57 protein-coding genes (2 of these 57 cut by a window edge) are annotated in these 55,692 nt (G+C 72.1%); 9 read left to right on the forward strand and 48 right to left on the reverse strand.

Annotated features, from left to right (window positions below; all coding sequences use genetic code 11):
* The 9 genes from trxB to AWQ71_RS18760 form a co-directional block, all read right to left on the reverse strand.
* A protein-coding gene (gene trxB, locus AWQ71_RS18720) for a thioredoxin-disulfide reductase (protein WP_067135220.1) crosses the window boundary here: on the reverse strand, positions 1-729 show its 5' portion. It extends 309 nt beyond the left edge of the window; only the first 729 of its 1,038 coding nucleotides appear in the window; its start codon is at positions 727-729; the stop codon falls past the left edge of the window.
* Between the two features lie 59 nt (positions 730-788).
* The gene (locus tag AWQ71_RS18725; RefSeq protein WP_067134914.1) at positions 789-1,676 is read right to left on the reverse strand and encodes an SDR family NAD(P)-dependent oxidoreductase; all 888 of its coding nucleotides are present in this window, start codon (positions 1,674-1,676) and stop codon (positions 789-791) included.
* Positions 1,673-2,722 (reverse strand): hypothetical protein, encoded by a 1,050-nt coding sequence (locus AWQ71_RS18730; protein WP_067134916.1) that lies wholly within the window; start codon positions 2,720-2,722, stop codon positions 1,673-1,675. Before AWQ71_RS18730 ends, AWQ71_RS18725 begins: the two co-directional genes overlap by 4 nt.
* On the reverse strand, positions 2,719-3,258 hold the full coding sequence (locus AWQ71_RS18735; protein ID WP_067134918.1) for a UGSC family (seleno)protein: 540 nt from the start codon (positions 3,256-3,258) through the stop codon (positions 2,719-2,721). Before AWQ71_RS18735 ends, AWQ71_RS18730 begins: the two co-directional genes overlap by 4 nt.
* 111 nt (positions 3,259-3,369) lie before the next feature.
* Positions 3,370-3,615: a hypothetical protein gene (locus AWQ71_RS18740; RefSeq protein ID WP_067134920.1), complete on the reverse strand. Its 246-nt coding sequence runs from the start codon at positions 3,613-3,615 to the stop codon at positions 3,370-3,372.
* Positions 3,615-5,666: a dipeptide ABC transporter ATP-binding protein gene (locus AWQ71_RS18745; RefSeq protein WP_067134922.1), complete on the reverse strand. Its 2,052-nt coding sequence runs from the start codon at positions 5,664-5,666 to the stop codon at positions 3,615-3,617. The genes AWQ71_RS18740 and AWQ71_RS18745 overlap by 1 nt, the downstream gene beginning before the upstream one ends.
* Positions 5,663-6,538 (reverse strand): ABC transporter permease, encoded by an 876-nt coding sequence (locus tag AWQ71_RS18750; RefSeq protein ID WP_169806592.1) that lies wholly within the window; start codon positions 6,536-6,538, stop codon positions 5,663-5,665. The genes AWQ71_RS18745 and AWQ71_RS18750 overlap by 4 nt, the downstream gene beginning before the upstream one ends.
* A gap of 8 nt (positions 6,539-6,546) precedes the next feature.
* Positions 6,547-7,494: an ABC transporter permease gene (locus AWQ71_RS18755; RefSeq protein ID WP_067134926.1), complete on the reverse strand. Its 948-nt coding sequence runs from the start codon at positions 7,492-7,494 to the stop codon at positions 6,547-6,549.
* Between the two features lie 54 nt (positions 7,495-7,548).
* Entirely contained in the window at positions 7,549-9,165 is a 1,617-nt protein-coding gene (locus tag AWQ71_RS18760) for an ABC transporter substrate-binding protein (RefSeq protein ID WP_067134928.1), read from the reverse strand.
* A gap of 299 nt (positions 9,166-9,464) precedes the next feature.
* Between AWQ71_RS18760 and AWQ71_RS18765 the strand changes: the two genes are divergently transcribed.
* On the forward strand, positions 9,465-10,319 hold the full coding sequence (locus AWQ71_RS18765; RefSeq protein ID WP_084259037.1) for an IclR family transcriptional regulator: 855 nt from the start codon (positions 9,465-9,467) through the stop codon (positions 10,317-10,319).
* Here the strand turns inward: AWQ71_RS18765 and mftF are convergent.
* Genes mftF through mftA form a run of 7 tightly spaced genes read right to left on the reverse strand, consistent with a single transcriptional unit; the run spans position 10,288 to position 16,130 of the window.
* On the reverse strand, positions 10,288-11,733 hold the full coding sequence (mftF, locus tag AWQ71_RS18770; RefSeq protein ID WP_067134930.1) for a mycofactocin biosynthesis glycosyltransferase MftF: 1,446 nt from the start codon (positions 11,731-11,733) through the stop codon (positions 10,288-10,290). The two genes, AWQ71_RS18765 and mftF, sit on opposite strands and share 32 nt — an antisense overlap.
* A complete protein-coding gene (locus tag AWQ71_RS18775) occupies positions 11,730-12,548 on the reverse strand; it encodes a mycofactocin-coupled SDR family oxidoreductase (RefSeq protein WP_067134932.1) in 819 nt (272 codons plus the stop codon). Before AWQ71_RS18775 ends, mftF begins: the two co-directional genes overlap by 4 nt.
* A complete protein-coding gene (gene mftE, locus AWQ71_RS18780; protein WP_067134934.1) occupies positions 12,545-13,285 on the reverse strand; it encodes a mycofactocin biosynthesis peptidyl-dipeptidase MftE in 741 nt (246 codons plus the stop codon). The genes AWQ71_RS18775 and mftE overlap by 4 nt, the downstream gene beginning before the upstream one ends.
* Positions 13,282-14,463, reverse strand: a complete 1,182-nt coding sequence (mftD, locus tag AWQ71_RS18785) for a pre-mycofactocin synthase MftD (RefSeq protein WP_067134936.1) — start codon at positions 14,461-14,463, stop codon at positions 13,282-13,284. Before mftD ends, mftE begins: the two co-directional genes overlap by 4 nt.
* 17 nt (positions 14,464-14,480) lie before the next feature.
* Complete coding sequence (gene mftC / locus AWQ71_RS18790; RefSeq protein WP_067134938.1) at positions 14,481-15,713, reverse strand: mycofactocin radical SAM maturase; 1,233 nt, start codon at positions 15,711-15,713, stop codon at positions 14,481-14,483.
* Positions 15,710-15,997, reverse strand: a complete 288-nt coding sequence (gene mftB, locus AWQ71_RS18795) for a mycofactocin biosynthesis chaperone MftB (RefSeq protein WP_245658357.1) — start codon at positions 15,995-15,997, stop codon at positions 15,710-15,712. Before mftB ends, mftC begins: the two co-directional genes overlap by 4 nt.
* Before the next feature lie 22 nt (positions 15,998-16,019).
* A complete protein-coding gene (gene mftA, locus AWQ71_RS41735) occupies positions 16,020-16,130 on the reverse strand; it encodes a mycofactocin precursor MftA (RefSeq protein WP_066946321.1) in 111 nt (36 codons plus the stop codon).
* A 200-nt stretch (positions 16,131-16,330) separates the two neighbouring features.
* On the opposite strand from mftA, the gene mftR reads away from it, so the two are divergent.
* A complete protein-coding gene (gene mftR, locus AWQ71_RS18805; RefSeq protein ID WP_157570432.1) occupies positions 16,331-16,933 on the forward strand; it encodes a mycofactocin system transcriptional regulator MftR in 603 nt (200 codons plus the stop codon).
* On the opposite strand, the gene AWQ71_RS18810 is transcribed toward mftR, so the two are convergent.
* The 3 genes from AWQ71_RS18810 to AWQ71_RS18820 are packed head-to-tail and all read right to left on the reverse strand — an operon-like array spanning position 16,909 to position 19,009.
* Positions 16,909-17,757, reverse strand: coding sequence for an IclR family transcriptional regulator (locus tag AWQ71_RS18810; protein ID WP_084259039.1), 849 nt, complete (start codon positions 17,755-17,757; stop codon positions 16,909-16,911). The genes mftR and AWQ71_RS18810 overlap by 25 nt on opposite strands.
* Positions 17,754-17,942 (reverse strand): hypothetical protein, encoded by a 189-nt coding sequence (locus AWQ71_RS18815; protein WP_067134944.1) that lies wholly within the window; start codon positions 17,940-17,942, stop codon positions 17,754-17,756. The genes AWQ71_RS18810 and AWQ71_RS18815 overlap by 4 nt, the downstream gene beginning before the upstream one ends.
* On the reverse strand, positions 17,939-19,009 hold the full coding sequence (locus AWQ71_RS18820) for an aromatic ring-hydroxylating dioxygenase subunit alpha (protein ID WP_067134946.1): 1,071 nt from the start codon (positions 19,007-19,009) through the stop codon (positions 17,939-17,941). Before AWQ71_RS18820 ends, AWQ71_RS18815 begins: the two co-directional genes overlap by 4 nt.
* A 169-nt stretch (positions 19,010-19,178) precedes the next feature.
* Between AWQ71_RS18820 and AWQ71_RS18825 the strand changes: the two genes are divergently transcribed.
* Complete coding sequence (locus tag AWQ71_RS18825; RefSeq protein WP_067134948.1) at positions 19,179-19,850, forward strand: hypothetical protein; 672 nt, start codon at positions 19,179-19,181, stop codon at positions 19,848-19,850.
* A gap of 123 nt (positions 19,851-19,973) precedes the next feature.
* Here the strand turns inward: AWQ71_RS18825 and AWQ71_RS41740 are convergent, their stop codons facing one another.
* The 13 genes from AWQ71_RS41740 to mdlC all read right to left on the reverse strand — a co-directional run bounded on the left by AWQ71_RS41740 (position 19,974) and on the right by mdlC (position 31,719).
* A complete protein-coding gene (locus AWQ71_RS41740; RefSeq protein ID WP_157570433.1) occupies positions 19,974-20,120 on the reverse strand; it encodes a hypothetical protein in 147 nt (48 codons plus the stop codon).
* Positions 20,117-20,401, reverse strand: coding sequence for a muconolactone Delta-isomerase family protein (locus AWQ71_RS18830; RefSeq protein ID WP_066946341.1), 285 nt, complete (start codon positions 20,399-20,401; stop codon positions 20,117-20,119). The genes AWQ71_RS41740 and AWQ71_RS18830 overlap by 4 nt, the downstream gene beginning before the upstream one ends.
* 56 nt (positions 20,402-20,457) lie before the next feature.
* Entirely contained in the window at positions 20,458-21,165 is a 708-nt protein-coding gene (locus AWQ71_RS18835) for an alpha/beta hydrolase (RefSeq protein ID WP_067134950.1), read from the reverse strand.
* Entirely contained in the window at positions 21,162-22,190 is a 1,029-nt protein-coding gene (locus tag AWQ71_RS18840; RefSeq protein WP_084259040.1) for a Rieske 2Fe-2S domain-containing protein, read from the reverse strand. The genes AWQ71_RS18835 and AWQ71_RS18840 overlap by 4 nt, the downstream gene beginning before the upstream one ends.
* A gap of 38 nt (positions 22,191-22,228) precedes the next feature.
* Complete coding sequence (locus AWQ71_RS42675; protein WP_067134952.1) at positions 22,229-22,525, reverse strand: hypothetical protein; 297 nt, start codon at positions 22,523-22,525, stop codon at positions 22,229-22,231.
* Entirely contained in the window at positions 22,522-23,385 is an 864-nt protein-coding gene (locus AWQ71_RS18850) for a DODA-type extradiol aromatic ring-opening family dioxygenase (protein WP_067134955.1), read from the reverse strand. Before AWQ71_RS18850 ends, AWQ71_RS42675 begins: the two co-directional genes overlap by 4 nt.
* The gene (locus AWQ71_RS18855; RefSeq protein WP_245658358.1) at positions 23,378-24,085 is read right to left on the reverse strand and encodes a 4-carboxy-4-hydroxy-2-oxoadipate aldolase/oxaloacetate decarboxylase; all 708 of its coding nucleotides are present in this window, start codon (positions 24,083-24,085) and stop codon (positions 23,378-23,380) included. Before AWQ71_RS18855 ends, AWQ71_RS18850 begins: the two co-directional genes overlap by 8 nt.
* 8 nt (positions 24,086-24,093) lie before the next feature.
* A complete protein-coding gene (locus AWQ71_RS18860) occupies positions 24,094-24,825 on the reverse strand; it encodes a PIG-L deacetylase family protein (RefSeq protein ID WP_067135224.1) in 732 nt (243 codons plus the stop codon).
* A 172-nt stretch (positions 24,826-24,997) separates the two neighbouring features.
* A complete protein-coding gene (locus AWQ71_RS18865) occupies positions 24,998-25,993 on the reverse strand; it encodes a PDR/VanB family oxidoreductase (RefSeq protein ID WP_245658359.1) in 996 nt (331 codons plus the stop codon).
* 251 nt (positions 25,994-26,244) lie between these two features.
* Entirely contained in the window at positions 26,245-26,925 is a 681-nt protein-coding gene (locus AWQ71_RS18870) for a response regulator transcription factor (RefSeq protein ID WP_067134959.1), read from the reverse strand.
* Positions 26,922-28,433, reverse strand: a complete 1,512-nt coding sequence (locus AWQ71_RS18875) for a sensor histidine kinase (RefSeq protein WP_169806593.1) — start codon at positions 28,431-28,433, stop codon at positions 26,922-26,924. Before AWQ71_RS18875 ends, AWQ71_RS18870 begins: the two co-directional genes overlap by 4 nt.
* 173 nt (positions 28,434-28,606) lie before the next feature.
* On the reverse strand, positions 28,607-29,935 hold the full coding sequence (locus AWQ71_RS18880) for an MFS transporter (RefSeq protein ID WP_067134961.1): 1,329 nt from the start codon (positions 29,933-29,935) through the stop codon (positions 28,607-28,609).
* A gap of 176 nt (positions 29,936-30,111) precedes the next feature.
* Complete coding sequence (gene mdlC / locus AWQ71_RS18885; protein ID WP_067134963.1) at positions 30,112-31,719, reverse strand: benzoylformate decarboxylase; 1,608 nt, start codon at positions 31,717-31,719, stop codon at positions 30,112-30,114.
* Positions 31,720-31,984: 265 nt separating this feature from the next.
* On the opposite strand from mdlC, the gene AWQ71_RS18890 reads away from it, so the two are divergent.
* Entirely contained in the window at positions 31,985-33,448 is a 1,464-nt protein-coding gene (locus AWQ71_RS18890; RefSeq protein ID WP_067134965.1) for an aldehyde dehydrogenase family protein, read from the forward strand.
* A 111-nt stretch (positions 33,449-33,559) separates the two neighbouring features.
* Here AWQ71_RS18890 and AWQ71_RS18895 read toward each other — a convergent pair whose 3' ends face one another.
* The 13 genes from AWQ71_RS18895 to AWQ71_RS18955 form a co-directional block, all read right to left on the reverse strand.
* A complete protein-coding gene (locus AWQ71_RS18895) occupies positions 33,560-34,564 on the reverse strand; it encodes an amidohydrolase family protein (protein WP_067134967.1) in 1,005 nt (334 codons plus the stop codon).
* A gap of 20 nt (positions 34,565-34,584) precedes the next feature.
* Positions 34,585-35,691: a zinc-dependent alcohol dehydrogenase gene (locus AWQ71_RS18900; protein WP_067134970.1), complete on the reverse strand. Its 1,107-nt coding sequence runs from the start codon at positions 35,689-35,691 to the stop codon at positions 34,585-34,587.
* A 57-nt stretch (positions 35,692-35,748) separates the two neighbouring features.
* The gene (locus AWQ71_RS18905; RefSeq protein WP_218001852.1) at positions 35,749-36,582 is read right to left on the reverse strand and encodes an SDR family NAD(P)-dependent oxidoreductase; all 834 of its coding nucleotides are present in this window, start codon (positions 36,580-36,582) and stop codon (positions 35,749-35,751) included.
* Positions 36,583-36,625: 43 nt separating this feature from the next.
* Positions 36,626-37,915, reverse strand: a complete 1,290-nt coding sequence (locus tag AWQ71_RS18910; RefSeq protein ID WP_067134972.1) for a phenylacetate--CoA ligase family protein — start codon at positions 37,913-37,915, stop codon at positions 36,626-36,628.
* Between the two features lie 28 nt (positions 37,916-37,943).
* A complete protein-coding gene (locus AWQ71_RS18915; RefSeq protein WP_067134974.1) occupies positions 37,944-39,062 on the reverse strand; it encodes an NDMA-dependent alcohol dehydrogenase in 1,119 nt (372 codons plus the stop codon).
* A gap of 25 nt (positions 39,063-39,087) precedes the next feature.
* A complete protein-coding gene (locus AWQ71_RS18920; protein WP_174550726.1) occupies positions 39,088-40,059 on the reverse strand; it encodes a TIGR03560 family F420-dependent LLM class oxidoreductase in 972 nt (323 codons plus the stop codon).
* Positions 40,046-41,518: an aldehyde dehydrogenase family protein gene (locus AWQ71_RS18925; RefSeq protein ID WP_067134975.1), complete on the reverse strand. Its 1,473-nt coding sequence runs from the start codon at positions 41,516-41,518 to the stop codon at positions 40,046-40,048. Before AWQ71_RS18925 ends, AWQ71_RS18920 begins: the two co-directional genes overlap by 14 nt.
* A gap of 22 nt (positions 41,519-41,540) precedes the next feature.
* A complete protein-coding gene (locus AWQ71_RS18930; protein ID WP_067134977.1) occupies positions 41,541-42,650 on the reverse strand; it encodes an NDMA-dependent alcohol dehydrogenase in 1,110 nt (369 codons plus the stop codon).
* Between the two features lie 150 nt (positions 42,651-42,800).
* Positions 42,801-43,925, reverse strand: coding sequence for an ABC transporter ATP-binding protein (locus tag AWQ71_RS18935; protein WP_084259042.1), 1,125 nt, complete (start codon positions 43,923-43,925; stop codon positions 42,801-42,803).
* Complete coding sequence (locus AWQ71_RS18940; protein WP_067134980.1) at positions 43,922-44,995, reverse strand: ABC transporter ATP-binding protein; 1,074 nt, start codon at positions 44,993-44,995, stop codon at positions 43,922-43,924. The genes AWQ71_RS18935 and AWQ71_RS18940 overlap by 4 nt, the downstream gene beginning before the upstream one ends.
* Entirely contained in the window at positions 44,992-45,867 is an 876-nt protein-coding gene (locus tag AWQ71_RS18945) for an ABC transporter permease (protein WP_067134982.1), read from the reverse strand. Before AWQ71_RS18945 ends, AWQ71_RS18940 begins: the two co-directional genes overlap by 4 nt.
* Positions 45,854-46,858 (reverse strand): ABC transporter permease, encoded by a 1,005-nt coding sequence (locus AWQ71_RS18950; protein ID WP_218001853.1) that lies wholly within the window; start codon positions 46,856-46,858, stop codon positions 45,854-45,856. The genes AWQ71_RS18945 and AWQ71_RS18950 overlap by 14 nt, the downstream gene beginning before the upstream one ends.
* Before the next feature lie 5 nt (positions 46,859-46,863).
* The gene (locus AWQ71_RS18955; RefSeq protein WP_067134986.1) at positions 46,864-48,462 is read right to left on the reverse strand and encodes an ABC transporter substrate-binding protein; all 1,599 of its coding nucleotides are present in this window, start codon (positions 48,460-48,462) and stop codon (positions 46,864-46,866) included.
* Between the two features lie 423 nt (positions 48,463-48,885).
* Between AWQ71_RS18955 and fdhA the strand changes: the two genes are divergently transcribed.
* Together fdhA and AWQ71_RS18965 are read left to right on the forward strand one after the other, a co-directional pair.
* On the forward strand, positions 48,886-50,103 hold the full coding sequence (fdhA, locus tag AWQ71_RS18960; protein WP_067134988.1) for a formaldehyde dehydrogenase, glutathione-independent: 1,218 nt from the start codon (positions 48,886-48,888) through the stop codon (positions 50,101-50,103).
* A gap of 79 nt (positions 50,104-50,182) precedes the next feature.
* The gene (locus AWQ71_RS18965; protein ID WP_218001854.1) at positions 50,183-50,971 is read left to right on the forward strand and encodes an SDR family NAD(P)-dependent oxidoreductase; all 789 of its coding nucleotides are present in this window, start codon (positions 50,183-50,185) and stop codon (positions 50,969-50,971) included.
* 84 nt (positions 50,972-51,055) lie between these two features.
* Here the strand turns inward: AWQ71_RS18965 and AWQ71_RS18970 are convergent, their stop codons facing one another.
* On the reverse strand, positions 51,056-51,811 hold the full coding sequence (locus AWQ71_RS18970; RefSeq protein WP_067134990.1) for an SDR family oxidoreductase: 756 nt from the start codon (positions 51,809-51,811) through the stop codon (positions 51,056-51,058).
* A 153-nt stretch (positions 51,812-51,964) separates the two neighbouring features.
* Between AWQ71_RS18970 and AWQ71_RS18975 the strand changes: the two genes are divergently transcribed.
* Positions 51,965-52,456, forward strand: coding sequence for an NUDIX hydrolase (locus AWQ71_RS18975; RefSeq protein WP_281196208.1), 492 nt, complete (start codon positions 51,965-51,967; stop codon positions 52,454-52,456).
* Between the two features lie 99 nt (positions 52,457-52,555).
* Entirely contained in the window at positions 52,556-53,098 is a 543-nt protein-coding gene (locus tag AWQ71_RS18980) for a TOPRIM nucleotidyl transferase/hydrolase domain-containing protein (RefSeq protein WP_245658360.1), read from the forward strand.
* A 25-nt stretch (positions 53,099-53,123) separates the two neighbouring features.
* Here the strand turns inward: AWQ71_RS18980 and AWQ71_RS18985 are convergent, their stop codons facing one another.
* Positions 53,124-54,476, reverse strand: coding sequence for a molybdopterin-dependent oxidoreductase (locus AWQ71_RS18985; RefSeq protein ID WP_067134996.1), 1,353 nt, complete (start codon positions 54,474-54,476; stop codon positions 53,124-53,126).
* A gap of 85 nt (positions 54,477-54,561) precedes the next feature.
* Positions 54,562-55,194: a hypothetical protein gene (locus AWQ71_RS18990; protein ID WP_067134998.1), complete on the reverse strand. Its 633-nt coding sequence runs from the start codon at positions 55,192-55,194 to the stop codon at positions 54,562-54,564.
* Between the two features lie 147 nt (positions 55,195-55,341).
* Here AWQ71_RS18990 and AWQ71_RS18995 point away from each other — a divergent pair, with 147 nt between their 5' ends.
* On the forward strand, positions 55,342-55,692 hold the 5' portion of the coding sequence (locus AWQ71_RS18995; protein WP_067135000.1) for a TetR/AcrR family transcriptional regulator. 198 nt of this gene lie beyond the right edge of the window; the window shows 351 of its 549 coding nt (coding positions 1-351); it begins with the start codon at positions 55,342-55,344; its stop codon lies beyond the right edge, outside the window.

Raw genomic sequence — 55,692 nt, forward strand, 5'->3', positions numbered from 1 at the left:
GTCGTGGCCGATCGCGACGAACAGACCGGCCACCTCGACCTCGCGCCGCTCCCCGGTCACGGTGTCGGCGAGCGTCACCCCGGTCAGCCGGTCCTCGCCGTGCAGCTCCTCGACCACCGAGTTCCAGGCGAACTCGATCTTCGGGTCGGCGAGCGCGCGTTCCTGCATGATCTTCGAGGCGCGCAGCTCTCCGCGCCGGTGCACCAGGGTGACCTTCGAGGCGAACCGGGTCAGGAAGGCGGCCTCCTCCAGCGCGGAGTCACCGCCGCCCACGACCATGATGTTCCGGTCCCTGAAGAAGAAGCCGTCGCAGGTCGCGCACCAGGAGACACCGTGCCCGGACAGCCGGTCCTCGCCGGGCAGCCCGAGCTTGCGGTAACCCGAGCCCATGGCGAGGATCACCGACCTGGCCCGGTGCTCGCGGCCCGAGCCGTCCACCACGGTCTTGATCTCGCCGGTCAGCGCCACCTCGGTGACGTCGCCGGCGGCCAGTTCGGCGCCGAACCGCTTGGCCTGGGCCCGCATGCTCTCCATCAGCTCGGGCCCCATGATCCCGCCCGGGAAGCCGGGGAAGTTCTCCACCTCGGTGGTGTTCATCAGCGCGCCGCCCGCCGTCACCGACCCGGTGAAGACGAGAGGCCGCAGGTCGGCCCGGGCCGCGTACACGGCCGCGGTGTACCCGGCCGGGCCCGAGCCGATGACGATGACATCACGTACGTCGAGGCCCATGCCCCACTCCTCGGTCTCGGCGGGGCCCGCCCCGCGTGCGTCGATCGCCGGCGCGTCGCTCACCGCCCGCTCCCCTGCCGCTCGTGCTCCGCCGGCTCGGGTCTGCGCATCGGGAACGGGCTCAGCCCGCCCCCGTCCACCGGCAGCGCCTGACCGGTGAGGTAGCCGCCCGCGGGGTCGGCCAGGAAGGCCACCGCCGACGCCACGTCCTCGGGACGGCCGACCCGGCCGACCGGGATGGCCCGGCCGCGCTGCCGCAGCGTCTCGGCCACGTCCAGGTCGGGCGAAGGGTCCAGCACGGCCCTGCTGGTGGCGACCAGGCCGGGGCACACCGCGTTGACCGTGATGCCCCACGGCGCCACGTCCATGGACAGCGCGCGGGTCAGTCCGATCACGCCGGCCTTCGACGCCGAGTACGCGGTCGAGAACGGCGCCGCGGTCAGCCCGGCCATCGACGAGATGTTGACGATGCGCCCGTACCTGCGGCTCCGCATGTGCGGCACGGCCGCCCGGCACATCAGGTACGTGCCGCGCAGGTTGACGCCGAGCACCAGGTCCCAGGTCTCCAGCGGCACGTCCTCGATGTCGGCGCGGTCCGGACCCTGCGGGGCCGCGGCGTTGTTGACCAGCACGTCGACCGAGCCGAACCGCTCCACGGTCGCGGCGACCATCCGCTCCGCGGCGGCGGGGTCGGAGACGTCGCCGAGCACGGAGGCGACCTCGTGCCCCTCCGCGGCGAGGTCGGCGACCAGCGCGGACAGGCCGTCGCCGGTCGGCACCGCGCCGATCAGCCGCTGGCGGTCGTTCGGGACGCCCGCCGCCTCCTTGTCCGTCACCATCACGGCCATCCCGGCCCGCGCGAGGGTGCGGGCGATGGCCTGTCCCATCCCGTCGGGCTTGCCGCATCCGGTGACGAGGGCGGCCCGCCGCCCCGGTCCGCCGCTCACGGCTCGACCCGCGCGGAGATGCCCGACCAGTTCGAGAACAGCCGGACCACCATGGACATCCCGGCGTTCCTGGCCCCGGCGACGACGATCGGCAGGTTCTGCGGCGAGTCGGCCGCGAACATCGGGTCGAAGCCCTCCGACTCTCCGTCGCCGCGCTCGTATCTGACGCCGTTCTCGGTGATGCCGTTCTTGCCGACCCGGGCCAGGTCGGCCTTGGTCCGGCCGCACCGCTCCACCAGCCAGGTACGGACGTCGTCCTTGCTCATCCCGGCGTTCGCCAGCATCTGCGCGTGCTCCGGGCAGAACACCACGCCCGCCCCGGCGTTGCGGAAGATCAGCGAGCCACTGCGGGACAGCGTGTCGGCGAAGTCGGCGAGCAGTTTCTCCGGGTCTCCGGTGTGCCGGTTGTCGACGTACTCGCTGGTCCGCAGCAGGGTCGTGGAGACGGCGTCGACGCCCGCGGTCACCCCGCCGTCCACCGACAGCGGCTCCCAGGGGCTCTCCTCCTCGTTCTCGGCGATGCACATCGCCCAGCGGCCGGGGACGCCCTGGGTCGCCTGCTCGAAGACGTGTGGGACGACGCCGAGCCCGTTGCGCACGATCAGGCCGATGGCGCGGGCGACCGTCGCGTTCGGCCGGAAGCCGGGTCCGAACACGCCGCCGGTGCTGTTGAAGCCGAGCCGCCGCCGCACCGGGCCGTTCACCACGAGCAGCGGCGCCGGGCCGCTGGTGCTCTGCCAACCGCCGCCCATCGTGGAGCGCTCCAGCATCAGCGCGTCCCAGGCGGCCAGCACCACGGGGAAGTAGTCCGGCAGGCAGCCGGCCATCACCGAGTTGATCGCCGCCAGCTCGACGGTCACCTCGCGCTTGAGGTGGTCCAGCCTGCCGATCACCTCGTCGGCCGGCCGCGAGGTCGTGGCGAGGAACTCGTCGGTTCGCTCCCTCGTCGCGGGCACCGTGGGCAGCCCGTCGGTCCAGCCCTGCCGGTACACGTACTCGATCGCCCGCTCCGCCAGGCGCGGATCCTCGGTGGCCTGCCCGGTCATCGTCCCTCCTCGCTCACCCGCGCCACGACGACGTCGAGCAACTCGCCGGCGCGGACCGCGACCTGCTCGGGGTTCAGCACCGCGACCGGGTGCGGGGTCATCAGGAAATCGAAGTCGGCGTCGCCGTGGACCTCGGCCATCGCCCGGGCCGTCACCGCGAACGCGTCACTGCAGATGACCGCCGCGGGGATGCCCTCACGCTCGAACGTGATGCCGTCGGCCACCGCGGACGCGCTGCACGAGCCGCAGTCGCCCACCCCGACGACCACCACGTCGCAGGCGGCCTTCATCTCGCTGAGCAGCGGTTCGTCCACCGGCAGCGCGAACATCTCCTTGGTGCGCCGGATCGTCACCACGGCGCCGTACCGGCTCGCCATCAGCTCGCCGATCTCGGCCAGCAGCAGCGCCGCGTTCTGCTTGGTGTTGTCCAGCAGGCCCACCCGCGCGCCCGCCAGGCTCGGCAGCCGCCGCGCATCGGACGCCGCGCCGGCGGGCCGTACGGACAGCCCCGTCGGGTCCAGGATCCGGTCGAACATCCCTCACACTCCTCTTCGGGCTCGGGCCGGTCCCGTCCACACGGGTCAGCCGGCTCTTCGTCTCCGACCGCTCGATGGCCCCATCGGGACCGGGCCGACGCGGTGCGGCGGTCACTCCGGGCCCACGGCAGGCTGGGAGTCGTTCGGATAGGTCAGCCGGATCGCGTCCGCGTCGACGCCGAGGATCGGCTGCAGCATGGTGACCAGGATCTTCTTGGGCACCAGACAGTCGCCGCAGGTCTCCGGGTCGGCGGTGATCCGGACGTCGAACCCGGCTCCGCTCTCCTCGACGGTCAGGTGATAGCCGTCGACGGCCAGGGTCGCGGCCATCTGCTCAAGTCGGGCGTCGTCTTTCATCACTGCCTCACTCGTGCTCTCGGTGACGGGGCTGTCGGCTCCGCAGAGCCGGTCAGCGGGAAGTGACAGGCGGCGAGCCGCCCGGGGGCCACCTCGACGAGCGGCGGCTCGTTGTCCGCGCACTCCTGCCGCGCGATCGGGCACCTGGTACGGAACCGGCAGCCGGACGGCGGAGACAGCGGCGAGGGGAGCTGGCCCTCCAGGCGGGGCGTGCTCGCGTGGTCCCGGGTGGGATCGGGCACCGGCACCGCGCCGATGAGCGCCCGGGTGTACGGGTGGGCCGGTGCGGAGTACACCTGGTCCGCGTCGCCCAGCTCGACGATCGTGCCGAGGTACATCACGGCGACCCGGTCGCTGATGTTCCGCACCACGCTCAGGTCATGGGAGACGAACAGCATGGTGAGTCCGCGCTCCGCCTTCAGCCGTTCCAGCAGGTTGAGCACCTGCGCCTGGACCGACACGTCCAGCGCGGACACCGGCTCGTCGCACACCAGCACGTCCGGGTCGAGCGCCATGGCGCGGGCGATGGCGACGCGCTGCGCCTGCCCGCCGGAAAGCTGGTACGCCTTCTTGCCGCCGTGGATGTCCGGATCGACGCCGACGCCGCGCAGCGCGTCGTCCACCTTCGCGGCCAGTTCCGCGCCCCGTACGCCCTGGATCAGCAGGCCCTCGGCGACGCACCCGCGCACGGTCTTGCGCGGGTTGAGCGAGGCGATCGGGTCCTGCAGGACGATCTGGATGCGGGTGCGCCGCCTGCGCATCTCGCGCGGAGAGAGGGTGAGCAGGTCGGTGCCGTCGAGCAGCACCGATCCGCTCGCCGCCTGCTGCAGCCGAACGATCGCCTTGGCGGCGGAGGACTTGCCGCAGCCGGACTCGCCGACCACGCCGAGGGTCTCCCCCGGCGGCATGGCGAAGCTGATCCCGGACACCGCGTGGATCGTGCCGCCCGGCACCCTGTAGCGGCAGACCAGGTCGCGCACCTCCAGCCGGGGCGGCTGCCCGGCCGCCGCGGTCGCGGCGGGCGGGGCGGCCACCGCGGCGGCGTGCGCCGAGGCCGGAGCCGCGTCCGGCTCCACCGGGACGAAGCAGGCGAACCGGTGACCGGAGTCGCCCTGCGAAAGCAGTCGTGGCCGCTCGGTGCGGCACCGGTCCACCGCGGCGGGACAGCGGGGCGCGAAGCGGCACGCCCGCGGCCGTCCCACCGGGTCGGGGGCGGACCCCGGAACGGTGGGCAGCACGCTGTGCCGCGGCATGTCCAGGGTGGGCAGCGCCCCGAGCAGCGCCCGGGTATACCGGTGCCTGGCCTCTGCGAACAGCGTCCCGGTGGCGGACTCCTCGGCGATCCGGCCGCCGTACATGACGGCGATCCGGTCGGTACGGCTGGCCACCACGCCGAGGTCGTGGCTCACGATGATCATGGCCATCCTGCGGGTGGCCTGGATCTCCTGCAGCAGGTCGAGGATCTGCCGCTGGATGGTCACGTCCAGCGCGGTGGTCGCCTCGTCGGCGATCAGCAGGTCGGGGTCGCAGGCCAGCGCCATCGCGATGGCGACCCGCTGCCGCATGCCGCCGGACAGCTGGTGCGGGTACTGGGCGAGCCGCGCCCGGGGGTCCGGGATGCCGACCAGGTCGAGCAGGTCAAGCGTGCGCTCCCGCGCCTGCGCGGCGGTCAGGCCGAGGTGCCGCCTGGCGCCCTCGCTGACCTGTCGGCCGATCCGGACCACCGGGTTGAGCGACGTCATCGAGTCCTGGAAGACCATGGCGACCCGCTTGCCCCACACGCCGCGCGCCTGCTCGGTGCGGCCGCCGGCGAGATCCACGCTGTCGAAGGTCAGCTCGCCGGAGAGTGTGGACGCGGCCGGGGTGACCCCCATGATCGACCGGACCAGCATCGACTTGCCCGAGCCGGATTCGCCGACCAGGCCGAGCGTCTCGCCCGCGCCGAGGTCGAGGTCGACCCCGTCCAGCGGCCAGATCGCGCCCCGCGCGGTCGGGATGCGCACGCTGAGGTCACGGATCCGCAGCAGCGACTTCGCCTCGTCGTGCGTCACAGATGTCCTCCCCGTCCGTCCGCGCGCTCGCGGAGGCGATCACCGATGGTGTTGAACGAGAACACGGTCAGCAGCAGCACCGCCGCGGGGACGAAGACGAGGTACGGCCGGGTCCTGATGCTGTCGAAACCGGACGCGATCATCCCGCCCCAGCTCGGCCGCGGCGGCGGCAGGCCGATCCCGAGGAAGTCGAGCGCCCCCAGGGCGATCATGAAGGTCGCCACCATGACGAACCCGAACGCGACCAGCGAGTGCGTGATGTTCGGCAGCACCTCGCGGACGATCATCCGCCAGGCCGGCGTGCCGAGGGCCCGGGCGGCCAGCACGTAATCCCGGCCGAGCTGGACGTTGGCGTTCGCGTACGCGATGCGCAGGCTGGACGGCAGGCTGAGCAGGCCGAGCATGGCCGACAGCGACCAGACGCTCGGCCGCATCACCGAGGCCATGGCCAGCAGCAGCACCAGGCCGGGGAAGGCGAGCACCACATCGCTGAGCAGGTTGACCACGGTGGCGAGCCAGCCCTTGAAGTAGGCGGCGGCCGTCCCGAGGGCGACCCCACCCGCCATCCCGATGACGGTGCCGAGCACGGCGACCGCCAGGGAGAGTTGTGCACCGTGGATCACCCGGGACAGCACGCTCAGCCCGACGCTGTCGGCGCCGAGGAACTCGGGCCAGGACTCGAACGGCGGGGTCGCGCCGTCCGCAACCGGCTCGTCGTATCCGGCGATCGGCAGCAGCCCGGCCAGCAGGGTGGAGGCGAGGACGAGCACCACCCAGGCGGAGCAGAGCACCAGGCTGACTGGCGGCCGGCGCCGGACCGGCGCGTCCTCGTCCTCGGCCGCGGCGGCCCGTGTGCCGGGCCCTGTCGTCATCGTCGCGCTCATGACGTCTGCACTCTCGGGTCGATGACGGCCTGCAGGATGTCGACCAGGGTGTTGACCACCACATAGGTCAGCGCGACCAGCAGCACCAGGCCCTGGACGATGGGGACGTCCCGCTGGGTGACCGCGTTGACGATCGCCGACCCCATGCCGGGCAGCCGGAAGATCACTTCGGAGATGACCGCGCCGGTCATCAGCGAGCCGATGGACAGCCCGGCCAGGGAGACCAGCGTGGTCAGCGACGGCCGCAGCGCGTGCCGCAGCAGGATGTAGGCGGTGTTCAGCCCCTTGGCCCGCGCGGTCAGCACGAAGTCCTGCTGCAACGTGGTGATCATGTCGCTGCGCAGCACCCGGAAGAACGTGGCCATCGGGTGCAGGGCCAGCACCAGGGAGGGCAGGATCGCGCTGCGCAGGTTGCCCACCGGGTCCTCGGTCAAGGGGACCCACCCGCTGACCGGCAGCATCCCCAGCCGCACCGCGAACACGTAGAGCAGCCCGATCGCCAGCACGAACGAGGGCAGCGACATGAACAGCGAGGAGACGCCGGTCGCGATCGTGTCGATCTTTCCGCCGACGTTCCTCGCGGTGTAGGCGGCCAGCGGCACCGCGACCAGCAGGGCGATGCCGAGGCCGAGCACCATCAGCTCGAAGGTCACCGCGAAACCGTTGGCGATCACCTCGGTCACCGGGACGTGGGTGAGCAGCGACTCGCCCAGGTCGCCGCGGACCGCGTCCGCGAGCCAGGACAGGTACCGCTCGGCGAAGGGCCGGTCCAGCCCGAGCTGCCGTTCCAGCTCCGCGATCTGCCCGGCGTTGGCGTTCGGGCCCAGGATCTGGGCGGCGACGGTGCCGCCCTGCGAGAGCAGGGCGGTCACGCCGAGGGAGACCAGGAGGACGACAGCGAGGAGATGGCTGAGCTTCTTCGCCACGAACGTGGTGCTGCTCATCTTCCCTCCTGATTCCGTTCGTGAGGTTTGTACGGGTTCAGCACGTCGGCCCGGTTACCCGGTGTACGCGAGCTTCTGCGTGAGGAGGATGTCCAGTCCGCCGTTCACCGGCTCGACGCCGGTCAGCTTCGCGTCGTGGACGAAGAACGAGATCGGCTTGCCCCAGATCCAGAACGGCAGGTCGGTGGTCCAGATCTCCTGCACCTTCCGGTACGCGGCGATCCGGTCCTTCTCGTCGCGGGAGCCGCGGGCGGCGACCAGGGCGTCGTCCATCTCCTTGGTGGCGTAGCCGGTGAGGTTGGTGGCGCCGCCGGAGGACAGCCAGTCGCCGAACAGCGGGTCCGGGTCGTGGAACTTCATGCCGCCCGGGTAGCTGGTGACCTGGAAGTCGCGGTTCACGAAGATCTTCGTGTACGCGTCGGCGGCGGTGATGATCTCGACCTTGACGTCGAAGCCGCCCACCTGGTTGAGCCGGCTGGCGACGTACTCGGCGAGCTTCTGGTCGGTGCCGGGCAGCGCGGTGATGGTGAAACGCAGCGGGTTGCCCTTGGCCTCGCACTCCTTGACGGCCTCAGCGGCCTTGGCCGGGTCGGCCGAGGGGAACTTCAGCGACTCGTCATGGAAGGCGGAGGACGGGTCCATCAGGCCGTAGGTGGGGCCGCCGACCTTCTGCGACTGGTTCAGCGCCTTGTCGATCGCGGCCGGGTCGAGCGCGTAGGCCAGCGCCTGCCGCGCGCACAGCTCGCCGAACGGCGCCTTCTTCTCGTTGAACTGGTACGCCGCGCCTCCGCTGGGCTTGAGCGTCGTCACGCCGAGGCCGGCCGCCATCGCGTCATCCACGGCGGTGGGGGTGGACACGTTGTTGGCGATCTGGACCTGGCCGGACACGATGGAGTCGATCACCGTGGCCGCGTTGCCGGCGGTGGCGAACGTGACGCTGTCCAGGTGCGGCTCGCCAGGGGTGAGGTAGTCCTCGTTCTTGACCAGCTTCAGTTCGTTCGCGGTGCGGTTCCACTGGGCGAGCTTGAACGGTCCCGCGCCCACCGGCTTCTCCGCGTACTGCTTGCCCGACGCCTTGATCGCGGTCGGCGAGGCGATGTAGCCCAGCGAGTTCGCCACGATCCGGTCGAAGGCGCAGTTGGCGGTCTTGAGCCGGATGTCGACCGTGGTGTCGTTCTTGGCGCTCGCCGTGACGCCGGCGAGCTTGGGCGCCTGCGGCGACGCCGTCTCCGGGTCCTGGATGCGTTCCCAGTTGAAGACGACGGCCTCGGCGTCCAGCGGGGTGCCGTCGGTGAACTTCAGGCCCGGCTTGAGCACGAGCGTCCAGCTCTCGCAGGTGTCGTCGACCGGCTCGATGCGCTCGCCGAGCTGGCCGGTGACCGTGTTCGTGGCGATGTCGGCGTAGAACAGCACGTCGTAGAGCGCCTGCATGTAGCCGCCCTGCGCGCCGTAGTTGCCGGTCTGCACGGCGGCGGGGTCCAGCGAGAAGATCGCCTGAGTGATCAGCAGCCGGGCGTCTCCGCCGGCTTTGGGAGCACCCGTCGCCGTTCCGGGCTCGCCCGCGGCGGTGGACGTGCCGCCCGAGCAGGCGGACAGGACTGCGGCGGCTGTCACCGCTACCGCGCCGGCGACGGCTCTCTTCGTCCCGGCGACGCGGCGTGGACGTGACATGGCGGATCCTCCTGAAGGCTGGGGTGAGCCAGCGACTGTGACCGGGGCCACTTGAGCCCGTGCTCAGGCAATGTAGGTTCCGCACCGATGCGCCGTAATCAGTGCTTCCACGTCGCGGAAGAAGTCACCGGAAATCGCCCGGCGGCCCCGTTTCAGGGCCGGAAAGGAACGGAACTTCCGTCGAACGGAAGACCGTTTTCGTCCCGTCCGTATCGCTTCCTAAAGTCTGTCCACATGTGTAGCCTGATTTACGTTTACGTAACATTGGTCGCTTTTTGACCCGGCACGTAGGTGAGCGTATGACTGTTCTCGCAGCCACCTCCTCGGAACCGACCCGGCTCACTTCCGCCCAGCGGGTGCTCTCGATCCTCGGCGTCTTCAGCAGCGAGCACCTGGCGCTCTCGCTCAGCGAGATCAGCCGCCGCACGGGCCTGACCCTGACCACGACCCACCGGCTCGTCAACGAACTGCGCACCTGGGGCGCGCTCCGCCGCGACAACGACGGCAGGTACACCATCGGCCTGCGCATCCTCGAACTCGGCACCCTGGCACCCCAGGGCCTGCAGCTCCGCGAGGTCGCCCTCCCCTTCCTCGACGACCTGCGGCACGCCACGCACGCCAACATCCACCTCGCGGTCGCCGACGGGCACGACGTCATCTACATCGAGTCGCTGCGCGCCCGGCACGGCGTCCCGGTGCTGAGCAGGCTCGGCGGGCGCTGGCCGATGCACGCCACCGGAACCGGCCTCGTCCTGCTCGCGTACTCCTCCCAGGAATTCCAGGAGGAGGTGCTCCGCTCGAAGCTGCGCCAGTTCACCGCGCAGACCGTGACCTGCCCGGAGGCCCTGCGGGTCCGGCTGGCCGAGGTGCGCAAGTCCGGCGTCGCCATCACCGAGAACCAGCTCACCCAGGACGCCCTGGCCATCGCGGCGCCGATCCGCGGCCCGCGGGACGCCGTCGTCGCGGCGGTCGGCGTGACCGTGCCGACCGGCTCCGCCTCGCCGCACTCCCTGGTGCCCGCGCTGGCCGCGACCGCCCGCGGCATCTCCCGCGCGCTCGGCGCGCCTTCGGCCACCCCCGTGTCGGGCGTGCCGGTCTCCTCACCGCCGCGGATCCGCGGCCTCAACCGGAGCGTCCCGAGGCAGGGCCGCTGACCGACCGTCCCGAGGCTCCCCGTACATCGGGCAGCAGGGACCGAGCCGAGCGCCCCCTGACGGCGCCGGCCCACACCCCGGCGCCGTAGGCGAGATCGTCGAGCCGCCGGGCGACCACGAACCGCACCGGGTCCAGCCGCGGACGGGTCTTGCGATACTCCACGATCCCGTCCGCCAGCGCCGCCACGAGCACCGCCCGGCGAACCCGGCGGGAGACCAGGCATCCGGCGAGGCTGAGCGGCCACCAATGTCGCAACAGCAGCGCGCTCGTCTGCCCCAGCGCGCCGGCGAGCCCGAGCCCGGTCAGGACGGCCGCCAGCCGCCGCGGGCTGTCGCTCCGGGACACCGTACGGGTGAGCCGTACGGACACCCCGGCCAGCACCACGGCGGCCGCCGGCGCCGACCAGCGCCGCTGCGCGAGCAGCGCCCCGACCGCGGCCACGCTCCACGGCGCGAGCGCGGCCGGGGCCACCGCGACGCCGTGCCGCCGCGCCAGCGTGTGCGCGCCGGTCCCGTAGAACGCCTTGCGGCCCAGCCACGACCGGAACCCGGTCCGGTGGTCGTGCCTGACCGCGACCGCGGGCTCGTACCTGACCTGCCATGCGGCGGCCGCCAACCGCCAGACCAGGTCGACGTCCTCGGCCACCCGCATGCCGTCGGCGTAGCCATCGCCGAGCGCGGCGACCCGCGCCACCAGGCAGGCGCTGGGCACCCAGCCCACCGGCGAGCGCGGGCGCACCGTCCCGGGGACCGGCCCGAGGTCCAGCGACGAGCGGACCGCCTCGTACCGGGAGATCCAGTTCTGCCGCCGCCCGGCGGAGGCGTCCAGGCCGAGCACCCGGGGCGCGACCGCGGCGACGCCGGGATGGTGGAAGTGCCGCAACAGTGTCGCCACCGCGTCGGGATCGACCACCACGTCGGAGTCCACGAACGCCACGTACGGCGTGCGGACCCGTGCGAGGCCCGCGTTGCGCGCGCCCGCCGGGCCGACGTTGCGGGGCAGCGCGACCAGCTCCGCGCCGTGCCGTCCGGCCACCTCGGCCACCGCCGCCGCGTCGTCGGAGCGGTCGTCGACCACGATCACCGCCACGCGCCCGCCCAGGCCGGCCAGCAGCCGGTCGAGCTCGGCGGGCCGGTCGCGCACCGGGACCACGACGGTGACCTCGGACAGCTCGACCGGCGGCAGCTCCCGGGCGACCGGATCGGCCATGCCGAGCGCGAGCAGCCGGGCCGCGAGCCGCTCCGACCACGGGTCGGCGACCCGGATCCGGCGCCCGGAGAGGATCGTCGCGGCCCGCCCGGTGAGGTGGATCAGGCGGGGCGGCGCGCCGCCCACCAGGGTGCGTCCGCCGTCGTACGCCCGGACCTCGCGGCCCAGCTCGACGACGAATCCGTCGGGCAGCCGGTCGCTCATCCGCGGAACCCTCCCTCGGCGCTCACCACGGAGCCGTTCGCGACGCCACCCGCCCTGGAGCAGTGGAACGCGATGAGCTCCGCGATCTCGGCGGGCTCGATGAGCCGCCCGTTCAGCTGGGACGACGCGAACGACTCGACGTCGTCGATCCCGTACAGCGCCGCCGTGGCGGCCAGCATCGAGGTGCGGGTGGAACCGGGCGAGACCGCGACCGCGGTCACCCCGGTGCCGGCCAGGTCGGCGGCCAGCCCGCGGACCAGCCCGATCACGGCGTGCTTGGCCATGCCGTACCCGGCCAGGTGGAACAGGCCGCGGGTCCCGGCGGCCGAGGCGACCGCGACGAACCGGCAGCCGCCGGGGTCGGGGCCGCCGAGCATCCGGGGCACGGTCGCCGCGGCGGTGTTCCACACGCCGAGCACGTCGATCTCCCACAGCGTCCGCAGCTCCGGGTCGGGCGTCTCCCACAGCGGCCGGCCGCCGGCGATCACCGCGGCGGCGGCCACCGCGGCGTCGAGCCGGCCGAACCGCTCGACCGCAAGCGCGGCGGCGGCCTCCAGCGCCGCGCGGTCCCGCACGTCCGCCACCACGGCGGCGACCTGGCCGGGATGCGCGTCGCGCAAGGCGTGCAGTGCGGCGACCTCCGGCTGCGGGTAGTCCGCGCCCGGCGCGCGGGCGAGTCCCGCGCCGCCCGCGCACCAGTCCACCGCGACCACCCGGTAGCCCTGACGGCAGAGCGCCCGGACGATCTCCGCGCCGATGCCGCGAGCGGCACCGGTGACCAAGGCGACCCGCGGAGGACGGCCCTCCTCGCTCACCTCCGGCTCGCCTCGGCCCGGAGCCGGCCGCCATCGTCGGCGACGCCGCGCTCGATCAGGTCGGTCGCCTCCGCGACCATCTCGCCCAGGACCCGCGCCCCCTCGGCCGCGGTGGCCCCGGTGGGGTCGCCGAGCACGCCGGACGGGGACACGGCGGCGACGCCGCCCGCGACGATGCCGGCCATCAACTCCCCGATGGGCGCGGTATTGCCGGGCGCGGCCCTGGCCAGGTCCACCCGGCCCGGGGCAAGGTGCAGCATCAGTGAGGTCTCGGTGTATCCGGCGTGCGCGTCGACGGTCTCCGTCTCGCACGGCACCCAGGCGACCTCGTGCCGCTCGTAGATCATCTGTGCCACCGCGTCGGACAGGGTCCGCGCGTTCCCGCCGTGCGCGTTGACGAACACGATCCGCCCGGACCAGATGGACAGCGAGCGGACCAGCTCCACCAGGGTGTGCCGGAGTGCCTCGTTGCCGATCGAGATTGTCCCGGGGAACGACTGGTGCTCCCCGCTGGCGGTGTAGCTGAGCGGCGGCGCGACGAGGACGGGCTCGTCCGGGCGCCGCTCCCGCCACCGGGCCGCCGCCCCCTCGGCCACCGCCACCGCGATGGCCGTGTCGGTGTCCAACGGCAGGTGCGGGCCGTGCTGCTCGACGGAGCCGACCGGCACGAGGACCAGCGGCCGCTCCGGCAGCGCCGTCCAGGCCAGCCCGGACAGCCGCGCGTCCGGCGGCGTCACGCCGACTCCGTCGCGCCGAGGGTGCGGGTGAACCCGGGAGGGACGACCACATCGTCCGGGGTCAGCTCATGGATGGAGGACCGGCCCAGCCCGAGCAGGGCCGAGTCGATGCCGCCGCGCAGGATGTCGAGCACGTTCTCCACCCCGGCCTGGCCGCCCGCGCCGAGGCCCCACAGGTAGGCGCGACCGATCATCACCGCCCGCGCGCCGAGCGCCAGCGCCTTCACGACGTCGCCGCCGCGCCGGACGCCGCCGTCCAGCAGCACCTCGATCCGGTCGCCGACCGCCTCGACCACCGCGGGCAGGGCGCGGATCGGCGCCGGAGTGCCGTCCAGGTTGTTGCCGCCGTGGTTGGACACCGAGATCGCGGTGACCCCGGCGTCGACCGCGCGCCGGGCGTCGTCCACCCGGCACACGCCCTTGAGCATGAACGGCCCGTCCCACCGCTCCCGCATCCAGGCGATGTCGTCCCAGGTCGGAAGGGATGTCTGCATCCACTCGCCGTACGCGCCGAAGAAGGTCAGCGGGGGCTCGCCCGGGTCGGTCAGGTTGGGCACGGTCAGATCCGGCACGCCGCCGGAGCGCAGGAAGTCCAGCAGCCAGCCGGGCCGGGACAGCCCCTCGGGGGCGAATCTGGCGATCGCCTTCAGGTCGAGCCGCTCGGGGATCCACGGGCTCCCCCAGTCGCGCCCGTTGGAGAACGACCAGTCGAGGGTGGCGATCAGGCCGACCGCCCCGGCCGCGCGGGCCCGCTCCATCCGCCGGACCATCGAGTCCTTGTCGCCCATCCAGTACATCTGGAAGAAGGTCGCGGAGTTCGCGGCCACGACCTCCTCGACCGGCTTGCTGGCGAACGAGCTGAGCCCCATCGCGGTACCGCGCGCGGCGGCGGCCCGTGCCACGGCCACCTCACCGTCGGGGTGGACGGCCTGGACACCAGTGGGCGAGATGATCACGGGCAGCGAGATCTGCTGTCCCATGACCGTCGTCGCCATGTCGCGCTTGGCCGACAGGCCCGCCACGTGCGGGGCGAAGCCCAGCTCGGCGAACGCCGCGGTGTTGTCCCTGAACGAGACGCCCTTCTCCGATCCGGCCAGCAGGGCGCCGTACACCGACCTGGGCAACCTCCGCTTCGCCCGCCGACGCGCCTCCGCGACGGTCTCGAACCACTTGCCCATGACTCACCTCTCACAGCTCAGTCGGTCACGCGGAACCCGGCGAGCGGGCTCTCCGCGCAGGGGGAGGCGGGCGGGGCCGCCGGATCCGGCCGCGCGCCGATCTGGACCGGAACCGGCGCCGCGGCCCGCGGCCGGGTGCGGTGCGAATGGTCCTGGCGCTGGGCGGGCACGGTGCGGGCCGGGTCGGCCAGCGCGGCCTCGCCGTACCCCTGGACGCATTCGGGGTCCGGCCCGTCCAGCGGCAGACCGGTGAAGAACTTGGCCGCCATGCACCCGCCCCGGCACACGTCGTAGAACCGGCAGGAGGCGCACGCGCCGCCGCCGCTCGGGGCGCGCAGCCGCCGGAACAGCTCGGAAGTGCGCCACACCTCGGCGAACCCGCCGTCGGTCAGGACGTTCCCGGCCAGGAAGGTGTCGTGGATGGCGAACGGGCAGGCGTAGACGTCGCCGATCGGGTCGATCAGGCAGACCACGCGGCCCGCGCCGCACATGTTCAGGCCCGGCAGCTTCTCGCCGAACCCGGCGAGGTGGAAGAACGAGTCGCCGGTCAGCACGTTCTCCCCGGCCCGGACCAGCCAGTCGTACAGCTCGCGCTGCTGCGCGGGGGTCGGGTGCAGCTCGTCCCAGACGTCGGCGCCCCGGCCGGACGGGCGGAGCCTGGTGAGCCGCAGGGTGGCGCCGTGCTCGTCGGCGATGCGCTTGAACTCGTCGAGTTGGCCGGCGTTCTCGCGGGTGACCACGACGGAGATCTTGGCGTCCGTGAACCCGGCCGCGGCCAGGTTGTCCAGTGCGCGCAGCGCCATGGCGTACGAGCCGGGTCCGCGGACCCGGTCGTTGACCTCGGCGGTGGCGCCGTCGAGGGACACCTGGACGTCGACGTAGTCGGTGGAGGCGAGGTAGCGGGCCCGGGGCAGGTCGATCCGCACGCCGTTGGTGGAGAACTTGACGCCGACCTGGTGGTCGACCGCGTACTCCAGCAGGTGCCAGAAGTCGGGGCGCACGGTGGGCTCGCCGCCGCCGATGTTGACGTAGAAGACCTGCATCGCCCGCAGCTCGTCGATCACGGCCTCGCACTGCTCGGTGCTCAGCTCGCGCGGGTCGCGCCTGCCGGAGGAGGACAGGCAGTGGACGCAGGACAGGTTGCAGGCGTAGGTCAGCTCCCAGGTGAGGCAGATCGGGGCGTCCAGCCCGTGCTCGAAGTGCTCGACGAGCGTGGCGGGCCGGGTGGCGGAGCCGATCGGGTTGATCATCGTTCTTCTCCTCCGGTGTCGCGGCGACGGATCATGTCGGCTTGGGCGAGGCCGCGAAGGGCCACGGCGTAGGCGTCCCACCGGCCGGCGGGCACGCCCGCCCGCGCCAACGCCGTACGCGCGTCGGGCGAGTCGCCCAGGCTACGGACCACCTCAACGAGCTCCCTGCGCTTGAGGAAGGTCAGGCGCCGGTTGCCGAAGTGGTAGGCCAGCGCTCCGAACGGCTCCGGCCGGAGGGCCACCGAGGGGGACAGCTCCCACGGCTGGTCAAGGATCTCGGTCACGATCGGCTCCCTGCCCGGTCCGCTAGTAGACGCCGCACATCCCGTCGATCGAGACCTCTTCGATCAGCGACTCCTCGAAGAGCTCGTCGCTCGCGGGGGCGGACTCCTCCGGGGACACGATTCGCTTCTCCATGACAGCTCCTGTCTTCCACCGGGCCGCGGTGCGCGGCCGGTAACGGAACATTAATGGCACTGAGGGCCAAAAAGAAGGGACATTTTGCGGTTGTTTCGCATCGATCCGGATGTTTGCCGGAAAGATCATGATGTGTCGGATATGGCGTGTGATCCTGACCGGCGCGAAGCCACCCGTACGAGGCGTTAACTTGGTTGACCGTGACCACCCGATCGAGGCACCCGCAGGGCCGCAAGCCCGTCACCGACCACGCCGCGATCGAGCGCGCGGCGTTCACGCTGTTCGAGGAGCGCGGGTTCGAGGCGACCACGGTGGACGCGATCGCCGAGGCGGCGGGCATCGGGCGGCGCACCCTGTTCCGGTACTACCCGTCCAAGAACGACATCCCGTGGGGACAGTTCGACGAGAGCCTCGCCACCCTCGCCCGATCCCTGGACGCGATGCCGCGCGACATCCCGGTGCGCGAGGCGGTGCACCGGGCGGTGCTCGCCTTCAACCGCTTCGACGACGCGGCGCTGTCCCAGCACCGGCAGCGGATGACGCTGCTGCTGCGCACCCCGGCGCTGCAGGCCCACTCCACCCTCCGGTACCGGCAGTGGCGCGAGGTCATCGCGCGCTACGTCGCGGGCCGGTACGGCCTCGCCCCCGCCGACCTGCTGCCGCGGATGGTCGGGCAGGTCTCGCTCGCGCTCGCGCTGTCCGCGTACGAGCAGTGGCTGGAGCAGGAGGGCCGCTCGATCGAGGAGCTCCTCGACGAGGCGCTCGCCGGGCTGCGGGCCTACCTGGCGGAACCGGGACGCTGAGCCGGGACCGGCCGAGGCGGACTCCGCATCACCGGCCGGCCCGCCGCCGTGACGCGCGACGCGCGGGTGATGCCGCGCGCCGCCGTCTGCACCAGCGGGGCCAGCGCGGCCGGCTGCGCGCCGTCCGCCCGCACCACCAGGGACACCGCGGCGACGACCTCGCCGTCCGGATCGAAGATCGGCGCGGCCACCGACAGCGCGTCCAGGGTCACCTGCCCGTCGCTGACCGCGTACCCGAGGCGGCGAATGTCGGCCAGGATCCGGCGCAGCGCCTTCGGGTCGGTCACCGTCCGGTCCGTGAACCGGCGCAGCGGCAGCCCGAGCACCTCCTGCTGCACACTCGCCGGCGCGTGCGCGAGCAGCACCAGGCCGACCCCGGTGGCGTGCATCGCGAACCGGCCGCCGACCCTGGTCCACACCGGCACCGCGTGCAGCCCGGCGATCCGCTCCACGTAGACGATCTCCGCGCCCTCGCGCACCGCGAGCTGCACGTTCTCGTGGGTGACCTCGTACAGGTCCTCCAGGAACGGCATGGCCGCGTCGCGCAGCCCCACGCCGCGCGGGGCGAGCGAGGCTACCTCCCACAGCCGCAGGCCGATCCGGTACCGGCCTCGCGCGTCGCGCTCCAGCGCGCCCCACTCGACCAGCTCGGCCGCCCTGCGGTGCGCGGTGGGCAGGCTCAGCCGGGCCCGGCGGGCGAGCTGGCTCAGGGTGAGCTCCGGCTCCTCGGCGGTGAACGCCGCCAGCATGGCGAGCACCTTGGCGGTGACCGACCGGCCCGGCTCCACCGTGGGCGCGGCGTCCGCGATCGTCCCGGCCGTCATGCGCCCTCCCCGCCGGCGGGCGGGTGGTGTCCCTCCGGGTGGGCGAGCAGCCACTCCCACAGCTCGACCGGGTCTTCCGAGAAGTGCCGCGCCCCGCAGTGGCAGGTGCCGTCCAGCACGTCCGTGCCCGGCGTCCAGTCGACCCGGTAGACGGCGCCGCCGCCGGGCAGCCCCGTCGAAGTCACGACGGCACTGTCTGGGCGGAGCGGACGGACGCGGCGGCAGCGCTTTCCGCGACCATCCGCTTGAGGATCCGCCGGGCGGCCAGCGCGCCGGTGTCGATGTTGATCGACAGCTCCTGGTAGCCCTCCGGCTCGTTCGCGATCACCTTCTCCAGCAGGTCGAGCGCGACCACGTCCTGCATGACGACGGTGCGGTTGCTCTCGGCGAGGAAGGCGGTCACCTCCTCGTCGTCGAGCGCGAAGTCGCGGGCCACCGCCCAGAAGTCGAGCGTGGTGTTCTCGGTCTCCGGCGTGATGGCGTAGACGATCTCGACGTGGAAGCCGTTCGGGTCGCCGCCGTCCTCGTTCGGCAGCACGCCGACCGGCGCGATCCGGCTGTGCAGCAGGTACAGGCACGGCGGGTGGTACTCGATGTCCTGCCAGCGGGTGATCCGGCCCTGGATGCCGGTGGACTTGGCGTAGAAGGGCGGGCACTCCGCGTCGGCCATGTGCCGGCTGACGTGGATGATCGCGTTCTCCTCGTCCACCTCGGTGGTGATCGGGGTGTTGGCCACTTCCGGCGTGCCAATGTAGCCGCCGTGCAGGTAGGTCTCGTGGGAGAGATCCATCAGGTTGTCGACCAGGAGCTGGTAGCGTGCGGCCAGCGGCTCCATCCCGCACACCACCGTGTAGCGGGAGTCGTCCAGCCAGGGCGCCCTGGGGATCAGCGCGGGGTCCGCGAGGTCGCGGTCGCCGATCCACACCCAGATGAAGGAGTCCTGCTCCACCACCGGGTACGAGGCCACCCGGGCGGTGCGCGGGATCCTGGTCTGCCCGGGGACGAAGACGCAGGCGCCGCCCTTGTCGTAGGTGAAGCCGTGATAGCCGCAGACGATCGTGTCGCCCTCCAGCCTGCTCTCCGACAGCGGGTAGCGCCGGTGCACGCACCGGTCGGCCAGCGCGACGGGCGCGCCCTCCGTGGTCCGGTAGAGGACCAGCGGCTCGCCGAGGATCGTCCTGGCGAGCAGATCGCGCCCGACCTCGCGAGCATAGGCGGCGACATACCACTGGTTGCGCACGAAAGCAGTCATGTGGGATTCAGAGCTCCTTCGAACCTGCGGGTCGTCTCCCACTATCCGGATTGGGCCGATCGGAATCAGCAGCGTTTTCACTGGATGGAAGGGTTCTCTGCCCGGCCGGACGGGCACCGGCAAGCGCCGCGCAAACCGGGTGCAAGCGAGCACCGGTAGCGTCCCGATCATGTCGACACGATGGCTCGCGGGCGCGGCCGCGACGATGGCCGCCGCCGCACTGTTGCTCCCCTCCCCCGCCTCCGCGTCCGCCTCCGGGACGGGGTCGGGTGGCCACGCCGTTCCGGCCGCCCGGACCGCTCCGGTCGCGCCGGCGACGGTCGCCAAGCGGCTGTTCGGCGCCTGGCTGCGCGGCGACCGCGCGGCGGCGGCCCGGGTCGCCGCGCCGTCCGCGGTGAACACGCTGTTCTCCTACGTCTACCGCGCGCCGGACGGCTTCGCCGGGTGCACCGGGAACCGGTGCCGGTTCACGCACACCAGCGTCCGGGTGCCGGGCGGCCTGAACGGGATCCTGATGATCGTCTCCGGGACGAAGGTGAACCGGGTCTACGAGTCCCGCCACCTCACCCGTCCGTCGAGCGCGGCGGCGTACCTGTTCTCCGCGTGGCAGAAGGGTGATCGCGACCGCGGGCTGGAGGTCGCCTCGACGGCGGCCGTCTCCTCCCTGTTCCGCACGAAGTACGACCCGGCCGGCGTGACGTACCACCCCCAGGGGTGCACGGCCGAGCCGAAGGGCTTCAGCTGCGCCTACTCGTACGAGGGCGGGGCCATGCTGATGCACGTCACCGGGTCGCGCTCGTCCGGGTACGAGGTGCGCTCGATCGGCTACATCGCGGACTGACCGGGAACGCGGCGGACGCGGTTTCCGGGTGAATGCGGCATTCACCCAGAAACCGGGCACGGCGGGCGACGCCCTCCGGGTTGGGCGCCGCCCGCCGCGGTTCCGGACCGGGGCGGCTCTCCGTCAGACCGGCCGGTGCTCGTGCTCCTCCAGCCACGACCACATCTCCCGCGGGTCGGCGCTGGTGTACGTCCGTCCGCACCAGCACTCGCCCGCCAGCTCGCTGACGGTCCCCAGGAAGGTCACGCGGAGCGCGCCCTCGCCGTTCACGACCGGCCCCGCTCCTGCGGGTGCGTGGCCAGCGCCTCGACGGTGACGTCCAGCCAGGGAGCCATCGGCAGCGACATCAGCGCGTCGTGCAGCTCCGCGGGGTCCGCCGCCTCGTACAGGCCGACCGTCGCGGTACGGCCGGGCACCCGCCACAACCGCTTCAGGATGCCCGCGGCCCGCAGCTCCTCCGCGCGGGCACGCTCGGCCTTCCGCAGCTCCTCCCGCTGCTCGGCGGGGGTCGTCGGGGGCAGGCGGTTCTCGGACCTGACGAGGAACTCCACGTCGTCTTCCTTCCTCTCCAGCGTTCTTGATCGTTTCTGTGGCGGGCTCGCCGGGCTCAGCCGCCGGCCAGCTCCATCAGGACGCCGGCCAACGCCTCGGGCGCGGTGACCATCGCCTCGTGTCCGGTGTCCAGCTCGCGGACCGGCCAGCCGAGCCGCCTGGCGCGCTCCGCCTGCCCTCGGAAGACCCGCATCCAGCTCACGCATTCGACGAACGCCGCGGGCACGCCGTCCGCCGCGCCGGTCAGCCGGAGCGGATCGGTGTACGTCTTCCACGGATGCGGGGTCAGCCTGGGGGTCAGCCAGTCCACGTCGGCCTGCTCGGTCACCCCGAGCACGGACAGCGAGCGGACCGGGACCAGCCAGCCGAAGCCGGGCCCGGCTGCGGACTCGGCCCAGTGGTGGGCCACCGTCTCCGGGAGGAGGTCCCGCGCGGCCTCGCCGTCCGCGCCGACGAACGCGTCCAGGTGGACGCGCCTGGCGATCGCGGCGGGCCGCCGGTCCGCCACCCCGGTGATCACCTGCCCGGCGTAGCTGTGCCCGACCAGCACCACGTCCGTCAGCTGAAGCGTGTCGAGCAGGCGGACCACGTCCTCGACGTGGGTGTCCAGCCCGACCAGTGGGGAGAGCAGGTGCGACCGTTCGGACAGCCCGGTCAGCGTCGGCGTGTGGACCTCGTGGCCGGTGGCCCGCAGCAGCGGCGCCACCCGGTCCCAGCACCAGCCGCCGTGCCAGGCTCCGTGGACCAGGACGAAGGTGCTCATCGGGCGGCCACCGCCGCCTCGCGCGCCGCCATCTTCTCCAGCAGGCGGCGGCCGCGCAGGCCCGCCACGTCGGAGCGGATGCTGGACTCGCGGGCGCCCGGCCCCTCGCTGGCGACCATGATCTCCTGGATCTCCAGCGCGTCCACGTCCTCCTTCATCACGGAGAGCTGCTGCTGGAGCTGGAACTCCGACAGCTTCTCGTCGTCGATGAGATAGTCGCGGCCGAGGGCGAAGAAGTCGTGCGTCTCGGTCTCGGTGGCCGGGGTCATCCCGTAGATGACCTTCATGTGGAAGCCCTCCGGCTCCTCGGTGCCGGTCGGCGCCAGCCGGATGTTGAGCTGGAAGACGCCCGGGGCGTAGAAGTCGCCGTCCTGCCAGCGGTCGATCGGCGAGGTCAGCCCCATCGACTTCTCGTAGAAGGGCGGCGCCTCGATGCCGACCATGTGCCGGGTGAAGGACACCCGGTCGCCCTCGCTGGTCACGTCGATCGGGGTCGCGGCGACCGCCGCGTTGCCGATGCTGCTCGGGTGCAGGAACGTCTCGTGGGTCAGGTCGAGCAGGTTCTCCACGAGCAGGAGCTGCCTGGCCTTCAGCGGCACGACGCCGTGCACGTGGGTCCAGCCGGGGTCGGTCAGCCAGGAGGTGTCGGGCAGCAGGCCGGGGTCGGCCAGCTCCGGGTCGCCCGGCCAGATCCACACCACGCCGTCCCGCTCCACGAGCGGGAACCTGTGCACGGACGCCTTGGGCCTGTCGGACTGCTCGGCGACGCCGACGCAGCCGCCGGAGCCGTCGATCCGGTACCCGTGGTAGTTGCACTCGATGACGTCGCCGTCCAGCCGGCCCAGCGAGAGCGGGTACTTGCGGTGCGGGCAGCGGTCCTCGATCGCGTTGACCGTGCCGTCCTGCAGGCGGTAGAAGCAGACGGGGCGGCCGACGATCCAGCGCTGCATGAGTGTGCGGCCGATCTCGTCGGACCACGCGCCGATGTACCAGCCGTTCTTCACCAGCGGTGTCAGCGAACCCATGGGGATACTCCTCAGTGAAACGGTGCGGGTGGCTGCTGTCAGGAACCTGCGGCGTCGCGGTCGCGGGCCGTCATCCGGCAGCCGGTCCAGGCCAGCAGCGGATGCGCTCCGGCCTCGACGCAGGTGTCGACGTCGAGGGTGGCCAGCGCGGCGGCCTCGGCGTCGGAGAGTTCGTACTCGGCGACCAGACCCTGCGGGTCGTCGAGGTAGCGGCGGCGCAGGGCCGGGTCGCGGAAGTCACGGAGCAGCCGGTTGAACGCGTAGCTCGCGGGGTCCGGGTACCGGTAGAAGTTGTAGCCCTCGTTCTTGAAATCGAAGGGGGGCGTGCGACTCACGAGGCCACCTCCTCTGCGCTCTTCACGGCGTTCTTGCCGGCGTTCTTGCCGGCGGCGGCCGGCTCGGCCGGGTCCCAGACGACGACGCCCTGCCCGTGGTGCCACACCTTCTGGTAGCTGAGCACCCGGCCCGGGGCCCGGCGGCCCATCGCGCCCCACAGCACGAACCAGGCGAGCAGCTCGCCCTCGCCGACCTCGTCGAGCTGCGGCGGGGTCAGGTCGAGGATCGGGTCCAGGTCGTTCGCCTCGATCCGCTCGATGATCCACTCGTCGAAGGCGAACTCCGGCCGCGGATAGCGCGGCGTGCCGGGGAAGTGCGACATGCCACCGCTGGCCAGGATGGCGACCCGCTCCGGACGGCCCGCGATCACCTCGCCGATCGCCCGTCCCAGCGCCTCGCACCGACGCCCGCTCGGCAGCGGCGGCAGGTAGACGTTGACCAGCAGCGGGATGACCGGGATGTCCCGGTCGCCGAGCACGAACCGGAACGGCGTGGCGAACGCGTGGCCCAGCTCGGCCCGCTGCGAGTACGCCAGGTCGAAGCCGCGCTCGATCAGCCCTTCGAGCAGGGCGGTGGCCAGCTCCCGGTGGATCGGGCGCCGGAAGTGCTCTCCGCCGAACTCGCCGGTGGCGTGCTCCCCGGTGACCAGGGTGAACGTCGGCACCAGGTCGAGCGAGAAGGTCTCCAGGTGGTCGGTGCCGACCACGAGCAGCACGTCCGGCCGCGTCTCGTCGAGGACGCGCCCCAGGTCGAGCAGCGCGTCGCGGCTGGCTTGGAGCTTCTCCTCCTCCTCGCCGGCGAACTTCTGCAGCAGCTGGGGCGCGTGCACCCCGGCCATAGCGGCGACGATCTCACCCATCACTGCCTCCCCTGGCCGGACCCTCCGGCTCCTCGTCCACGTAGGTCACGCCGAGTCGCGCGAGCGTCTCGCGCATGCCGTACAGGTCCAGGCCGAGCACCCCGGACCGGAACTTCTCGCGCTTGCCCTGCTCGGCGGCCTCCCTGGCCAGCGCCGTGGCCGCCACCTGCGACGCGTCCTCGTGCGGCACGACCAGTACGCCGTCGTCGTCGGCGACGATCACGTCGCCGGGCCTGATGTACGCTCCGGCGACCACCACCGGGACGTTCACCGAGCCGGGGGTGGCCTTGACCGTGCCCTGCGCGGAGATCGCCCGCGACCAGGCGGGGAACCCCATCGCGGTCAGCTCGGCCACGTCGCGCACGCCCGCGTCGATGACCAGGCCGCGCACTCCCCTGGCCGCGAGCTGGGTGGCGAACAGCTCGCCGAACATGCCGTCGGTGGACAGCGACGTGGTGGCGACGACCAGCACGTCGCCGGGCCCGCACTGCTCGATGCAGGCGTGGATCATCAGGTTGTCGCCGGGCTGGCTGAGCACGGTGACGGCCCGGCCCGCGACGCGCGCGCCCGGGTAGATCGGGCGCAGCACGGCGTCGGTGAGGCCGCGGCGGCCCATCGCCTCGTGCGCGGTGGCCACCCCGAGCCGCTCGAACACCGCGACGGCCTCGGGGTCGGGCCGGCGCCGAGTCCGTACGATCACGTGCCCGCTCATCGCAGCTCGTCCCCCACGGTCGGGAAGGTCCTCTGGTACGCCTCGGCGTGCGTGACCGTCTTCGGCGCGCCGTTGCGCACCGCCTGGACGCCGCGGCGCAGGCCGAGGTCGGTGTAGTAGCGGACCAGGTGCTCCTGGGCGGTCATGCGGTTCATCGCCTCGGCCTTCACGTCGAAGACCGGACTGATGTCCAGCAGCAGGTCCGGCGCGAACCCGCACACCTCCGGCTGGTGCGGCTCGAACTGGAACACCTGCGCGGCGCCGAGCGGGCGGGTGCTCCGGTCGTGCCCGTGCGCCTGGGCGACCATCCGGGTGAGCAGGGTGGTCTCGTGCGCCTGGTTGTGGTCCCGGTTGTACGGGTCGTTCGCGACGTGGGTGAGCAGGATGTCGGGCTGCCGCTCGCGCATCACGCCGACGATCCGGTCCACGGCGTCCTCACCGACGCGCAGCGGGTAGTCGCCGAGGTCGAGGAACTCGATGCTCGCGCCGAGCACCTCGGCCGCGGCGGACGCCTCGGCCCGCCTGGCCTCCTTGACCCGTTCGACGGTCATCCCCTCCTGTTTCCACAGGCCCTGCGACTCGCCTCGTTCGCCGAAACTCAGGCACAGCACGTGCACGCTGGAGCCGCGCCGCGCGGACAGCGCGATGGCGCCGCCCGCACGCCAGACGAAGTCGCCGGAGTGCGCGCTGATCACCAGCACGGAGGGGTGCTGGGGGATGTCTGACATGGTGATGTCCTTCTCCATTCACGTGAGGGGGTTCGCGGGAGGGGATGCGCGGGGGGATTCGCAGGAGGATCGCGGGGGCGTCGCGGCGGAAGGGACGCCCGGTGGCGGCGGCCGGACCGACGTCGGAGGGCGAGTCAGAGGGCGCGGTCTGAGGGCCCGGTCGGGGGCGCCGTCAGAGGTCCAGAACCAGCCGGGCGCTCCGGCAGCGGGAGACGCAGATCATCATCGTGTCGCCCGCGGCCTTCTCCTCGTCGGTGAGCAGCGAGTCGCGGTGGTCCGGCTCGCCTTCCAGCACGGCGGTCTCGCAGGTGCCGCAGATGCCCTCGGTGCAGGAGGACAGCACGTCCACCCCGGCCCGCTCCACGGCGTCCAGGATGCTGGTGTCCGCGGGCACCGCGACGGTGAGCCCGGAGCGGGCGCAGACGACGTCGAAGGCGGTGTCGGCCGCGCCGGTCTCCACCGGGGCCGCGGCGAACCGCTCGACGTGCAGGGCGCCGGCGGGCCAGGCGCGGCAGCGCAGCTCGACCGCCTCGATCAGGCCGGCCGGGCCGCAGCAGTAGACCAGGGTGTCCGCGGCGGGGGCGCCGAGCAGCGCGTCCAGGTCGAGCGGGCCGGCCTCGTCCTGCGGGTGGATCCGGACCCGGTCGCCGTACCGGGACAGCTCGTCGAGGAACGCCATCGAGGGGCGGCCGCGGCCGCCGTAGTGCAGCACCCAGTCCGCTCCTGCGGCGTCCGCCTCCTTGATCATCGGCAGCAGGGGGGTGATGCCGATGCCGCCGGCCACGAACAGGTACCGGCCGGACGGCCGCAACGGGAAGTTGTTGCGTGGGCCGCGCACCCGCAGGGTGGCGCCCTCGGCGAGCTCGTCGGCGATCCAGCGGGAGCCGCCGCGGCCGTCGGCCTCGCGCAGCACCGCGATCCGCCAGTGGGCGGAGTCGGCCGGGTCGCCGCAGAGCGAGTACTGGCGGGTCGGCCCGCCGGGGATCACCACGTCGATGTGCGCGCCGGGCGTCCACGCGGGCAGCGCGCCGCCGGACGGCAGCGCGAACTCCACGCCGACGACGCCCTCGGCCCGGTCCCGGCGGGCGACGACGACGAGGTCGGCTTCGAAGTCCGAGACGGTGCGGGTCGTGGACGCGTGGGCGTCGAGGACGGGGGACGCGATCACGATGGCGCTGACCTCCCTGGCGTTGTCACAGGTGTGCGGCGCGGCCAGGCGGCCGTGCCCATGGACAACCCTAGGAATCCGGGCCGCGCGGGTAATCGGCCCGATGTCAGCACCGGGGCGACCGATGCGGCCGGTCGGGTCTACGTCATCCGTCGCGGTTCCGGCGGTTTCTCCCCGCTGAGCGGATCAGGCGGGCAGGTCAGGCGGGCAGGTCAGGCGGGCGGGTCAGGCGGGCGGGTCAGGCGGGCGGGTCAGGCGGGCGGCGGGATGAGGCCCTCGCGGATGGCGAGCAGCGCCGCCTGGGTGCGCGAGGAGAGCTGGAGCTTGGTCAGTACGTTGCTGACGTGGGTCCGCGCGGTGCGCTCGCTGATCGCCAGCCGGTCGGCGATGTCCCGGTTGGAGTTGCCCTGCGCGACCAGGGTGAGGATCTCCCGCTCCCGCGCGGTCAGCGCGTTGAGCCCGACGTGCGGCGCGGCCATCCGCCGGGTGAGCTGGCGGGCCACGGCGGAGTCCAGGTGCACCTCGCCGTCGGCGGCGGCCCGGATGGCGGTGACCACCTCGTCCGGGTCGGCGTCCTTGAGCAGGTAACCGGCCGCGCCGGCGGCGAGCGCGGCGTGCACCCGCTCCGCCTCGCCGAAGCTGGACAGCACGACGACCTTCACCTCGGGGTGCGCCCGGGTGATCGCCTCGGTCGCCTCCACGCCGCCCATCTTCGGCATCTGCAGGTCCATCAGCACCACGTCCGGCAGCGGCTCGCCGAGGGTCTGCCACTGCCGGAGCTGGGCGACCGCCTGCTGCCCGTCGGCCGCCTCCCCCACCACCTCAAGGGTGGGCACGGTCTCCACGTAGGCGAGCAGGCCCCTCCGTACGATGGCGTGGTCGTCGACCACCATGACGCGGATGACCTCGGTCGCGGTCCTCTCACCGGTCATCGGTTCCTCCCCTCTCCGGTGCCCGCGCGGCGCGTGCCGGGGCCCGGAAGTGTCACGCCGACGGTCCAGCCGCCTTCGGCCCGGGGGCCTGCGGTGAGCAGGCCGCCCCACCGCTGTGCCCGTTCGCGCATGGAGACCAGGCCGAGCGTGTCCCGGCCGGGCCCGCCGCTCGCGGCCTCGCCCGCCGCGCGTCCCTTGCCACAGCCGTTGTCGGTCACCGCGACCGCGAGGCCGCCGCCGGCCGACCGGCGGAACCTGATCTCCACCGTGCCGGCGCGGGCGTGCTTGACCACGTTGTGCAGGGCCTCCTGGACGATGCGGTACAGGTCCTCCTGAACGTCGAGGGCGAGGTCCAGGTCCGCGCCGGGGGGCGCCTGCACGTCCACGACCAGGCCGGTACGCGCCTCGACCCCGGCGGCGTGCGCGCGTACGGCGTCGACGAGGCCGCGCTCGGCCAGGTCGAGCGGGCGCAGCTCGAACACCAGCCCGCGCAGGTCGGCCAGCGCGCTCTGCGAGAGCTCGGCCAGCTCCTCGGCGCCGCGACGCACCCGGGCCGGGTCCGCGTCCGGCCCGTCGAGCTGGGCGCGCAGCGCCTTGGCCTGCATCCGCATGGAGAAGAGCTGCTGCACCACGGAGTCGTGCAGGTCCCGCGCCAGCCGGCGGCGCTCGTGCGATCGGGTCTGCGCCATCAGCGAGGCGATGTCGATGGCGACCGCGGCGTGGTCGGCCATCGCCTCCAGGAAGGCGAGCGAGCCGGCCCCGGGGTCCTCCCCGGGCATGTAGTACGCGTTGATCACGCCGACGGTGTGGCCGCGCGCCACCAGCGGCACGGCGGCGAAGCCGTCCCAGTCGGGGTAGCCCATGATCGCGTGCAGCGGGGCCCAGGACGGGTCGGCCATGATGACCCGCTTACGGTGCCGGACCACCACCGGGGCGCCGCGTTCGAACGCGTCCATGAAGTGCATCCGGGCGCCCCGCCGGCGGCAGGCGCTGAGCCGTTCGGTGAAGTCGTGGGCGTCGCCGAAGCCGGCCATGCCGAGTACCCGCAACTCCTCGCGCGGGTCGTCGAGGGCGAGGATCTGCGCCGCCGTGATGTTCCCGGTCATCACCACCTCGCGCGCCACCGCGTCGAGGGTGGCGCGCAGCGAGGCGGTGTCGGCGACGCTGGAGGCGGCCCGGACGATGGCGGTCAGCCGCTCCCGCTGCCTGAGGGCGTCGGTGACATCGCTGAACCAGACCGCGTGGCCGCCGCGCTCCAGCGGGGCGACGCGGTAGTCGAGGTCGCGCCGCCGTCCGTCCGGCGCGGACCACGAGGCGCGCGGCCGCTCCCCGGAATCCGGGCGGTCGTCGAGGGGAAAGGGGGCCCGTCGGCCGAGCAGCTCCGCGGCGGGAAGCCCGAGGATGTGCGTGGCGGCGGGGTTGACCGAGGCGAACCGGCCGTCGCCGTCCAGTACTGCCAGGCCGTCGGCGGACACCTCCAGCAGGACCCGCAGCGTGGATTCGTCCACCGAGCCTGGTTGCCGGGCAGCGCCGACAGGGGGTGCCACGTCGCTTCGTACCTCTGCCTCGCGCCACTGTGACTTTCGTCAAAAATAGTACTACAAGGTAAAAATCCGGCAATGACGCAGCGTGGCGCCCGGACACAGAACGCGTCCGGGCGCCTGGGGAAGTGGCGGTGGCCCTACCCGGCCGCCTCCGCCGCCGTCGCCGCCGCGTCCACCGGCCGCTCCTCCTGGACAGCCGCCCCGCCGCGCAGCCCGAGGATGCCCACGAAGCTGACCAGCGAGAGACCGGCCACGTAGCAGGCGATCAGGGTCGAGGAGTTGTAGGCGTCGAACAGCGCGGTCAGCACCAACGGGGTGACCGCACCGCCGATCATGCCGCCCAGCTGGTACGCGATCGAGATACCGCTGTAGCGGATCCGCACATCGAAGATCTCGGTGAACAGGCCGCCCTGCGCACCGGCCATGATGCCCTGCACGATCGCCGCGCCGATGAAGGCGAGCAGCGCCAGCCCGGTGCTCTTGGTGTCGACCAGGGCGAACATCGGGATCGGCCACACCACGGCGGTCAGCGTGCCGATGACGTAGATCCTCTTCGAGCCGAATCGGTCGGAGAGGACGGCCGACACCACGATCGTGCCGATCCACACCAGGGTGGACAGCAGGATCAGGGTGAGCAGCGTGCTCCGGTCGAATCCGACGACCTTGGTGCCGTAGGTGAGCATGTAGACGATCACCGTGAAGCCGATCGCGGGCGGCGCGATGGAGGCCAGGCTGGCCATCAGCAGCTTGCGCGGTTCCCGCCGGAACAGCTCGGAGACCGGAGCCTTGCTGACGCTCTGGGACTCCTTCATCCGCTCGAACTCCGGCGCGTCGTGCAGCCTGCTGCGGACCAGGAAGCCGACCACCACCAGCAGCGCGCTGAGCAGGAACGGGATGCGCCAGCCGTACGACATGAAGGCGTCGTTGGACATGCCGGAGACGGCCAGGAACGCCAGGTTGGAGGTCAGCACGCCGACCGGGACGCCGAACTGGGCGAAGCTGCCGTAGACGGCGCGGCGGCGTGGAGAGGCGTGCTCGGTGGCGATCAGGATCGCGCCACCCCACTCGCCCCCGACGCCGAAACCCTGGACCAGGCGGAGGGTGACGAGCAGCAGCGGCGCCCCGACCCCGATGGCCGCGTAGGTGGGCAGCACACCGATGAGGAAGGTCGAGCCGCCGGTCAGCAGCAGGGTGAGGACCAGCATCGACTTGCGGCCGATCCGGTCACCGAAGTGGCCGATGATCGCGGCGCCCAGCGGGCGGGCGATGAACCCGACGGCGAAGGTGGCGAGGGAGGCGAGGGTGCCCGCCACGGAGGAGAACTCCGGGAAGAACAGGCTTCCGAACACGAGCGCGGCGGCGGTGCCGAAGATGTAGTAGTCGTACCACTCGATGGACGTGCCGACGAAGCTGGCCGCGAAGATGCCCTTTTTAGACGGGCCGGTGGAAGTTGGCGATAGGGCCACGGATGGGTACTCCTCTGGACGCCGGATGGCAGATAGGGGCGTGAGACCTCCCCGAATGTGTCGAAGGTCTCACGGGCTCTACGGAATGTAAGTGAGCGGGACACGCCGAGTCGTGGGTCTTCTGTGGCGGCGCGCCTACGTCATGTGTCGCGTGACGGGCGGCCGCGCACCCCGGCTCACCCCAGCCTGCGGGTCTCCCCCAAGATCGACAGTTCGACCAGGCGGGGGCCGCGGTCCGGCGCCACGGCGGCCAGTTCCGCCGCGAGCTCGGCGCCGCCCGCGATCCGCCGGGCGGGCAGGCCGTACCCCTCCGCGATCCGCACCGCGTCCATGCCGGGCAGGTCGAGCCCGGGCGTGCCGGTGACGCCGAGCTGGTCCACGAACCCGCGCAGCGCGCCGTACGTGCCGTTGCGCAGCACCACGAACGTGATCGGCAGGTTCCACTGCGCCGCGGTCCACAGCCCGGCCACGCCGTACTGCACCGCACCGTCGCCGAGCACGGCGACCACCGGGCGGCCCGGGTCGGCCAGCGCCACGCCGACCGCCGCGGGCAGCCCGAACCCCAGTCCGCCGGCGGCGGGGAAGAACAGCCCGCGCGGCCCGGCGAGGTCGAGGTGCTCCCAGAACTGGCTGGTGTTCGAGGTGGACTCGTTGACCATGCGGACGCCGCGCGGCAGGGTCCGCGCCATCAGCGCGAACACCTCACCCGCCCGGAACGGGGCGTCCCCGGGCTCGCCCTCGACGGGGCGTTCGATCGGCGCGGGCGCGGGCGCGGGCCGGGCGGGCGTGTCGGGAAGCGCGTCGAGAAGCTGGGCGGCCACCGCGGCGACGTCGGCCACCAGGGCGTCGCCGAAGGCGGCCCGCGCCGCCGACGCCGGGTCGGCGCTCACCGCGACCAGCTCGGCGCCCGCCGGCAGCCACGGCCCCGGCCGGTGGGCGTGGTAACGGAACACCGGCGCGCCGAGGACCAGCACCAGGTCGTGGCCGGTCAGGTGCTCGGCCACCCCGGCGATGCTCGGCGGCAGCACGCCGCGCCAGAGCGGGTGCCGGGTCGGGAAGGGGCAGCGCGGCGGGGTCGGCGCGGTCCACACGGGCACGGCCAGCCGCTCAGCCAGCGCGACCACCGTCGCGAAGGCCCGCTCATCGTCCACCTCGGGCCCCACCACCAGCGCCGGAGCCTGCGCCCGGACCAGCCGGTCGGCCAGCTCGGCGACCAGCTCCGGGGTGGCGGCGCCGGCCGCGCGCACCCGCCGGGCGCCCAGGTGCGCCACCTCGTCCGCGTCCACCTCGCGAGCCCAGTCGTCCAGCGGCAGCGACACGAACACCGGACCCGCCGGAGGCAGCATGGCCAGGTGGAACGCCTCCGACAGCGCGCGCGGCACGTCCTGCGCCCTGGCCGGCTCGAACGCCCACTTCACGTGCGGCTCGGGCACCCGGGTCATCTCCGGTTCGGCCAGTACCGAACCCAGCCCGATCATGGCGCGAGCCTGCTGTCCCGCCGTCACCACCAGCGGCGTGTTCGAGGCGCGGGCGTTGGCCAGGTTGCCCATCGCGTTGCCGAGCCCGGCCGCCGAGTGCAGGTTGACCAGCGCCGGGCGGCCGGTGGCCTGGGCGTACCCGTCGGCCATCGCCAGGACCGCCCCCTCGTGCAGCCCGAGCACGTAGCGGAAGTCCGCCGGGAAGCCGTCCAGGAACGGCAGCTCGTTCGAGCCGGGGTTGCCGAACACGGTGGTCAGCCCCCAGGTGCGCAGCAGGTCGTACGTCGTGTCGCGAACGGTCGGCATGAGGTTCCTCCAAACCATCGACAGGCCGGTCCGGGCGGATCACCCCGGCGGCGAGTCCGCGCACACTAGCCGCCGCGGCGACGGCGGGACAACCGTCCGCGCGCGCGGCGCGGCTACGTCAGATGTCGCGGTCGCACCTGCCGGATCGCACCGCCGTGACCAGGTCCGATGCCTGCCGGAAAGCGCCGCGCCGCGCTGTAGCGTGGCCGGACGCATGCGGGGACGCGATCCGCGGTCCCGCCCGGCGACGACTTCGAGGTGAGCCATGACCCCCCTGGACCAGCTACCCGAGATCAGGACCCACCTCTACATCGACGGTGAGACACGGGAGGCCGGCGACGCGCTGCGGGTGATCGACCCGGCCGACGGCGCGTCGGTGGTCGGCTACGCCGCGGCCGCCGACGCCAAGCAGGCCGAGTCCGCGGTCGCCGCGGCGCACCGGGCCTTCCCCGCCTGGGCGGCCCTCGCCCCGGATGAGCGCGCCGCGCTGCTGACCGCCGCGCTGGCGCCGCTGGAGGCGGACCGCCCGGCCACGGCCGAGGTGCTTACCCGCGAGAACGGCAAGATCCGGATGGAGTCCGTCATCGACTCCATCGTGTTCGAGCACCGCTTCCGGCTCGCCGTCGGCCTGGCCGGGGAGGTCGGGCGGGTGACCACCCTGCCGGCTCCGCCGTACCGGACCGAGATCTCCTACCTGCCGCTCGGCGTCGTGACGATCATCGTGCCGTTCAACTGGCCGCTCGCGATCCTGGCCGCCTCGCTGCCGCAGGCGCTGCTGGCCGGCAACACCGTCGTGGTGAAGCCGCCGCCCACCGCGCCGCTGGCGACCGTGCGCAGCGTCGAGATGGTCGCGCGGGCGCTGCCGCCGGGCGTACTCAACGTGGTCACCGGCCCGGACGCGGAGATCGGCGCGGCGCTGGTCCAGGACGACCGGGTGAAGAAGGTCTGCTTCACCGGCAGCTCCCTCGGCGGCCGGCGGATCATGTCGATGGCCGCGGAGTCGCTGACCCGGGTGGCGCTGGAGCTGGGCGGCAACGACCCGGCGATCGTGCTGGCCGACGCCGACCTGGGTCCGGAGGCGATGCGGCGGCTGTTCGGCGGCGTCTTCGACTCCACCGGACAGATCTGCATGGCCACCAAGCGCCTGTACGTGCACCGGTCCCGCTACGGCGAGGTGGTGGAGGGCCTGTCCGAGCTGCTCGCCGCCACCCGGCTGGGCCATGGTCTGGCCGATGGGGTCACCATGGGGCCGCTGCACAGCGCCCGGCAGCGGGACTACGTCCGGGAGCTGCTCGACCAGGCCCGCGCGTCCGGCGCCGAGGTGCGCGAGTTCGGCGCGGCCGCCGACGGCCAGGACATCTCCCGCGGCAACTTCCTGCGGCCGTCCCTGGTGCTGGACCCGGCCGACGACGCCCGCGTGGTGGTCGAGGAGCAGTTCGGCCCGACCCTGCCGATCCTGCCGTTCGACGACGAGGACGACGCGGTGGCCCGGGCCGACGACACCTGGTCGGGGCTGTGCTCCTCGGTCTGGACGGAGGACCCCGAGCGGGCCGCGGCCATCGCGGCCCGGCTGCGCACCGGCTACACGTTCGTGAACGCGCACGGCGCGGCGCACCTGGACGAGCGGGCGCCGTTCGGCGGGTTCAACCACAGCGGCATGGGCCGAGAGATGGGCGTCGAGGGCATCCGCGAGTTCATGGACACCCACTCGGTGGGCTTCCCCGCCTGACCCGCACGGGGAACGCCGGTCGCCCGGCCAACGGGCGACCGGCACGAGAAGGCGTCGGCGGGGCCCTGCCATCACGACCCCGCCGACGCCTCGTCCCGCGACCCCGCCGGCTCAGCGCGGCGGGTCGATCCCGAGGAACCGGAAGGCGTTGTGCCAGGTGATGTCCTCCAGCTCCTCCTCGGGCAGCCCGAGCAGCCGCAACGACCGTCCGGCCGGCTCCTCCCTGAGCATCGCCGGGAAGTCGGACCCGACGAGCAGCCGGTCATGCCCGAGCAGGTCGACCAGGTACCGCAGGGCACGCCAGTCGAACACCATCGAGTCGAAGTAGAACCGGCGCGCGTACTCCAGCGGGGACGGGCCGTCGTCCGGCATGACGGCACGCTCCGGGTTCGGCGGCTCCTCGTTCCACGAGCCGCTCCAGAAGTACTGGGCGCGCGGCACCATGAGCGGGAACCCGCCGGCCGCGTGACTGAACGAGATCCGCAGGTTCGGGCACTTGGCCGCGGTCCCTCCGGTGATCAGCGACGCGGCGGCCAGCGCCCCCTCCAGGCCGACGACGTACGTGCCCGCCGCGGACGACGGCAGCCGGTCCGTCGCGGCCGGCATGGCGTGCACGAAGATCGGCAGGTCGAGCCGTTCCGCCTCGGCGAAGAACGGCAGGAACCGCTCGTCGCCGATCGAGGCGCCCAGCACGTTGGAGGCGATCTCGACGCCGTGCAGTCCGGCCGCGCGGATCGCGGCCAGCTCCGCCGCGGCGGCGTCCGGATCCTGCAGCGGCACCATGCCGAAGCCGATCATCCGCTCCGGCGCGACGGCGCACAGCGTCGCGGTGAACTCGTTGACGTGCCGGGCCAGCGCCAGCCCGTCCGCGACCGGCAGGTCGTAGCGCAGCAGCGGCGGCATCGGGGTGACCACCTCGGCGTCCACGCCGGACGCGTTCATCTCCTCGACCCGGCGCTCCGCCTGGAAGAACACGTCACGGGCGCGGAACCGCATCGCCCCGAACACCAGCAGGCGCGCGGTGTCGCCGTCGATGGCCTCCATCCGGGGGAAGCACGCCGGGGCGTCCTCCGGGTAGTCCCGCGGCAGCAGGTGGGCGTGGGCGTCGACGAGCATTCGGACCTCCCGGTCGCTGATCAGGAATTGGGGTGCACCGAGACATGGATCGCGGCCTCGCCCGGCACCTCGCCGGCGAGGGTCTCCATGGCCAGCGCTGTCTCGTCCAGCCCGAACGAGTGGGTGTGCATCTTCTCCAGCGGGAACCGGCCGGACTCGATGATCGCGATCGCCTCCGCGTACGCGCGGGCGTCCACGCCGAACGCGCCGACGAGCGTGAGCGCGCGGTTGATCACCAGGTCGGTGCGCACCGGCACCTCGCGGTCGCCCTTCAGCCCGGCCAGCACGACCCGGCCGCCGTGCCGGGCGGCGAGCAGCGCGTCGGTGATCGGCTTCGCGGCCATCGGGGTCAGCTCGAGCACCACGTCGGCCATCGCGCCGGAGGTGATCTCACGCACCCGCTCGACGGTGTCCTCCGCCTCGTCGCCGTCCACCACGATGGTGTGGTCGGCGCCGAACTCGCGCGCCAGCGCGAGCTTGTGCCGGTCGGCCTCCAGCCCGGTGACGATGACGGTCCCGGCGCCCGCGGCGCGGGCCGCGATGACCGAGGCGAGGCCGCGCTGCCCGGCCCCGAGCACCAGCACGGTGTCGCCGAGCTGGATCCCGCCCAGGTGGCAGGCCCAGCGCACCCCGGCGCCCAATGGGTTGAACATGGACGCGACCTCGGCGGGGAGGCTCGCGTCGATGCGGTGCAGCACCGCCCCCGGCGAGAGGTAGAGATACTCCGCGAGACCGCCCCACAGGGACGGCTCCACGTCGATGCCGGTCACGCCGTGGCCGAGCGTGCGGTTCGGGCAGGACTGGTACCGCCCGATCAGGCAGTTGTGGCAGTTACGGCAGGGGACGATGACCTCCAGGGCCACCCGGTCGCCCGGCCGCACGCCCCACCGGGCCGCGGCCCGCTCGCCGATCTCCTCGATGATGCCCATCGGCTCGTGGCCGGGCACCAGGGGCTTCCCGCTGCCCATCCGCATGTGGCCCTTGTACATCTCGACGTCGCTGCCGCAGATGCCGTTGGCCTCGACCCGCAGCAGGCCGTCGTCGGGGCCGATCTTCGGGCGCGGGAACTCGCGGATCTCGATCTGTCTGGGGCCGACTTGCACCGCGGCGCGTACGGTCTCTCCCATTGATGAGGTGGCCTCTCTCGTGATGGTCCGTCTGGCTCGTCCGGGCGCGCGGCCGCGTCAGGAGGGCACCGAGGTGATCGGCGGCGCGGCCGGGAAGCGGTGCGGCGGCCCGCCGTCCACGGCGAGGGTGTGCCCGGAGATCCACCTGGCCCGGTCGCTGAGCAGGAACAGCGCGGCGTGCGCGATGTCCCAGGAGGTGCCCTCGGTCTTCAGCGCGGTGCTCTCCCGGCGCGGGCCGCGCATCTCCTCGGACATGTTGGCGGCGGCGAAGGCGCCCCAGATCGCGCCCACCTGGACGCAGTTGACCCGGATGCCCTGCGGGCCGAGCGTGGTGGCCGCGCCCTCGGTCAGGTTCTCCAGCCCGGCCTTGGCCACGCAGTAGACCATCCCGGGGCCGCGCATCCGCACGCCGACCGACGAGATGTTCACGATGGCGGCGCCCCGCGGCAGCACCGGCACCGCGTGCCGGGTGACCTGCCAGGCCGACTTGAGGTTGATGTCGACAAGCTGGTCGAACCGCTCGGGCGTCACCTCGAACAGTCCGGCTCGGTCGCCGGCCGCGACGTTGTTGACCAGGGCGTCGAGGCGTCCGAACCGGCCGGTCACCTCGGCGACGGCATCGGCGCAGGCGCGGTCGTCGGTGACGTCGGCGACCACCGCGATCGCCTCGCCGCCGTCGGCCGCGATCCGCTCGACGGTGCGCTTGGCCGCGTCCGCGTCCCGGTCGAGCACCGCGACGCGGGCGCCGTGCGCGGCCACGAGCCGGCTGATCGCGTAGCCGACGCCGGGCAACCGTCCGTTCTGGCCGGCTCCCGTGACGAGCGCGGTGCGGCCCTCCATCCATCGCTCGCCGGCTCCGGCGAACGGATCGTTCAACGGGTCGTCGGACATAGGTCTCCTCCATGCGTCCGTGGTTCGGGGGCGGGGTCCGGGATCAGCCGGCGATCCGGGTCAGCCGGGACTTCAGCTCGTAGCGCTCGATCGAGCCGGGCGGGACGAGCGTCACGACCGCCCGGACGGTCAGCCGGGACCGGATGAGCCCCTCGATCTCCTGGCGGAGGCCGTCCAGGTCACCGGGCTCGTCGCCCCACTCGGCCTCGACCCGCAGCGGCGGCTCGACCCGGGGGCCCTCCTCGGGCAGCACGATCTGGATCGCGCCGTTGGTGCGCGGGTGCAGGGTCTGCACCAGGTCGCGCACCGCCGAGGGGAACACGTTGACGCCGAGCACGATCAGCATGTCGTCGGTACGGCCCACGCAGCGGATCAGCGGCGCGCCGTCCGGGGCCAGGCCGGTGACGACGATCCGGTCCCTGGTGCGGAACCGGACCAGCGGGCACGCCTCCCGGTCCACCGACGTGTAGACGAGCTCGCCGGTGACGCCGGGCTCCGGGACGACCGGCTCGCCGGTCTCCGGGTCGATCAGCTCCACCACCACGTGCTTGCCGCCGGTGTAGCGCATCCCGCCGCTGCCCGGCGCCTCGCCGAACAGCACCGGCGCCATGTCGGCGTTGCCGAGGCCCTCGGTGACCGGCGCGCCCCACTCCTCCTCGACGTTCCGGCGGAACGCCGGCTCGCCCCCGCCCGGCTCGCCGCCCACGAAGATCTTGCGGATGCCGAACTCCCGCGGGTCCCGGCCCAGCTTGCGCACATGTTCGGCCAGGTAGCGCACGTACGAGGGGGTGGCGTGCAGCGCGGTGACGCCGAGGGTGTCCATCGCGAGTACGGCCTTGTCCGACGCGCCGGTCCCGATCGGGACCATCGTGGCGCCGATCCGCTCCAGCGCGTCGCGGATCGGCAGGCCGCCGACGAACAGGGTGAGCCCCGAGCCGTGCAGGACGACGTCCTCACGGCGGGCGCCCATGGTGTGGAAGGCCCGGGCCACCATCTCGGTCCACGCCTCGGAGTCGCGCCTGGTGACCCCGACCCAGCTCGGCGTGCCGGTGGTGCCGGTGGAGGCGTGCACCCGGATGATCTCCGTCATGTCCACCCCGGCGTGCCGGCCGAGCGGGGGCCCCGCCGCCTGCGACTCCCGCAGCATCTGCTTGCTGGTGAACGGCAGTTTGCGCAGGTCGTCCAGCGAGATCAGCGCCGACGGGTCGACCCCGTGCTCGGCGAACAGGTCGGCGTAGAACGGCGAGCGGGCGGGCAGCCGGTCGAGCTGGGTACGGAGCATCGCGGTGACCGCGTCTCGGTCCTCAGGCGCGACGAAGCCAGGTGTGAACACAGAAGTTCCTTCCAGGAATGCGGGTCGCTCAGTGCTCGTGGACGACGACGCCGCGGATGTTCTTGCCGTCGGCCAGGTCGCGGTAGGCATCGTTGATCTCGTCGAGCCGGTACTTCCGGGTGACCAGCTCGTCGAGCTTGAGATCCCCTGAGCGATACAGGCCGAGCAGCCTCGGCACGTCGTACAGCGGGTTGCAGTCGCCGAAGAGGGCGCCGCGCACCTGCCGCTGGTAGCCGATCAGGTGGCCGGCGTGCACGTGCGCGGCGCGCTCGGTCAGCTTGCCGACCGCGGTCACGGTGACCTTGCCGCCCTTGCCGGTCATCTGCACGGCGGCGTTGACGATCTCCTCGGTGAGCACGCCGGGGGTGCAGATCACGTGGTCGGCGAGCTGGCCCCAGGTGGTCTCGACGACGAAGTCGTGCGCCTCGCGGGCGTCGGCGAAGGTGTGCGTGGCGCCGAACACCTCGGCCATCTCCCGCTTGAACGGCACCGGGTCCACCACGACGACGTTCTTCGCCCCGGCGTACCGCGCGCCCTGCACCGCGTTGCTGCCGACCCCGCCGGAGCCGAAGATCACGACGGTGTCGCCGGCCCGGACCCCGGCGGCGTACACCGCCGAGCCCCAGCCGGTCGGCACGCCGCAGCCCACCAGCGCGCCGATCTCGAACGGGATGTCGTCGGGGAGCGGGATGACCGCCCACTCCGACACCACCGCGTACTGCGAGAAGGTGCCGAGCGAGCAGAACCCGCCGAGGTCCTCCCCGTCCAGGTGGAACCGGTAGGTGCCGTCGAGGAACATGCCGGTGCCGGCGTTCAGTCCCTTGACGCACATGTTCTGGTGCCCGGTCGAGCAGGGCCGGCAGGCGCCGCAGGCCGGGATGTAGGAGCAGACGATCCGGTCGCCCGGCTTGACCCGCCGGACGTCGGGGCCCACGGACTCGACGACGCCGGCGCCCTCGTGCCCGCCGACGATCGGGAACCGCACCGGGGCGTCGCCCGCGGTGATGTGGTCGTCGGAGTGGCACAGTCCGGCGGCGTGGAACTTGACGCGGACCTCGTGCGCCTTCGGCTCGTCGAGCTGCAGGTCGGCCAGCTCCCAGCCGGCGTGCGGCCGGCGGGCAATGGCAGCGCGGGTGGTGATGCTCATCGGTTTCCCCGTTCTGTCGCGGCGCTCACGGCTCCGCGATCTCCAACGCCGTGACGTGCGGGAGGACCTCGGCGCCGATCAGCTCGACGTGGTCGAGGTCGTGGATGTCGTAAATGTGCAGGTAGACGGTGTCGACGCCGAGCATGCTCAGCTCCTCGATCCGCTCCACAACCAGCTCGGGCGAGCCGATCGCCGCGTTGGTACGCATGAACTCCGAGCCGATGACGGCGGCCCGGCGCTCCACCTCCGCGGGCGTGGAGCCGCAGGCGACCGGCAGCACCGACGACCGGCGCGGCTCCGCCGGGTCGCGGCCGATCGCCTCACAGGCGCGGGAGAACACGTCGAACCGCTCGCGCAGGTCTCCGCCGAGCGCCGAGTTGAACTCGGTCGCGTACTTCGCCGCGATGGCCGGAGTGCGCCGGGGGCCGGTGCCGCCGACCAGGATCGGCGGATGCGGCGTCTGCGCCGGCCGCGGCGGGGTGCGGTTGGCCTCGATCTCGAAGTGCTTCCCGGCGAAGGAGAAGCCCTCCTCGTCACCGGCCGGGGTGCGCCACAGCCCGGTGATGATCGCGAGCTGCTCCTCCAGCCGGTCGAACCGCTCGGCGGTCTCCGGGAACGGCAGGCCGAACGCGGCGTGCTCGCGGGCGTACCAGCCGGTGCCGAGCCCCAGCTCCACCCGGCCGCCGCTCATCTCGTCGACGGAGGCGACGATGGTGGCCAGCAGGCCGGGCGCGCGGAACGTGGCCGCGCCCATCAGCGCGCCGAGCCGTACCCGCCGGGTGTCGCGGGCCAGGCCGCCCAGCGTGGTCCAGCAGTCGGTCGGCCGGTACGTGCGGTCCGCGGGGTCGACGCCCATCAGATGGTCGGAGCGGAAGAACGCGTCGAACCCGGTCCGCTCGGTGGTCAGCGCGAGGGCGAGGATGTCGTCGTAGGTGGATCCGTGCCGGGGCTCCATCAGGACCCGCAGCCGGATGCCGCGACGGTCAGCGCGTGCCACGGATGGACACCGCCTTCACCTGGGTGTACTCGAGCACATGCTCCGCGCTCATGGTCCGGCCGAAGCCGCTGCGCTTGTAGCCGCCGAACGGAGCGCCGATCACTCCGCCGCCGAGCGCGGCGTTCACCGCGACCTGGCCGGCCTGCAGCCCGCGCGACATCCGTACCGCGCGGCCGACGTCGCGGGTCCATACCGAGGCGACCAGCCCGTACTCGGTGCCGTTGGCCACCTCGAGGGCCTCACCCTCGCCGTCCACCGGGATCACCGACAGGACCGGCCCGAAGATCTCCTCCTGGGCGATCCGCATCCCCGGGTCCACCCGGTCGAACAGGGTGGGCTCGACGAAGAAGCCGCGCTCGAACAGCTCACCCTCGGGGACGCCGCCGCCGGTGACCAGCTCGGCGCCCTCTTCCCTGCCGATCCGCATGTAGTCGAGCACCCGGTCATGCTGCTTGCCGTTGATCAGCGGGCCCATCTGGACCTGCTGGTGCCACGGCCCGACCTTCACCTGGCGCATGTGCTCGGCCAGGCGGCGCACGACTTCGGCGTGGATGCTCCGGTCCACCACGACGCGGGACCCGGCGGCGCAGATCTGGCCGGTGTTCAGCGTGATGCCGGCGGCGATCGCGGGTATCGCCGCGTCCAGGTCGGCGTCGTCCAGCAGGACCTGCGGCGACTTGCCGCCCAGCTCCAGGTGCACCGGGATGAGGTTCTTCGCGCAGGCCGCCATCACCAGCGAGCCGGTCTGCGGCGAGCCGGTGAAGCTCATCCGGTTGATGCCCGGGTGGGCCGGGATGGCGGCGCCCGCCTCGTGGCCGTAGCCGGTCACCACGTTGATCACGCCCGCGGGGATGCCCGCCCGCTGCGCGAGCCGGGCCAGCGCCAGCGGGGTGAGCGGGGCGTCCTCGGCCGGCTTGATCACGATGGTGTTGCCGGCCGCGATGGCGGGGCCGACATCGTTGACGAACATCGGACCGGGGGCGTTCCACGGGATGACGCTGCCCACCACGCCGTACGGCTCGCGCAGGGTCAGCCCGAGCACGTCCGGCGAGTACGTCGGCATCGAGTGGCCGAGGACCTTGTCGGCCTGACCGGCGACGAAGGTGAGGATGCGGGCCATCGGCGGCGGGCCCCAGTGCGGGCGGCCCACCTCCTTGGACTCGAGCCGGTCCAGCTCGGCCTCGTGCTGCTCGATGAGCTGGGCCCACCGCTGGATCAGGGCGCCGCGCGCCGTCGCGTTGGTGTCGCGCCAGGCGGGGAAGGCCGCGGCGGCCGCCCGCACCGCGGCGTCCACGTCGGCGGCGGTGCCGCGCGGCACCCGCCCGAGGACCTCGCCGGTGGCCGGGTTGATCACGTCGATCGTCTCGCCGCCGATCGCGGGGACCCACTCCCCGCCGATCAGGTGCACGTCGTCGACCTGCAGGGAGTCGACTCCCGAGCCGGGAAGGACAGTCGTCATCAGATGCTCCTCAGTGCTCGTGTCAGTGCTCGTGGACGATCACGCCGCGGATGTTCTTGCCGTCCAACATGTCCTGGTAGCCCTGGTTGACCTCGTCCAGGCGGTACGTACGAGTGATCAGCTCGTCGAGCTTGAGGTCGCCCGAGCGGTACAGCTCCAGCAGGCGCGGGACGTCGTGGAGCGGGTTGCAGCCGCCGAAGATCGCGCCCTGCACCCGCCGCTGGTACCCGATGAGCATGCCGGGGTGGGCGTCGAGCGAGCCGTTGCCGACGGCGGTGACCGTCACCTGGCCGCTCTTGCCGACCACGTTCAGCGCGTGCTCGATGACCTCGTTGTGCAGCACGCCGACCGTGATGATCGCGTGGTCGGCGAGCTCGCCCCAGGTGGTGTCGACGACGAAGTCGTGCGCCTCGGCGGCGTCGGCGAACGTGTGCGTGGCGCCGAACACCTCGGCCATCTCCCGCTTGAACGGCACCGGGTCCACCACGACGACGTTCTTCGCCCCGGCGAAGCGCGCGCCCTGCACCGCGTTGCTGCCGACCCCGCCGGAGCCGTACACCACGACGGTGTCGCCGGCCCGGACCCCGGCGGCGTACACCGCCGAACCCCAGCCGGTCGGCACGCCGCAGCCCACCAGCGCGCCGATCTCGAACGGGATGTCGTCCGGGATACGGATGCAGGAGAACTCCGACACCACCGCGTACTCGGAGAAGGTGCCGAGGACGCAGAGACCGCCGAGGTCCTCCCCGTCCAGGTGGAAGCGGAAGCTGTCGTCGAGGAACATGCCAGTGGAGGCGTTCTTGCCCGCGTCGCAGAGGTTCTGCCGACCGGTGGAGCAGTAGCGGCAGGCCCCGCACGCAGGGATGAAGGAGCAGACGACGTGGTCGCCGACCGCCACCCGGGTCACGGACTCGCCGACGGCGTCCACGATGCCGGCGCCCTCGTGCCCGCCGACGACCGGGAACCGCATCGCGGCGTCGCCCTTCTGGATGTGGTCGTCGGAGTGGCACAGCCCCGCGGCCATGAATTTGATGCGGACCTCGTTCGCCCGCGGCTCGTCCAGCTCGACGTCGGTGATCTCCCACGGCCTGCCGGGTTCCCGGCAGATCGCGGCGCGAGTGGTCATGCTCATTGAGCCCCGTCTCCTGATTCTCGAGTGGCCGCGACGGCGGCCGCGGTACGGGCGGATTCAGCGGAAAGTCGCAGGTGAGGCCGTACGCGGTCGGCCGCGGTGACCTCACTATGCCGGGCCGTTGACCACGTGATCGACGGCTCTTTCGCGTCACGGAAAGGAAATGTCGCCGGGATCCGTAAGGCCGGCGTCCGTACGGCGCGCGGCCGTGCCGGCGGTCGTGTCGGTGGTCGCGGCCGTGTCGGTGGTCGTGTCGGTGGTCGTGTCCGCGTCGAGCGGGAAGTTGAGCGGGAAGTGGCAGGCCACCTGGTGGCCGGGCGCGAGCTCGCGAAGCGCCGGCCGCTCGTCCGCGCACCTGGCCTGGGCGAGCGGGCAGCGGGTGCGGAACCGGCAGCCGCTCGGCGGGTCGATCGGCGACGGCGGCTCCCCTTGCGGGGGCGTGGGCCTGCGGGCCTCGCCGGTGACCGGGTCCAGGCCCGGGATCGAGTCCAGCAGCGCCGCCGTGTACGGATGCATCGGCCGCCGGTAGAGCTCTTCGGACGGCCCGATCTCGGCGAGCTGCCCGAGGTGCATCACCGCGACCCGGTCGCTGATCTGTTTCACCAGCGCCAGGTCGTGCGAGATGAACAGATACGACAGCCCCAGCTCCGACCGCAGCCGCTCGAACAGGTTCAGCACCTGCGCCTGGATCAGCACGTCCAGCGAGGCCACCGCCTCGTCGCAGACGATCAGCGCCGGGTTGAGCGCGATGGCCCGCGCGATGGCGACGCGCTGGCACTGCCCGCCGGACAGCTCGTACGGGCGGCGTCCGCCGAACACGCCGGGGTCGAGCCCGACCAGGTCGAGCAGCTCCCGCACCCGTTCCCGGCGGCGGGCCGCCGAGCGCACGCCGTACCCGAGCAGCGGCTCCTCGACCAGATCGGCGATCCGCCAGCGCGGGTTCAGTGAGCCGAACGGATCCTGGTAGACCATCTGCATGTCGCGGCGCGCCTCCACCAGCGCCTTGCGCCGCAGCCGCATCAGATCCGTGCCGAGGAAGCGCACTTCGCCCGACTTGGGGCGCGGCGCCTGGATGATCGACCTGGCCAGGGTGGATTTGCCGGAACCGGTCTCCCCCACCACGCCGAAGGTCTCGCCCCGGCCCATCTGGAAAGACACGTCGGACACAGCGTGCACGACGGCGCCCTTCACCCCGCCGGGCCCACGTACCGCGAACTCCTGCACGATGTCGAGCACCTCGAGCAGCGGGGTGTCGCCCGCGCGCGTCTCGGTCATCTCGTCGCTCCGTTCTCGCCGCCGCCACCGCTGCCGCCAGAGCCGCCAGGCGGGTCCTCGGCGGGGTGCCAGCACGCCCACCAGTGCCCCGGCTCGTGCTCGGAGAAGGGCGGCGCCTGTTCGCACCGGCCGGTCGCCGACGCGCAGCGCGGCCGGAACGCGCAGCCCTTCGGGATCGCCGCCGGATCCGGCGGCTGGCCGGAGATCACCGGCAGCGGCGCGTGCGGCTCCCGCTCCAGCAGCGGGACGGCGCCGAGCAGCGCCTGGGTGTACGGCATCCGCACGTGCCCGAACAGCCGGCGCGCCGAGGCGTACTCCACCGCCCGCCCCGCGTACATGACCACGACGTGCTGGGCGTAGCTGGCGGCCAGCCCGAGATCGTGGCTGATCATGACGACGGCCATGCCGAGCCGCTCCCGCAGCTCGACCAGCAACTGCATGATCTGCGCCTGGGTGGTCACGTCCAGTGCGGTGGTCGCCTCGTCCGCGATGAGCAGCCGGGGCTCGCCGGCCAGCGCGATGGCGATCACCACGCGCTGGCGCATGCCGCCGGAGAGCTGGTGCGGGTACTCGTGGAAGCGGCGCTCCGCGGCCGGCAGCCGCACCAGTTTCAGCAACTCGACCGCCCGCTCGTCCGCCTCCTTCCGGCCGATCCCCGAGTGCGCGCGGATCGCCTCGGTGATCTGCGCGCCGATCCGCATGGTCGGGTTGAGTGAGCGGGCCGGGTCCTGGAACACCATCGCGATGTCCCGGCCGCGCCTGCGCCGGATCTCCCGCTCGGGCATGCCGACCAGCTCGGCGCCCTCGAACCTGGCCGAGCCGGACACCTCGGCCGAGGACGGCAGCAGCCCGAGCAGCGCGCGGGCGCTGACGCTCTTGCCCGACCCGGACTCGCCGATGATCGCGAGCATCTGGCCGGCGTCGAGCCGGTAGGACAGGCCGTTCACCGCGTGCACCCGGCGGCCGCCCCTGGTGAACCGGATCCGCAGGTCCCGTACCTCGAGCAGGGCGGCCGCGCCGGCCGGCTCCGCCGGGTCCGCGGTGAGCACCTCGTCTCGTTTGACACTCATCGGACACTCCACCGCGTACGCAGGCTCTCGCCGAGCAGGTTGAACGCGAGCACTGTGACGAACAGGATCAGGCTGGGCCAGAGCACGAGCATGGGGGTCGCGGACAGGCTCGCCTGCCCCTGCGAGATCATGTTCCCCCAGCTCGGCGCGGGCGCCGGGATGCCGAGACCGAGGAAGCTCAGCGCGCCCTCGATGACGATCACGACACCCATGCCGAGCATCCCGAACGTGGTGAGTTGCGGGGCGATGTTCGGCGCGATGTGCCGGAGCAGCACCCGCCACCCCTTCGTCCCGCAGAGCCGCGCGGCCGCCATGAACGGCTGCTCGCGCAGGCTGAGCGTGGCCGCCCTGGAGATCCGGGCGAACGCCGGAACGCTGAAGAACCCCAGCGCCAGGATCGTGTTGGTCAGGCTCGGCCCCAGGCTCTGCGCGACCGCGAGGGTCAGAACCAGCGACGGGAAGGCGATCAGCACGTCCAGCAGGCGCATGATCACGGTGTCCGCCGCGCCGCCGACGTACCCGGACAGCGCGCCCAGCGTGCCGCCGACCGCCAGGCCGAGCAGGTTCACCGTGACCGCGACGATCAGCGACGTCTGCCCGCCGTACAGGATGCGGGACAGGATGTCGTTGCCGTTGGGGTCGGTGCCGAGCAGGTGGCCGGGCGAGCCGGTGGGCAGGCCGGCCTCCAGGATGTTGCCGCCGGTCGGCGACGGCACGGGCAGGACCAGCGGAGCCAGGAAGCAGGCTCCGGCGACCAGCGCCAGCAGCGCCGCCGGCACGGCCACCCCGAGCCCGCGGGTCCAGGTCCGCGCCCGCGGAGCGGCCTCGTCCGCGTCGGCGGCCGGCACCGGCGGCGCTTCAACGACTGCCATAGCGAATCCTCGGGTCGAGTACGGCGTAGAGCAGGTCGGTGAGCAGGTTCGCCAGCACCGCGACGACGGCGAACACCACGACGCAGGCCTGGACGACGGCCATGTCGCGGGTGTTGATCGCCTGCAACATGAGCTGGCCGAGCCCGGGGAGGGCGAAGATCTGCTCGATGATCACGGTGGCGCCGATCAGCGTGCTCAGGTTCAGCCCGACAACGGTGATCAGCCCGAAAGAAGAGTTGCGGAAGGCGTGCCGCAGCAGCACCTGCCACGGACCGACGCCCTTGGCCTGGGCGGTGACCACGTAGTCCTGCCCCTGCATCTGGTCCACCAGGTCGCCCCGGAGGAAGCGGGTGTAGAGGCAGAACATCGGGATGCCGATCGCCGCGGACGGCAGCACCAGCGAGTGCAGGTTGCCTCCGACGCTCTCCGACAGCGGGACGAACCCGATCGCCGGGAACACCGCGAACCGCACGGCGAACACCAGCACGAGCACCAGGGCCAGCACGTAGTTGGCCACCGACAGCCCGGTCACGCTGACGAACATGCTGAGCCGGTCGAAGAACCGGTTCGGGTGGTAGGCGGCCAGCAACGCGACCGGCACGGCGAGCAGCAGCGAGACGACGAACGCCATGGCGACCAGCTCGCCGGTCACCGCCAGCCGCTCGCCCAGTTGCCCGGCCACCGACTGGCCGCTCACCAGGGAGCGGCCGAGGTCGCCGGTGACCGCGCCGCCGAGCCAGTCGAGATAGCGCAGCGGCGCCGGCTTGTCCAGGCCGAGCTGCAGCTCCATCGCGCGGATCTGCTCGGGCGTGGCGTCGGCGCCGAGGAGCTGCTGGGCGGCGTTGCCGGGGATCAGGTTGAGCACCCAGAAGGTCAGGATGCTCACCCCGAGCGTGATCGGGACCGCCATGAGCAGCCGCTTGCCGACCAGCCGAACGCTGGGCGAGGCGAACAGCCGCCCCCCGACGCCGCGGTGACGCCCGGCGGCCACCGCCGTCACTGGCTCCTCCAGACCTCGTCCCACAGCACCCCGGAGTTGACGACCAACGGCGGGATCCTGGTGGTCAGGCCGGGTCCGTGCACGCCCTTGGCGGTGAGGTTCGTCGGGGCGAAGGCGAGGCCGAACGGCGCGTACGACTTGTCGCTGATGTACTGCCCGGCCTTGGTGTAGATCGCGTCGCGTTCGGCCGGGTCGACGGTGCCCTCCGCCTCGGCGAACATGTCGTCCAGCGCCTTGTCGGCCACCCCGCTGAACGGCGAGGTCGAGGCGAACCGGAACGCGACGCCGACGCCGCCGGCCGGGTCCCAGGCTCCGGCGGTCTGCAGCATCGCGTGCCACTTGCCGGAGTTGAACTGCTGGACCAGGGTGGAGAGCTGGTAGTCCTTGATCGTGGTGGTGATGCCCGCCTCCTGCCACTGCGTCTGCAGCGCGATCATCACCTGCTTGGCGACGTAGTTGCCGAGCGTGCCCAGCTCGACATTCAGCCCGCCCAGCTCCTGCACGAGCTGCTTGGCCCTGGCCAGGTCGTGCCCCCGGTAACCGGGCACCGCGTCGTGGTGGAACAGGCCGCCGGGCGCGGTGAACGACTGGCTGACCGGGAAGCGGTCCTTGAACAGCCCCTTCGCGATCGCCTCGAAGTCGGTGGCGTAATAGATCGCCTGGCGGGCCCGCTCGTCGTCGAACGGCGTCGCCTTCGAGTTGAGCTGCACCACATACGGGGAGGTCGGCGGCTGCATGGTGACGGTGAGCCGGCCGCCGGACTGCGCCTGCTCCATCAGCGGGACGGTGTTCATCCCCTCGTACGCGTGGGCCTGGCCGGCCAGCAGTGCCTGGTAGGCCGCCTGGTCACCGCCGATCGACTTGAACGTCAGCTTGTCCAGGTACGGCAGGCCGTCCTTGAAGTACTGGGCGTTGCGCTCCAGCACCAGCTCGGAGCTGAGCTGGTTGGACACGACCGTGAACGGCCCCGCGCCGACGGGGGTCACCCGGAACTTGTCGTCGCCGAGTTGCTTCAGCGCGGTCGGTGAGACGATCCAGTTCACGTTCGAGATCGGGAACGCGTTGATCACGGAGGCGTACGGCCGGGTGAACCTGAGCACCACGGTGTCGCCGCCCTCGACGTCGATGCCGTCCTTGACCAGCGGCCACTTGGGCGTGCAGGTACACGTCGCGCCGAGGTTGCGCTTGAGGTTGAACACCACCGCCTCGGCGTCGAACGGGGTGCCGTCGGAGAACGTGACGCCCCGGCGAATCTTGATCTTCACGGTCTTGCCGCCGTCGAGCAGCTCGTAGCTCTCCGCCTGGTTGGGCGTGACCTTGGCGTCGCCGCCGTCGCCGTTCGCGGTGAGCAGGAACAGCCCGCCGTAGATGGCGCCCATCATGGCGATGTTGGCCCCGCCGGTGGTGTTGGTCGCGGGGTCGAGGCCGGTCGGCCAGCTTCCGGCGAACGCCGAGTCCTCCAGAACGGTGATCTCCCCGCCCTTCTGCGGGGTGGAGGCCGCCGACGTCTCGTCCGCCGGCGCGGCCCCGGTGGAAGCGCCCGGGTCGCCGCTGCACGCGGCGATCGCCAGGAACGCTGCCAGAAGGACAGCCATTCGCTGGGTCCTCGTTCTCACTTGCGTCCTCCTGCTTCGGTGACGGCGACGGGCGGCCGGTGCGGTGCCGTGGAACTCTCCAGGGGGTGCGCGGCGGCGCCTCTGACCTGCGCCTTCGGCCGTTCTCCGGCTGTGTGACCTGGCTCACTGCTGTGCGCTCAAGGGTGACCAAGCGCTATCGGCCCGGCAAAGCGGGCTTTCGTGGGATGGAAGAAAAGCTTCAGACGCTCACCGGGACGCCCGGAGCCTCGTCGTCGCCGCCCGCCTCCGAGCAGCGGAAACCGGCGGGCTCGCGACGAATGACGTAGCCCCGCCGCGACACTCCGCCGTCCGAGATGCCGTCATTCGCGAGTTATCCCTTCTGGCGGGGCTGGTTAACGTCGCACCAGACCCGAACAACCGGATCTCCCAGGAGGCGACGACGTGGCCGGCAACAAGGCAGTGACCTACATCGGTCCAGGCAAGGTCGAGGTGGACTCCATCGACTACCCCGGGCTGGTGCTGAAGGACGGCCCCGGCGTGCACCCGGCGAACGTCGGCCGCGTATGCGAGCACGGCGTCATCCTGAAGGTCGTCTCGACCAACATCTGCGGCTCCGACCAGCACATGGTGCGCGGCCGCACCACCGCGCCCGCCGGCCTCGTGCTCGGCCACGAGATCACCGGCGAGGTCGTCGAGGTCGGCCGGGACGTCGAGTTCATCAAGGTCGGCGACCTGTGCTCCGTCCCGTTCAACATCGCGTGCGGGCGCTGCCGGATGTGCAAGGAGGGCCACACCGGGGTGTGCCTGAACGTCAACCCCGACAGGCCCGGCTCGGCGTACGGATACGTCGACATGGGCGGCTGGGTCGGCGGGCAGGCGGAGTACGTCATGGTCCCCTACGCGGACTGGAACCTGCTGAAGTTCCCGGACCGCGACCAGGCTCTGGAGAAGATCCTCGACCTGACCATGCTGTCGGACATCTTCCCCACCGGCTACCACGGCGCGGTCACCGCGGGCGTGACCTCCGGGTCCACGGTGTACGTGGCCGGCGCGGGCCCGGTCGGGCTGGCGGCGGCGCACTCCGCCCAGTTCCTCGGCGCGTCCGTGGTGATCGTCGGCGACATGAACGAGGCGCGGCTGGCCCAGGCGCGCAGCTTCGGCTGCGAGACCGTCGACCTCACCAAGGACGCCTCGCTGGCTGAGCAGATCGAGCAGATCCTCGGCGTGCCCGAGGTGGACGCCGCGGTGGACGCCGTCGGGTTCGAGGCCCGCGGGCACGGGACGGGCGCCCAGGAGGCCCCGGCCACGGTGCTGAACTCGATCATGGAGATCACCCGGGCCGCAGGCCGGCTCGGCATTCCCGGCCTGTACGTCACCGGCGACCCCGGCGCGGTGGACGATGCCGCCAAGGTGGGCTCGCTGTCGATCCGGATCGGGCTCGGCTGGGCGAAATCGCAGTCGTTCACCACCGGCCAGTGCCCGGTGATGCGCTACCACCGCGGCCTGATGAACGCGATCCTGAGCGACCGGGTGCGGATCGCCGAGGCGGTCAACGCCACGGTCATCCCGCTCGACGACGCTCCCCGCGCGTACGCGGAGTTCGACAGCGGTGTCGCGCGGAAGTTCGTCATCGACCCGCACGGCATGGTGCCCGCCTGACCCTCCCCGCCCCTCCCTGACCCTCCCTGACCCTCGCTGACCCGACCGGCAGCCCCGCCCCCGAAGGGAACCGTCTCCTGTGAACGACCTGTCCCCGCCCGCCGCCGGTGACGTACGGCCCCAGCCGTTCAGGCTGGCCGGCACGGTGGCGGTGGTGACCGGCGCGGCCGGCGGGCTGGGCCGGGCGATCGCCCGGCGGCTGGCCAGGGAGGGCTGCTCGGTCTCGGCGCTCGACATCGCCGAGATGCCCGGCCTGGAGGACGAGGCGGGCCCGGGGCGGATCGGCGTCTGGCGGTGCGACGTGACCGACGCCGGCCAGGTCCGCCGCACCGTCGCCGAGGTGGCCGACCGCTTCGACGGGCTGGACATCCTGGTCAACAACGCCGGCCTCCTCTCCGGCCGGGCCAGTCTGCTCGACACGACGCCCGAGGAAATGCGCCGCTTCTTCGACGTCAACACGGTCGGCGCCCTGCTCATGGTGCAGGCCTGCTTCCCGCTGCTGCGGGACAGCGCGTATCGCGGACGCGTCGTCAACGTCGCGTCCCGTACCTTCTTCACCGGGGCGCCGGGCCAGCTCGGCTACGTGGCGAGCAAGGGCGCGCTGATCGGGATGACGCGGGTGATGGCGCGCGAGCTCGGCGAGCACCGGATCACGGTGAACGCGGTGATGCCCGCGCAGGTGGCGACCCCCGGCACCCGCGCGCACTCCGGCGACGAGGTGTTCGCCCGGACCATGGGCCGGCAGGCGATCCGGGAGTTCGTCACCCCGGAGCACTTCGCCGGCCTGGTCGCCTACCTCGCCTCCCCCGACGGCGCCATGGTCACCGGACAATCCCTGATCTGCGACGGAGGCGGATACCTGCACTGAACCGCCCGGCGCGGCCCGTCCAGGGCGTCCCCGCATGGCGAAGCCAGGTGTGGAACCACCTCGCGTGAGCTACAAGTGCCCGGGCTACTTGCCGATCGCGTTCCGGCCGAGCCATTCGTGGTAGCGAATCGTGCCGAGAGTGGCGCCGTCACCCGGGACCAGCGACCGCTCGCTCAGCTCACTGCCGAAGTAGCGCGCGTGCGGGTCGGTGACCACCTCACGCGGGTCGCCCCAGGCGGCCAGCGCCTGGCGGAAGAACTCGTCCATCATGTACTGGGTCGGTCCGGCAATCTCGACCATGGCGTTCAACGGCGTCCCTACCGCGGCCCTGCCGACCGCCTGGGCCACATCGTCACCCGCGATCGGCTGGAACAGCACGGGCGCGATGTGCACCTTGTCATCCACCGTGGCCTCGTCGGCGATGCCGCGGGCGAACTCGAAGAACTGGGTCGAGTGCACGAGCGAGAACGGGATCCCCGACTTCTCGATCAGCTTCTCCTGGGCGATCTTTGCCGCGAAGTAGCCGTTGTCCGGCATCCGCTCGGAGCCCACGATCGACAGCGCGACGTGGTGGCCCACGCCCGCCGCCGCCTCCGCCGCGAGCAGGTTGCCCGTGGAGGTCTCGAAGAACTTCAGCACCGCCGCCCTCTCGAACGACGGCGAGTTCGACACGTCGATCACCACCTGCGCACCCGCCAGCACCTCGGCGAGTCCCTCGCCGGTCAGCGTGTTGACGCCGGTGCTCGGCGCCGCCGCCACCGCCTCGTGACCATGCTCGCCCAGCTTCGTCACAAGCTTCGACCCGATCAGGCCCGTACCACCGACTACCACGATCTTCATCGCGTTCCCTTTCGTCCACCGGGCCGCCTCGTTGGCACCCGGTCGCCAGCTGAGACCGGACAAGCTTCAGGCTTGTGACAGCTGCCGCGAGATTCCTTCAAGATCTCCCCTCCGCTGCGATGTTCCGGCCACGCTGAGCTCCCTTTCACCCGGATCAAGCATCGGACCGCGTGCCTGCTCTTTTGCGGATCCGAGGTGGCACTCATCCGTCGGCCCCGCTCTGGCGGTGACCACTACTCGATTCCCGGTGGCAACGTTGGGCATGCGGAGGACATCCATGACGCCCTCCGGCGGGAGCTGGCCGAGGAGCTGCGTCTCGACCTCGATGACGCGGATGGCCTGCACCTCGCCTGGCTTCAGGACCAGATGGTCCACCGGCCGGGGAACACCGCGGCCCCCCGCAAGCTCCACCTGGTCTTCCGCGCGTTCATCAGTGAAGCGGTCCGCGGCGGCTTGGCCACAGTCGAGCACGATGATTTCGAGGACGGGGACATTTGCTGGCTCGACTACCGGGAACTCGTCGGCATCCATCTTTACCCCGGCGTCGGCGTGAAGGCCGCCGCCCTCGCTTCGCCCCGGGCGGTCATCTCCGCGGCGGACGTCTTGCTTCCACCGCTCAGCGACGACACGTTCCAGTGGAGGTAAGCCCATGGCCGCCGGTCGTGACATCGTTCAACGCCGAAAAATGGGTACAAACCTCACCGGATTCGGTGCAAGGCTGAGCGCGTGAACCATACGCACACCGTGGTCCTGGTCGAGGGGACCAGTGATGAGTCGGCCGTCAACGCGTTGGCCGAGCGCCGGGGCCGAAACCTCGCGGCCGAAGGCATCTCCGTCGTGGCGATGGGCGGCGCCACGAACATCGGGACGTACGTCGGCACGTTCGGCCCTCCCGGTCGCAATCTCCGGCTGGCCGGTCTGTATGACGTCGGCGAAGAAGGCGCCTTCCGGAGGGGGTTCGAGCGGGCCGGCCTTGGGTCCGATCTCGGCAGAAGCGATCTGGAGGCGCTCGGATTCTTCGCGTGCGTGGCCGACCTGGAAGACGAGTTGATCCGCGCGCTCGGCACCGCCGCGGTTGAACGCGTCGTCGATGCCGAGGGCGAGCTTCGCTCGTTTCGCACACTCCAGAAGCAACCCACATGGCGCGGGCGCAGCACTCACGACCAGCTGCGCCGGTTCATGGGATCAGGCGGCGGCCGCAAGATCCGCTACTCAGGCCCGTTCGTCGCGGCACTGGAGCTCGATCGCGTGCCACGACCACTGGACGGACTGCTGGCCTACCTGTGAGGGGGTAATGGCCGGTCCCCCGGGATCAGGGCATGTCCTTGTCCGGAACGACGATCAGCTCCAACGGGTGGTGCCCGTTGTATCCGAGCCCGTGCTGGTTCCATACGACGTCCTCCGGGCGGGGCTGGATGTTGCCGGCCTTGTCCTTCGCGCGTGACATCACGCGGTACTGGCCGGGTTTGACCCTTGGCCAGGGCACCTCGAACCGCACCCACATGTAGGGTTCGGGCGAACTCAGCAGCTTCGCCGCGCGCCATGGCATCTCGGTGACCCACCGTCCGGGTGAGGCCAGCTTCTCCACCGAGACGTCGACCCGATCGATCGCGCCGGACCCCGACCAGGCCCGCCCGCGCAGCGTGATGTCACCAGGAGCGAGTGTGACCTCCGGGTCGTGCTCGATGGCGCTGCGGACGGGGCCGACGCTCAGGGCGACCGGCTTGGCATAGGCAGGACCGACAAGCACATGCCTTGTCTGAAGTCCCGCCGGCGGAATGCGGTGCTTCGACACCTCGATCTCACCGAGCCACTTCACGTAGGTGACGGCGGCCCATCCCGACAGCAGCAGACGGAGCGGGTATCCGTGGTCGACCGGCAGGTCCCGCCCATTCATGCCGTACACCAGCAGGGTGTCGTCTTTGAGCACCTTGTCGGCGGAGGCGACCTGCGAGTAGCGGATCGTCCCGCCGGGGAAGCTGCGGTTGACGATGACGTCCAGACCGGTGAACTTCACGTCCACCGGTGACTCCGCCCCGGCCGCCGCCAACACGTCCTTGGCCCGCACACCCGTCCACTCGGCGGCTCCCACCGCGCCGAAGTGCCACTGGGTGTAGCCGACCGGAAGCCAGCGGCCGTCGGCTCCGCCGGGCGGCAGCTTGGGGAAGAAAGCGGAGCAGTTGGCGCCGCAGTCGATCGTCCGCTTCAGCGTCACATGGGGCATCGCCAGCAGTTCGTCATACGTGAACGACCGGGGGCGGGCGAGCGCGTCGCCGGTCAGCTTGAGCCGCCATGTTCGACGGTCGATCCGTGGCGGGCGGGCCCGGTTGTGGATGTACATCCGGTCGTTGGGCGTCAATTCTCCGTATCCCTCGGCCCCGCCGGCGAGCACCGCCTGTCCGGCGGGGCCCCACTTCATCTCCTCCGATCCGTTCTCCCGGTGGACGAAGTACCAGGACGGCGTCGGCTGGACCACGAAGTTCGTCACGCCGGCCGCCGCTTCCGGGGTCGTGCCGGGAATCGCGGACGCCTGCTCGATCAAGAACGGCGCCACGGCGCCCGCCGCCGAGTACGTCAGGAACCGCCGGCGCGAGTACTCGTCCTCCAGCGGAATCTCCTGGCTGCGATCGGCCTCGGCATCTCCCGGGTCTGGCCGGTGCGTCATCGTGGAACCCCCAGCTCTCGCGCACAGCATCCGGGGGGCGACGTTTTGTCGGTCATTGTGCTGGATGCCCGAATGCCCGGACGCTCTAACGCACACTCCGCGCCGGCGAACGCGACCGCGACGGCCGGTTCACCGGAGACGCGGCGTCGCCTCTCGTGGCTGCTCGATCATCCGCTGGAGGGACGCGCGGGTGACGATCGACGTCCCGGTCCACCGGGAGAGCACGCCCCGCTGTTCCAAAAGGACCAGTACGGCAAATGCGGACCGTCCTGCGGAGCCGCGACGCGTAGCCCCCGGGCGCGGCACCCGCCACGAGGGCTGTGCCGTGGGCGGGCTCGCTGCCTGAAGTGCCGTCCCCTGCCACCGCGAGGCGCACGGCCGCCAGGCCCGGCGTGGCGCCATCCCCGAGCGTGGTGAACAGCCCGGCGCCGACGTTCTCCCGGGCGATGTCGGCGAAACTCCCGAAGAGCTGGAGCTTCGGAGTGGCGAGCGCCACCCTGGCCACGCAGAAGCCCGGCGTGACCTTCGGAAGGGGGAACAGGGTGAACGCCACGACGCCGCAGCCGTACAGCACGACCAGCATGGCGACGACCCCTGACCAGCCGCCGATCTGGCCGAACCCCCGGTATTGCCGCGAGACGAACGGCAGGGTGAGGAGCGCGATGGCCAACGGTGCGAGGAAAAGGACTGCTCTGCCCTGGGTCAGGTAGACGTCCACGGGAGGGCGACTCTATCGAGGCGGAACCTACCCCTTCAAACCCGAATGCGAAGAATGCGCAGTTCGCTCTGGAGGCAACTCCACGGCCCCAGGCTTTAGGAACGATCGTTCTTGACTGCTCATTCCTAAACGCTCTATGATCGTCACATGGGCCGACCGAGAGGGTTTGACGAGACCGAGGTGGTGCGAGCGGCGGCGACACTGTTCGCGCACCGGGCGTACGACGGTGTCTCCATCGACGACCTGGTCACCCACCTCGGCGTCCATCGCAACAGCCTGTACAAGACCTTCGGCAGCAAGCGCGGCCTGTACATGGCCGCCCTGCGCTGGCACGTGGAGCACCAGGTACGTCCGCTGATCGCCACGATCGGCGAGGCCCGCGACTTCGCCGAAGCGGCGCGCCGGGCCCTCGCCGTCCACGGGGACGGCGCGGCCCTGGACCTGCTTCTGATGGCGGCGGTCGAACTCGCGCCGACGGACCCGGAGGTCGCCGTCGAG

The sequence above is a fragment of the Microtetraspora malaysiensis genome (assembly GCF_001528665.1).
GTDB classification, from domain to species: Bacteria; Actinomycetota; Actinomycetes; order Streptosporangiales; family Streptosporangiaceae; genus Microtetraspora_A; species Microtetraspora_A malaysiensis.

Excerpts from the sequence above, each read along its gene's own strand:
- AWQ71_RS18730 (WP_067134916.1), bottom strand. The coding sequence starts at position 2,722 with ATGACCGGGCAGGCCACCGAGGATCCGCGCCTGGCGGAGCGGGCGATC.
- AWQ71_RS18735 (WP_067134918.1), bottom strand. The coding sequence starts at position 3,258 with ATGTTCGACCGGATCCTGGACCCGACGGGGCTGTCCGTACGGCCCGCC.
- AWQ71_RS18740 (WP_067134920.1), bottom strand. The coding sequence starts at position 3,615 with ATGAAAGACGACGCCCGACTTGAGCAGATGGCCGCGACCCTGGCCGTC.
- AWQ71_RS18750 (WP_169806592.1), bottom strand. The coding sequence starts at position 6,538 with ATGACGACAGGGCCCGGCACACGGGCCGCCGCGGCCGAGGACGAGGAC.
- AWQ71_RS18755 (WP_067134926.1), bottom strand. The coding sequence starts at position 7,494 with ATGAGCAGCACCACGTTCGTGGCGAAGAAGCTCAGCCATCTCCTCGCT.
- AWQ71_RS18760 (WP_067134928.1), bottom strand. The coding sequence starts at position 9,165 with ATGTCACGTCCACGCCGCGTCGCCGGGACGAAGAGAGCCGTCGCCGGC.
- AWQ71_RS18765 (WP_084259037.1), top strand. The coding sequence starts at position 9,465 with ATGACTGTTCTCGCAGCCACCTCCTCGGAACCGACCCGGCTCACTTCC.
- mftF (WP_067134930.1), bottom strand. The coding sequence starts at position 11,733 with ATGAGCGACCGGCTGCCCGACGGATTCGTCGTCGAGCTGGGCCGCGAG.
- mftD (WP_067134936.1), bottom strand. The coding sequence starts at position 14,463 with ATGGGCAAGTGGTTCGAGACCGTCGCGGAGGCGCGTCGGCGGGCGAAG.
- mftC (WP_067134938.1), bottom strand. The coding sequence starts at position 15,713 with ATGATCAACCCGATCGGCTCCGCCACCCGGCCCGCCACGCTCGTCGAG.
- mftA (WP_066946321.1), bottom strand. The coding sequence starts at position 16,130 with ATGGAGAAGCGAATCGTGTCCCCGGAGGAGTCCGCCCCCGCGAGCGAC.
- AWQ71_RS18810 (WP_084259039.1), bottom strand. The coding sequence starts at position 17,757 with ATGACGGCCGGGACGATCGCGGACGCCGCGCCCACGGTGGAGCCGGGC.
- AWQ71_RS18820 (WP_067134946.1), bottom strand. The coding sequence starts at position 19,009 with ATGACTGCTTTCGTGCGCAACCAGTGGTATGTCGCCGCCTATGCTCGC.
- AWQ71_RS18825 (WP_067134948.1), top strand. The coding sequence starts at position 19,179 with ATGTCGACACGATGGCTCGCGGGCGCGGCCGCGACGATGGCCGCCGCC.
- AWQ71_RS18835 (WP_067134950.1), bottom strand. The coding sequence starts at position 21,165 with ATGAGCACCTTCGTCCTGGTCCACGGAGCCTGGCACGGCGGCTGGTGC.
- AWQ71_RS18840 (WP_084259040.1), bottom strand. The coding sequence starts at position 22,190 with ATGGGTTCGCTGACACCGCTGGTGAAGAACGGCTGGTACATCGGCGCG.
- AWQ71_RS18850 (WP_067134955.1), bottom strand. The coding sequence starts at position 23,385 with ATGGGTGAGATCGTCGCCGCTATGGCCGGGGTGCACGCGCCCCAGCTG.
- AWQ71_RS18860 (WP_067135224.1), bottom strand. The coding sequence starts at position 24,825 with ATGTCAGACATCCCCCAGCACCCCTCCGTGCTGGTGATCAGCGCGCAC.
- AWQ71_RS18870 (WP_067134959.1), bottom strand. The coding sequence starts at position 26,925 with ATGACCGGTGAGAGGACCGCGACCGAGGTCATCCGCGTCATGGTGGTC.
- mdlC (WP_067134963.1), bottom strand. The coding sequence starts at position 31,719 with ATGCCGACCGTTCGCGACACGACGTACGACCTGCTGCGCACCTGGGGG.
- AWQ71_RS18890 (WP_067134965.1), top strand. The coding sequence starts at position 31,985 with ATGACCCCCCTGGACCAGCTACCCGAGATCAGGACCCACCTCTACATC.
- AWQ71_RS18895 (WP_067134967.1), bottom strand. The coding sequence starts at position 34,564 with ATGCTCGTCGACGCCCACGCCCACCTGCTGCCGCGGGACTACCCGGAG.
- AWQ71_RS18900 (WP_067134970.1), bottom strand. The coding sequence starts at position 35,691 with ATGGGAGAGACCGTACGCGCCGCGGTGCAAGTCGGCCCCAGACAGATC.
- AWQ71_RS18905 (WP_218001852.1), bottom strand. The coding sequence starts at position 36,582 with ATGTCCGACGACCCGTTGAACGATCCGTTCGCCGGAGCCGGCGAGCGA.
- AWQ71_RS18915 (WP_067134974.1), bottom strand. The coding sequence starts at position 39,062 with ATGAGCATCACCACCCGCGCTGCCATTGCCCGCCGGCCGCACGCCGGC.
- AWQ71_RS18925 (WP_067134975.1), bottom strand. The coding sequence starts at position 41,518 with ATGACGACTGTCCTTCCCGGCTCGGGAGTCGACTCCCTGCAGGTCGAC.
- AWQ71_RS18930 (WP_067134977.1), bottom strand. The coding sequence starts at position 42,650 with ATGAGCATGACCACTCGCGCCGCGATCTGCCGGGAACCCGGCAGGCCG.
- AWQ71_RS18935 (WP_084259042.1), bottom strand. The coding sequence starts at position 43,925 with ATGACCGAGACGCGCGCGGGCGACACCCCGCTGCTCGAGGTGCTCGAC.
- AWQ71_RS18940 (WP_067134980.1), bottom strand. The coding sequence starts at position 44,995 with ATGAGTGTCAAACGAGACGAGGTGCTCACCGCGGACCCGGCGGAGCCG.
- AWQ71_RS18945 (WP_067134982.1), bottom strand. The coding sequence starts at position 45,867 with ATGGCAGTCGTTGAAGCGCCGCCGGTGCCGGCCGCCGACGCGGACGAG.
- AWQ71_RS18955 (WP_067134986.1), bottom strand. The coding sequence starts at position 48,462 with ATGGCTGTCCTTCTGGCAGCGTTCCTGGCGATCGCCGCGTGCAGCGGC.
- AWQ71_RS18970 (WP_067134990.1), bottom strand. The coding sequence starts at position 51,811 with ATGAAGATCGTGGTAGTCGGTGGTACGGGCCTGATCGGGTCGAAGCTT.
- AWQ71_RS18985 (WP_067134996.1), bottom strand. The coding sequence starts at position 54,476 with ATGACGCACCGGCCAGACCCGGGAGATGCCGAGGCCGATCGCAGCCAG.